Origin of the sequence: Streptomyces europaeiscabiei (genome assembly GCF_001550375.1) — a bacterium.
In the GTDB taxonomy this organism is placed as follows: Bacteria; Actinomycetota; Actinomycetes; order Streptomycetales; family Streptomycetaceae; genus Streptomyces; species Streptomyces europaeiscabiei.
This window is the reverse complement of sequence record NZ_LRTR01000276.1, coordinates 57,672-115,342: the sequence shown is the minus strand read 5'-3', so window position 1 is coordinate 115,342 and position 57,671 is coordinate 57,672. Positions and strand designations below refer to the sequence as shown.

At 69.1% G+C, this 57,671-nt stretch carries 49 protein-coding genes and 1 tRNA gene (1 of these 50 only partly in view); 26 read left to right on the top strand and 24 right to left on the bottom strand.

Annotation, left to right across the window (positions count from 1 at the left end; translation table 11 throughout):
• Positions 1-158 precede the first annotated feature (158 nt).
• From AWZ10_RS13525 to AWZ10_RS13495, 7 genes are all read left to right on the top strand, one after another.
• Positions 159-833, top strand: coding sequence for an SCO family protein (locus AWZ10_RS13525; protein ID WP_046704274.1), 675 nt, complete (start codon positions 159-161; stop codon positions 831-833).
• Positions 830-1,306, top strand: coding sequence for a copper chaperone PCu(A)C (locus AWZ10_RS13520; protein WP_060891158.1), 477 nt, complete (start codon positions 830-832; stop codon positions 1,304-1,306). The genes AWZ10_RS13525 and AWZ10_RS13520 overlap by 4 nt, the downstream gene beginning before the upstream one ends.
• Before the next feature lie 14 nt (positions 1,307-1,320).
• A complete protein-coding gene (locus tag AWZ10_RS13515) occupies positions 1,321-3,465 on the top strand; it encodes a copper resistance CopC/CopD family protein (protein ID WP_060891157.1) in 2,145 nt (714 codons plus the stop codon).
• 8 nt (positions 3,466-3,473) lie between these two features.
• Positions 3,474-4,886, top strand: coding sequence for an iron uptake transporter deferrochelatase/peroxidase subunit (efeB, locus tag AWZ10_RS13510; RefSeq protein ID WP_060891156.1), 1,413 nt, complete (start codon positions 3,474-3,476; stop codon positions 4,884-4,886).
• Between the two features lie 193 nt (positions 4,887-5,079).
• On the top strand, positions 5,080-6,015 hold the full coding sequence (gene pheA, locus AWZ10_RS13505) for a prephenate dehydratase (RefSeq protein WP_046704276.1): 936 nt from the start codon (positions 5,080-5,082) through the stop codon (positions 6,013-6,015).
• Between the two features lie 706 nt (positions 6,016-6,721).
• On the top strand, positions 6,722-7,999 hold the full coding sequence (gene serS / locus AWZ10_RS13500) for a serine--tRNA ligase (protein ID WP_060891155.1): 1,278 nt from the start codon (positions 6,722-6,724) through the stop codon (positions 7,997-7,999).
• Positions 8,000-8,079: 80 nt separating this feature from the next.
• Positions 8,080-8,886 carry a Cof-type HAD-IIB family hydrolase gene (locus tag AWZ10_RS13495; RefSeq protein ID WP_046704303.1) on the top strand — a complete coding sequence of 269 codons (807 nt, stop codon included), beginning with the start codon at positions 8,080-8,082 and terminating at the stop codon, positions 8,884-8,886.
• Between the two features lie 415 nt (positions 8,887-9,301).
• Here AWZ10_RS13495 and AWZ10_RS13490 read toward each other — a convergent pair.
• The 6 genes from AWZ10_RS13490 to AWZ10_RS13465 all read right to left on the bottom strand — a co-directional run bounded on the left by AWZ10_RS13490 (position 9,302) and on the right by AWZ10_RS13465 (position 13,801).
• A tRNA-Ser gene (locus tag AWZ10_RS13490) sits at positions 9,302-9,385 on the bottom strand.
• Between the two features lie 284 nt (positions 9,386-9,669).
• Positions 9,670-9,945: an SGM_3592 family protein gene (locus AWZ10_RS13485; protein ID WP_046704278.1), complete on the bottom strand. Its 276-nt coding sequence runs from the start codon at positions 9,943-9,945 to the stop codon at positions 9,670-9,672.
• A 300-nt stretch (positions 9,946-10,245) separates the two neighbouring features.
• Complete coding sequence (locus AWZ10_RS13480) at positions 10,246-10,965, bottom strand: ABC transporter permease (RefSeq protein ID WP_037689545.1); 720 nt, start codon at positions 10,963-10,965, stop codon at positions 10,246-10,248.
• A gap of 10 nt (positions 10,966-10,975) precedes the next feature.
• Entirely contained in the window at positions 10,976-11,887 is a 912-nt protein-coding gene (locus tag AWZ10_RS13475) for an ABC transporter ATP-binding protein (RefSeq protein WP_046704279.1), read from the bottom strand.
• A complete protein-coding gene (locus AWZ10_RS13470) occupies positions 11,884-12,822 on the bottom strand; it encodes an ABC transporter permease subunit (protein ID WP_046704280.1) in 939 nt (312 codons plus the stop codon). The genes AWZ10_RS13475 and AWZ10_RS13470 overlap by 4 nt, the downstream gene beginning before the upstream one ends.
• Complete coding sequence (locus tag AWZ10_RS13465; protein WP_046704281.1) at positions 12,812-13,801, bottom strand: ABC transporter ATP-binding protein; 990 nt, start codon at positions 13,799-13,801, stop codon at positions 12,812-12,814. The genes AWZ10_RS13470 and AWZ10_RS13465 overlap by 11 nt, the downstream gene beginning before the upstream one ends.
• Positions 13,802-14,174: 373 nt before the next feature.
• On the opposite strand from AWZ10_RS13465, the gene AWZ10_RS13460 reads away from it, so the two are divergent.
• The 6 genes from AWZ10_RS13460 to AWZ10_RS13435 all read left to right on the top strand — a co-directional run bounded on the left by AWZ10_RS13460 (position 14,175) and on the right by AWZ10_RS13435 (position 21,108).
• The gene (locus AWZ10_RS13460; RefSeq protein WP_060891154.1) at positions 14,175-15,023 is read left to right on the top strand and encodes a M24 family metallopeptidase; all 849 of its coding nucleotides are present in this window, start codon (positions 14,175-14,177) and stop codon (positions 15,021-15,023) included.
• Positions 15,020-16,804, top strand: coding sequence for an SDR family oxidoreductase (locus tag AWZ10_RS13455; protein WP_060891153.1), 1,785 nt, complete (start codon positions 15,020-15,022; stop codon positions 16,802-16,804). The genes AWZ10_RS13460 and AWZ10_RS13455 overlap by 4 nt, the downstream gene beginning before the upstream one ends.
• A gap of 713 nt (positions 16,805-17,517) precedes the next feature.
• Complete coding sequence (locus AWZ10_RS13450; protein ID WP_046704284.1) at positions 17,518-18,456, top strand: MerR family transcriptional regulator; 939 nt, start codon at positions 17,518-17,520, stop codon at positions 18,454-18,456.
• A gap of 132 nt (positions 18,457-18,588) precedes the next feature.
• Positions 18,589-19,137, top strand: a complete 549-nt coding sequence (locus AWZ10_RS13445) for an RNA 2'-phosphotransferase (RefSeq protein WP_060891152.1) — start codon at positions 18,589-18,591, stop codon at positions 19,135-19,137.
• 36 nt (positions 19,138-19,173) lie between these two features.
• Positions 19,174-20,076: an LLM class flavin-dependent oxidoreductase gene (locus tag AWZ10_RS13440; protein WP_037689564.1), complete on the top strand. Its 903-nt coding sequence runs from the start codon at positions 19,174-19,176 to the stop codon at positions 20,074-20,076.
• A 162-nt stretch (positions 20,077-20,238) separates the two neighbouring features.
• Positions 20,239-21,108 carry an HAD family hydrolase gene (locus AWZ10_RS13435; RefSeq protein WP_046704304.1) on the top strand — a complete coding sequence of 290 codons (870 nt, stop codon included), beginning with the start codon at positions 20,239-20,241 and terminating at the stop codon, positions 21,106-21,108.
• 118 nt (positions 21,109-21,226) lie between these two features.
• On the opposite strand, the gene AWZ10_RS13430 is transcribed toward AWZ10_RS13435, so the two are convergent.
• The 5 genes from AWZ10_RS13430 to hisC form a co-directional block, all read right to left on the bottom strand.
• The gene (locus AWZ10_RS13430) at positions 21,227-22,291 is read right to left on the bottom strand and encodes a peptidoglycan DD-metalloendopeptidase family protein (protein ID WP_046704286.1); all 1,065 of its coding nucleotides are present in this window, start codon (positions 22,289-22,291) and stop codon (positions 21,227-21,229) included.
• Positions 22,292-22,684: 393 nt separating this feature from the next.
• On the bottom strand, positions 22,685-26,296 hold the full coding sequence (cydD, locus tag AWZ10_RS13425; protein ID WP_208618492.1) for a thiol reductant ABC exporter subunit CydD: 3,612 nt from the start codon (positions 26,294-26,296) through the stop codon (positions 22,685-22,687).
• Positions 26,297-26,404: 108 nt separating this feature from the next.
• A complete protein-coding gene (gene cydB, locus AWZ10_RS13420; protein WP_060891151.1) occupies positions 26,405-27,409 on the bottom strand; it encodes a cytochrome d ubiquinol oxidase subunit II in 1,005 nt (334 codons plus the stop codon).
• Between the two features lie 27 nt (positions 27,410-27,436).
• Entirely contained in the window at positions 27,437-28,945 is a 1,509-nt protein-coding gene (locus tag AWZ10_RS13415; RefSeq protein ID WP_046704288.1) for a cytochrome ubiquinol oxidase subunit I, read from the bottom strand.
• Positions 28,946-29,152: 207 nt separating this feature from the next.
• On the bottom strand, positions 29,153-30,232 hold the full coding sequence (gene hisC / locus AWZ10_RS13410) for a histidinol-phosphate transaminase (protein ID WP_046704289.1): 1,080 nt from the start codon (positions 30,230-30,232) through the stop codon (positions 29,153-29,155).
• Positions 30,233-30,668: 436 nt separating this feature from the next.
• Between hisC and AWZ10_RS13405 the strand changes: the two genes are divergently transcribed.
• From AWZ10_RS13405 to AWZ10_RS13395, 3 genes are all read left to right on the top strand, one after another.
• On the top strand, positions 30,669-31,781 hold the full coding sequence (locus AWZ10_RS13405) for a LacI family DNA-binding transcriptional regulator (RefSeq protein ID WP_078935298.1): 1,113 nt from the start codon (positions 30,669-30,671) through the stop codon (positions 31,779-31,781).
• Positions 31,782-31,980: 199 nt separating this feature from the next.
• Positions 31,981-33,075 (top strand): metallophosphoesterase, encoded by a 1,095-nt coding sequence (locus tag AWZ10_RS13400; protein WP_244172480.1) that lies wholly within the window; start codon positions 31,981-31,983, stop codon positions 33,073-33,075.
• A 183-nt stretch (positions 33,076-33,258) separates the two neighbouring features.
• The gene (locus tag AWZ10_RS13395; protein ID WP_046704291.1) at positions 33,259-34,137 is read left to right on the top strand and encodes a hypothetical protein; all 879 of its coding nucleotides are present in this window, start codon (positions 33,259-33,261) and stop codon (positions 34,135-34,137) included.
• A gap of 271 nt (positions 34,138-34,408) precedes the next feature.
• Here the strand turns inward: AWZ10_RS13395 and AWZ10_RS13390 are convergent, their stop codons facing one another.
• Both AWZ10_RS13390 and thiC read right to left on the bottom strand, forming a co-directional pair.
• Positions 34,409-35,794, bottom strand: a complete 1,386-nt coding sequence (locus AWZ10_RS13390) for a VWA domain-containing protein (RefSeq protein ID WP_046704292.1) — start codon at positions 35,792-35,794, stop codon at positions 34,409-34,411.
• Positions 35,795-35,889: 95 nt separating this feature from the next.
• Positions 35,890-37,734 (bottom strand): phosphomethylpyrimidine synthase ThiC, encoded by a 1,845-nt coding sequence (gene thiC, locus AWZ10_RS13385; protein ID WP_046704293.1) that lies wholly within the window; start codon positions 37,732-37,734, stop codon positions 35,890-35,892.
• Positions 37,735-37,954: 220 nt separating this feature from the next.
• Here thiC and AWZ10_RS13380 point away from each other — a divergent pair, with 220 nt between their 5' ends.
• Complete coding sequence (locus AWZ10_RS13380; RefSeq protein WP_060891150.1) at positions 37,955-39,448, top strand: YibE/F family protein; 1,494 nt, start codon at positions 37,955-37,957, stop codon at positions 39,446-39,448.
• A 31-nt stretch (positions 39,449-39,479) separates the two neighbouring features.
• On the opposite strand, the gene AWZ10_RS13375 is transcribed toward AWZ10_RS13380, so the two are convergent.
• From AWZ10_RS13375 to AWZ10_RS13360, 4 genes are all read right to left on the bottom strand, one after another.
• The gene (locus AWZ10_RS13375) at positions 39,480-39,917 is read right to left on the bottom strand and encodes an SsgA family sporulation/cell division regulator (protein WP_005482911.1); all 438 of its coding nucleotides are present in this window, start codon (positions 39,915-39,917) and stop codon (positions 39,480-39,482) included.
• 98 nt (positions 39,918-40,015) lie between these two features.
• Positions 40,016-40,741, bottom strand: a complete 726-nt coding sequence (locus AWZ10_RS13370; RefSeq protein WP_046704295.1) for an IclR family transcriptional regulator — start codon at positions 40,739-40,741, stop codon at positions 40,016-40,018.
• Positions 40,742-41,495: 754 nt separating this feature from the next.
• Complete coding sequence (locus AWZ10_RS13365; protein ID WP_046704296.1) at positions 41,496-41,708, bottom strand: DUF5326 family protein; 213 nt, start codon at positions 41,706-41,708, stop codon at positions 41,496-41,498.
• A 165-nt stretch (positions 41,709-41,873) separates the two neighbouring features.
• Positions 41,874-42,191: a cupin domain-containing protein gene (locus AWZ10_RS13360; RefSeq protein ID WP_046704297.1), complete on the bottom strand. Its 318-nt coding sequence runs from the start codon at positions 42,189-42,191 to the stop codon at positions 41,874-41,876.
• 57 nt (positions 42,192-42,248) lie between these two features.
• On the opposite strand from AWZ10_RS13360, the gene AWZ10_RS13355 reads away from it, so the two are divergent.
• The 5 genes from AWZ10_RS13355 (at position 42,249) to AWZ10_RS13335 (ending at position 45,977) form a co-directional block, all read left to right on the top strand.
• Positions 42,249-42,626, top strand: a complete 378-nt coding sequence (locus tag AWZ10_RS13355; RefSeq protein ID WP_046704298.1) for a phage holin family protein — start codon at positions 42,249-42,251, stop codon at positions 42,624-42,626.
• An 8-nt stretch (positions 42,627-42,634) separates the two neighbouring features.
• Positions 42,635-43,126, top strand: coding sequence for a low molecular weight protein-tyrosine-phosphatase (locus AWZ10_RS13350; RefSeq protein ID WP_046704299.1), 492 nt, complete (start codon positions 42,635-42,637; stop codon positions 43,124-43,126).
• Entirely contained in the window at positions 43,123-44,268 is a 1,146-nt protein-coding gene (locus AWZ10_RS13345; protein ID WP_046704300.1) for a cystathionine gamma-lyase, read from the top strand. The genes AWZ10_RS13350 and AWZ10_RS13345 overlap by 4 nt, the downstream gene beginning before the upstream one ends.
• 191 nt (positions 44,269-44,459) lie before the next feature.
• Positions 44,460-45,365: a LysR family transcriptional regulator gene (locus AWZ10_RS13340; protein WP_046706376.1), complete on the top strand. Its 906-nt coding sequence runs from the start codon at positions 44,460-44,462 to the stop codon at positions 45,363-45,365.
• Between the two features lie 129 nt (positions 45,366-45,494).
• On the top strand, positions 45,495-45,977 hold the full coding sequence (locus tag AWZ10_RS13335; protein ID WP_037689600.1) for an NUDIX domain-containing protein: 483 nt from the start codon (positions 45,495-45,497) through the stop codon (positions 45,975-45,977).
• Between the two features lie 41 nt (positions 45,978-46,018).
• Here the strand turns inward: AWZ10_RS13335 and AWZ10_RS13330 are convergent, their stop codons facing one another.
• A complete protein-coding gene (locus AWZ10_RS13330; protein WP_234361134.1) occupies positions 46,019-47,479 on the bottom strand; it encodes a globin domain-containing protein in 1,461 nt (486 codons plus the stop codon).
• Positions 47,480-48,377: 898 nt separating this feature from the next.
• Between AWZ10_RS13330 and AWZ10_RS13325 the strand changes: the two genes are divergently transcribed.
• Complete coding sequence (locus tag AWZ10_RS13325) at positions 48,378-49,244, top strand: GNAT family N-acetyltransferase (protein WP_046706393.1); 867 nt, start codon at positions 48,378-48,380, stop codon at positions 49,242-49,244.
• Positions 49,245-49,278: 34 nt separating this feature from the next.
• Here the strand turns inward: AWZ10_RS13325 and AWZ10_RS13320 are convergent, their stop codons facing one another.
• A complete protein-coding gene (locus tag AWZ10_RS13320) occupies positions 49,279-50,487 on the bottom strand; it encodes an MFS transporter (protein ID WP_060891161.1) in 1,209 nt (402 codons plus the stop codon).
• Positions 50,488-50,628: 141 nt separating this feature from the next.
• Here AWZ10_RS13320 and AWZ10_RS13315 point away from each other — a divergent pair, with 141 nt between their 5' ends.
• Both AWZ10_RS13315 and AWZ10_RS13310 read left to right on the top strand, forming a co-directional pair.
• Positions 50,629-51,087 carry a MarR family winged helix-turn-helix transcriptional regulator gene (locus tag AWZ10_RS13315; protein ID WP_046706377.1) on the top strand — a complete coding sequence of 153 codons (459 nt, stop codon included), beginning with the start codon at positions 50,629-50,631 and terminating at the stop codon, positions 51,085-51,087.
• Positions 51,088-51,096: 9 nt separating this feature from the next.
• Positions 51,097-51,549: a GNAT family N-acetyltransferase gene (locus AWZ10_RS13310; RefSeq protein WP_046706378.1), complete on the top strand. Its 453-nt coding sequence runs from the start codon at positions 51,097-51,099 to the stop codon at positions 51,547-51,549.
• Between the two features lie 80 nt (positions 51,550-51,629).
• Here AWZ10_RS13310 and AWZ10_RS13305 read toward each other — a convergent pair whose 3' ends face one another.
• Positions 51,630-53,015: a serine hydrolase domain-containing protein gene (locus AWZ10_RS13305; protein ID WP_060891149.1), complete on the bottom strand. Its 1,386-nt coding sequence runs from the start codon at positions 53,013-53,015 to the stop codon at positions 51,630-51,632.
• A 50-nt stretch (positions 53,016-53,065) separates the two neighbouring features.
• On the bottom strand, positions 53,066-54,544 hold the full coding sequence (gene dnaB, locus AWZ10_RS13300; protein WP_046706380.1) for a replicative DNA helicase: 1,479 nt from the start codon (positions 54,542-54,544) through the stop codon (positions 53,066-53,068).
• 449 nt (positions 54,545-54,993) lie between these two features.
• On the opposite strand from dnaB, the gene AWZ10_RS13295 reads away from it, so the two are divergent.
• Positions 54,994-56,340, top strand: coding sequence for an MATE family efflux transporter (locus AWZ10_RS13295; protein ID WP_046706381.1), 1,347 nt, complete (start codon positions 54,994-54,996; stop codon positions 56,338-56,340).
• 185 nt (positions 56,341-56,525) lie between these two features.
• Here AWZ10_RS13295 and rplI read toward each other — a convergent pair whose 3' ends face one another.
• From rplI to AWZ10_RS13280, 3 genes are all read right to left on the bottom strand, one after another.
• On the bottom strand, positions 56,526-56,972 hold the full coding sequence (gene rplI, locus AWZ10_RS13290; protein ID WP_037689617.1) for a 50S ribosomal protein L9: 447 nt from the start codon (positions 56,970-56,972) through the stop codon (positions 56,526-56,528).
• Positions 56,973-56,989: 17 nt separating this feature from the next.
• Positions 56,990-57,226, bottom strand: coding sequence for a 30S ribosomal protein S18 (gene rpsR / locus AWZ10_RS13285; protein ID WP_003949403.1), 237 nt, complete (start codon positions 57,224-57,226; stop codon positions 56,990-56,992).
• Positions 57,227-57,308: 82 nt separating this feature from the next.
• Positions 57,309-57,671, bottom strand: partial view of a single-stranded DNA-binding protein gene (locus AWZ10_RS13280; protein ID WP_060891148.1) — the 3' portion only. It continues 138 nt past the right edge of the window; 363 of the gene's 501 nt are visible here — the last part of the coding sequence; its start codon lies off the right edge, out of view; its stop codon occupies positions 57,309-57,311.

The window sequence follows — 57,671 nt, the reverse complement described above, 5'->3', positions numbered from 1 at the left end:
GGCGCGCACGCGGCCCCGTACAGAACTCGTCACGAACTCCGTCCCGAACTTCGTACCGAAGTCCGAACCGGAGTCCGAACCGGAGTTCGTACACAGGCTGTCCGCGACGGCGTACGCCCCCGTGCGCGCCGGGGCTCGAACAACTGGGACATTTCTCTATGCGCACGAACACGACGAAGAAGACGTTCGCGGCCGGCGCCCTGCTGGTCGCGGCCGTCCTCACCCTCTCGGCCTGCGGAACCGGCGACGACTCCACGACGTCTGTCGCCGAGGTCTCCGACACCGGCCCGCAGAAGGCAGCCACGGTCCTAGACCGGCAGTTCACCAAGCCGGACCTGGTCCTCACCGACACGAACGGAAAGCCGTACGACCTCCGCAAGGAGACCGAGGGCAAGCCGACGCTGATCTACTTCGGCTACACCAACTGCCCCGACGTCTGCCCGCTGACCATGAACAACCTCGCGGTCGCGAAGAAGGAGGTGGCGAAGAAGGTGTCCAAGTCGGAGCTGGCGAACCTCCGGCTCGTCTTCGTCACCACCGACCCGGAGCGGGACACCGCGGCGGAACTCGGCAAGTGGCTCAAGGGCATCGACTCCGAGATCGTCGGCCTGACCGGCGACTTCGCCGACATCCAGGCCGGCGCCTTCAAACTCGGCATCTCCATCAACCCGCCGACCAAGGACGAGAACGGCAAGACCATCTCCGAGCACGGCACCCAGGTCATCGCGTTCTCGCCGAAGACCGACGGGGGCTATGTGCTGTACAACGACAAGGCCACCGTGCAGGACTACGAGAAGGACCTGCCGAAGCTGCTCAAGGGTGAGAACCCGTGAGGCATCGACTCACCGGCCCCCTCCTGGTCACCACCGCCGCGCTCGTCCTGGCCGGGTGCGGGTCCTCCGACTCCTCTTCTTCCGCCTCCTCCTCGTCCGCCGCGAAGCTGTCCGTGAAGTCCGCCTACATGCCGCAGCCCGTCACGGACTCCCTGGCCGCCGGTTACCTCGTCATCGAGAACGACGGCGGTGCGGCGGACGAGCTGACCTCCGTCACCAGCGACATCGCCCGGGACGTCACTGTCCACGAGACGACCGGGCAGTCGATGCGGGAGGTCACAGGCCTGAAGGTCCCCGCCGACGGCGAACTCGTGCTCAAGAGCGGCGGAAACCACCTGATGTTCGAGAACCTGAATCGCAAGCCGAAGGAAGGCGAGACGGTGTCCCTGCGGTTGAACTTCACCAAGTCCGAGGCCATCACGGTCGAGATGCCCGTGAAGTCGGCGACGTACCAGCCGACCAACGGGCACTGAGGGAGGTAGCACCCTTGAGCCGGTTGAGGCCGTTGCTGAGGCCGTTGCTGTTGCTGTTGTTCGCCACCGTCGGAGCGCTGCTCGCCGGTGCCGTGCCCGTCTCCGCGCACGCCGCGCTGACCGGCAGCGACCCTCAGCAGGGGTCGGTGGTCCAGGAGGCACCGGGTCAGGTGTCGCTCACCTTCTCCGAGAAGGTCGCGATGTCCGACGGCGCGGTGCGCGTGTACGACCCCAAGGGCAAGGAGGCCGACACCGGCGAGATCACCGACCTGGGCGGCAACAGCTATGCGGTGGAGCTGCACTCGGGCCTGCCCGACGGCACGTTCACCGTCACCTACCAGGTCGTCTCGGCGGACAGCCACCCCGTCTCCGGCGCCTTCACCTTCTCCGTGGGGGCACCTTCCAAGACGACGGTCGCGGTACCCGAGCAGGAGGTCGGCGGCGGGATCGTCGGCGGGCTCTACGGGTTCGCGCGGTACCTGTCGTACGCCGGTTTCATCCTGCTGGTCGGCGGCGCGGCCTTCGTGCTGGCCTGCTGGCAGCGCGGTGCCGGGGTACGGCCGGTGCAGCGGCTCGTGGTCTCCGGCTGGCTCACGCTGACCACCGCCACCCTCGCGATGCTGCTCCTGCGCGGCTCCTACACCGGCTCCGGCAAGCTCGGCGACGTCTTCGACCTCGACCTCCTGGGCCAGGTGCTGCAGACGAAGACGGGCGCCGCCCTCGTCTCCCGCCTGCTGCTGCTCGCCGCTGCGGCACTGTTCATCGCGGTCCTGTTCGGGGCGTACGCGCGACGGGACGAGGAGGTCGAGGACGACGGCGGGGCCGTGGAGGTCGAGGACGGCGGAGAGGCCGTGGAGGTTCCTCGGGCTCGTTCAGGCTCTTCCGGGGACACCGACACCGACACCCAAAGGGATTCAGAAGGGGACTTGGAGGAGGACTCGAAGGACGGCTCGAAGGACGGCTCGAACGAGGGCTCCGAAGAGGGTTCGGAAGAGGACTCCGGGGACGAAGAGGCCGACGACGAGTCCCTCCGGCGGGACCTCACCTTCGGGCTGGCCATCGGCGGGGGCGTGGTCTCCGCCGGTCTCGCCGCGAGCTGGGCGATGGCCGAGCACGCCTCGACCGGCATCCAGACGGGTATCTCGATGCCCCTCGACATCCTGCACCTGCTGGCGGTCGCCGCCTGGCTGGGCGGCCTGGCGACCCTGCTCGTGGCACTGTTCCGGGCGCCCGTGGACGCACAGATCGAGACCGACGCCGTACGACGGTTCTCGCGGGTCGCGTTCGGCAGCGTGCTCGTCCTGACCGCGACCGGGATCTACCAGTCGTGGCGCCAGGTCGGCACCTGGTCCGCGCTGACCGGCACCTCCTACGGGCAGCTGCTCCTGGTGAAGGTCGGCCTGGTCGCCGTACTCGTCGGGATCGCGTGGATCTCCCGCCGGTGGACCGCGCAACTGGCGGAAGCACCGGCCGTGGTGGAAGCGGAAGCCGTGGTGGAGAAGGAGCCGGCGGCCACGCACGCCACCGGTGGCTCCGCGCGGGGCGCGGGCGGAGGTTCCGAGAAGGTCACCGGCGAGGGTTCCGAGCGGGCCGCTCAGCTCGCCCGGCAGCAGGCGGCGGTGGCGAGCGCGCGTGAGCAGCGGATACGGAACGCCGATCCGGGCCGAACGGGTCTGCGCCGGTCGGTGCTGGCGGAGGCGGGCGTCGCCGTCGTACTGCTCGCCGTCACGACGGTGCTGACCTCCGCCGAACCGGGACGCACGGTGGAGGAGGCCAAGGCGGCCAACGCTGCCGTGACGCAGGAGGACGAGACGTCAGGGGCGTTGGCGCTGGACATGTCGTTCGATACGGGGGGCAAGAACGGCCAGGGCGTGGCCCGGCTGCAGATCGACCCCGCGCGCGTGGGCGCCAACGAGATGCACGTCTACGTCCAGCGCCCCGACGGCAAGCCCTTCGACGTCCCCGAGGTGAAGGTCGCCTTCACCCTGGAGGCCAAGGAGATCGGCCCGCTGCCCGTGGTCCCCGACCGCGTCACCACCGGCCACTGGACGGCGAACGGCGTACAGATCCCCATGGCCGGCAACTGGAAGATCGAGATCACCGTACGGACATCTGAGATCGACCAGGTGACCGTCAGCAAGAACGCGAAGATCGGCTGAAACACATCATGGCTGACCAGGACCTTGTCGACGGCGACTCCGCCACCCCTGAAGGGACGCGGGGCGATGCTGAACCCACAGCTGCCGCCGCGCGGGCGCGAGCGACCACGAACGACGCGCAGTCGCCGTCCAGCCCCTCGGAGTCGCGGCGGGAGAACAACATCCCACCGCCTGGTGGAACGATCTCGCGTCGCCTCCTTCTGGGCACCGCCGGCGCGACCGGCCTTGCGCTGGGCGCGGCAGGCGGCGCCGCCGGATACGCGGCCGGGTCCTCCTCGTCCTCCTCCACCGAGAAGGTCGCCCCTCTGTCCTCCCTCGGCGCCGGGGAGGTGATGTTTCACGTGAAACATCAGCCCGGGATCACCACCCCCCTCCAGGCACGCGGCCACCTCGTCGCGTTCGATCTGGCCGCCGGGGCAGGACGCAAGGAGGCCGCCGCTCTGCTGCGCCGCTGGTCGGAGACGGCCCGGCGGCTGATGGCGGGCGAGGCCGCGGCCCAGGACGACACGGATGTCGCCCGTGACGCAGGGCCGTCGTCGTTGACGGTCACCTTCGGCTTCGGGCACAGCTTCTTCGCCCGTACCGGCCTGGAGAAGCAGCGCCCGGAATCCCTGGACCCGCTGCCCGACTTCTCCTCGGACCAGCTCGACAGGACACGGAGCAACGGCGATCTGTGGGTGCAGATCGGGGCCGACGACGCACTCGTCGCCTTCCACGCCCTGCGCGCCATCCAGAAGGACGCTGGCAGGGCGGCCCGGGTGCGGTGGCAGATGAACGGCTTCAACCGTTCGCCGGGCGCCACGGCCCACCCCATGACGGCCCGCAACCTGATGGGGCAGATCGACGGCACCCGCAACCCGAAGCCGACCGAGTCCGACTTCGACGAGCGGATCTTCGTGCCTTCCGCAGGTGGCTCGGACCCGGCATGGATGGCGAACGGCTCGTATGCCGTCGTCCGCCGCATCCGCATGCTCCTCGACGACTGGGAGCACCTCTCGGTCAAGGAGCAGGAGGACGTCATCGGGCGCCGGAAGTCCGACGGCGCGCCGCTGAGCGGGGGCACGAAGGCGATCGAGACGACCGCGATGGACCTGGAGAAGACCGACGCCCAGGGCAATCTCCTCGTCCCGATCAACGCGCACGCCCGGATCACCCGCCCCGACCAGAACGGCGGCGCGGCCATGCTCCGTCGCCCGTTCTCCTTCCACGACGGCATCGACGCGAAGGGTGTCCCCGACGCCGGTCTCCTCTTCGTCTGCTGGCAGGCCGACCCTCTCCGCGGCTTCGTCACCGTCCAACGCAAACTCGACCGCGGCGACGCCCTTTCGAAGTTCATCCGCCACGAGTCCAGCGGCCTCTTCGCGGTGCCGGGGGGCGCGGCGAAGGGGGAGTACGTGGGGCAGGGGTTGCTGGAGGGCTAGCCGACTGGAGGGTTGGCCCGCGGGAGGAGGCTGGGTCACCCTTCGATCGCCTCGCCCGGCCTCGCCCTGCCCGGTCCTGACCCGCCGCGTTCCGAGGAGGCGTGCGGGCGCCCACAGGGCCGTACGTCGCTCTCAGGGGTGGTGGGGACGGGATAGTGCGCCGGGGCCAGGCGAGGCCCATTAGGGTGAGTCCATGCCAGCCAGCTACGTGTACCTCGGCCCCGAGGGCACCTTCACCGAGGTCGCCCTGCGCACGCTGCCGGAGTCCGCGACCCGCGAGCTCGTCCCGAAGGTGTCCGTCCCCGCCGCACTCGACGCCGTCCGCAACGGCGAGGCCGAGGCCGCGTTCGTCCCGATCGAGAACTCCGTGGAAGGCGGCATCACGACCACGCTCGACGAGCTGGTCGCCGGCGCCCCGCTGATGATCTACCGCGAGGTGCTCCTCTCGATCACCTTCGCGCTGCTGGTCAGGCCGGGTACCAAGCTCTCGGAGATCAAGACGGTCACCGCGCACCCGGCCGCCCAGCCACAGGTGCGCAACTGGATGAAGGCCAACCTCTCGCCCGACGTCGTCTGGGAGTCCGCCGCCTCGAACGCCGACGGCGCCCGCCTCGTCCAGGAAGGCCGCTACGACGCCGCTTTCGCCGGTGAGTTCGCGGCCTCGCGGTACGGCCTGGAGGCGCTGCAGACCGAGATCCACGATGCGGAGAACGCCCAGACCCGGTTCGTTCTGGTCGGCCGCCCCGCCCGGCCCGCCGCCCCGACGGGCTCCGACAAGACCTCCGTCGTCATCTGGCAGCGCGACGACCACCCCGGCGGACTGCGCGACCTGCTCGGCGAGTTCGCCGTCCGTGGCGTCAACCTCATGCTGCTGCAGTCCCGACCGACCGGCGAGGGCATCGGCAACTACTGCTTCGCCATCGACGCCGAAGGCCATATCTCCGACCGCCGGGTGGCCGAGGCGCTGATGGGCCTCAAGCGGATCTGCCTCCAGGTCCGCTTCCTCGGTTCGTACCCGCGTGCGGATGCCGCCACCGCGAAGATCCGGCCCACTCTGCCGGGCACCTCCGACGCCGAGTTCGTGGCCGCGGCGGACTGGGTGGCGCGCTGCCAGGACGGCCGGTTCTAGGAAGCCCGTCCCAGGGCTGCCGGTTCTAGGACGCCCGTCCCAGGGCTGCCGGTTCTAGGGAGCCCGTCCCAGGGAGCCCGTCCCGGGAGTCGATTCCACGGAGTCGATTCCGGGCCTGCCTGCCGCCGGTCCTACCTGCCTATTTTCTTTGTCCACAGAAGTTATCCACAGGGCGGCTTCTCGACCTGGGGACAAGTCGACAACACATCGCCACGTAGTCGACAAATCCCCTTCATGGGCCCGACTGCGTCCACAACCCCGTAGGTCACCCTTCGTCCACGCGTCCCCTCCCGTCAATCCTTTAGAGCTACCCATTCACCCGCGAATCCACTCGAAAGTGGGCGTGAAGGTGGTTTGAGTCGGGAATCCTCAAGTCGACGGCCCGCTACCCCAATGATCTTTCTCTCGATCCACAGATCTTTCACACAGCCTGTGGATAACTCTGCGGCACTGTGGACTTCTGTGGACAGTCGATCCCCAAGTCCCGTGCGGCACAAGGAAGTCGAGTCAACCAGTCGCCACACCTGCACCCCCTTTCAGGGGGTCGAACCCCATTCATTGACTTTTACCGGCACCCACACACCACCCTTCACCGCCCTCCACTCCCTCCGGCCGCCGCGATCGACATTTGGGTCAAATCAACACAGAAGTGGCGCGGAGCGAATTCGAGTCGTGGGCCGGAACCACGCACCGGTAGCCTTGCGGGGTGATTGACCTTCGCCTGCTCCGTGAGGACCCCGACCGTGTGCGCGCGTCCCAGCGCGCCCGTGGAGAGGACGTCGCGCTCGTCGACTCCCTCCTGTCCGCCGACGAGCGGCGCAGGTCCTCCGGCGTCCGCTTCGACGAGCTCCGCGCCGAGCAGCGATCGCTCGGCAAGCTGATCCCCAAGGCCTCCGCCGACGAGAAGGCCGAGCTGCTCAAGCGCGCCGAAACGCTCAAGGCCAACGTCAAGGCCGCCGACGCCGAGCGCGACATGGCCGCCACCGAGACCCAGGAACTCCTCCTCCAGCTCGGCAACCTCGTCCACCCCGACGTCCCCGTCGGCGGCGAGGAGGACTTCGTCACGCTGGAGACGCACGGCGAGATCCGTGACTTCACGGCCGAGGGCTTCGAGCCGAAGGACCACCTGGAGCTCGGCACGATCCTCGGTGCCATCGACACCGAGCGCGGCGCCAAGGTCTCCGGTTCGCGCTTCTACTTCCTGACGGGCGTCGGCGCCCTCCTCGAACTCGCCCTGGTCAACGCGGCGATCGCCCAGGCCACCGCGGCCGGCTTCACCCCGATGCTGACCCCGGCGCTGGTCCGCCCGCAGTCGATGGCCGGAACGGGCTTCCTCGGCCAGGCCGCCCAGGACGTCTACCACCTCGACAAGGACGACCTGTACCTGGTCGGCACCTCCGAGGTCGCGCTCGCGGCGTACCACATGGACGAGATCATCGACGCCGACCGCCTCCCACTGCGCTATGCGGGCTTCTCCCCCTGCTTCCGCCGCGAGGCCGGTTCGCACGGCAAGGACACCCGCGGCATCTTCCGCGTCCACCAGTTCGACAAGGTCGAGATGTTCTCGTACGTCGCGCCGGAGGACTCCCAGGCCGAGCACCAGCGCCTGCTGGACTGGGAGAAGCAGTGGCTGACGTCGCTGGAACTGCCCTTCCGTGTCATCGACGTCGCCTCCGCCGACCTCGGCTCCTCGGCCTCGCGCAAGTTCGACTGCGAGGCGTGGATCCCGACCCAGGGCAAGTACCGCGAGCTGACCTCGACCTCCGACTGCACGGAGTTCCAGTCGCGCCGTCTGCAGATCCGTGTCCGTGACGGCAAGCAGATCAAGCCGCTGGCCACGCTCAACGGCACGCTCTGCGCCGTCCCGCGCACGATCGTGGCGATCCTGGAAAACCACCAGCAGGCCGACGGCTCCGTCCACGTCCCCGAGGTCCTGCGCCCCTACCTGGGCGGCCGCGAGGTGTTGGAGCCGGTAGCCAAGTGAGCGAAACGGCTGCCCCCGAGGGCTCCTCGGACTCCGGGAAGACCACGGCGTCCGAGGCGTCCAAGGTTTCCGAACGGTCCGTGCAGCCCTCGGGCTTTCCGTACAAGCTGATCGCGACCGATCTCGACGGAACGCTCCTGGGCTCCGACGACTCGGTCTCCCCGCGCACCCGTGAGGCGCTCGCCGCGGCCACCGCGGCGGGCGCCACCCACATCGTCGTCACCGGCCGGGCGGTCCCCTGGACCCGCCACATCCTCGACGACCTCGGCTACCGGGGACTGGCCGTCTGCGGCCAGGGCGCCCAGGTCTACGACGCCGGAGAGCACCGGCTGCTCACGGCCGTCACCCTGGACCGGCAGCTCGCCGCCGTGGCCCTCGCCAAGATCGAGGCGGAGGTCGGACCCCTGCACCTGGCCGCCAGCCAGGCGGGTCTGGAGGGCGAAATACTGGTCGGCGCCGGCTACGCCCTGCACGGCAAACTGCCCACCACCCCGCTCACAGACGTGTCCGACCTCTGGGCAGCTCCGCTGAACAAGATCTACATACAGCACCCCACACTGACCTCCGACGAGCTCGCCGAAGCCTCCCGCCAGGCCGCCGGCGGCTTCGTCACGGTCGCCATGGCCGGCGAGGGCATCGTCGAGCTCCTTCCCCTCGGCCTCACCAAGGCCACCGGCCTCTCCCTCGCCGCCCGCCGCCTCGGCGCGAAGCGCACCGACACCATCGCTTTCGGCGACATGCCCAACGACATCCCGATGTTCACCTGGTCCGCCCACGGCGTAGCCATGGCCAACGCCCACGCCGACCTCAAGGCCATCGCCGACGAAGTGACCTCCTCCAACGAGGACGACGGCATCGCCGAGGTACTGGAACGCCTGCTGAGCTAGAAGCCGACACCCCTTGAACGCCCCGGCGAAGCGACGCCGATGGGGGTTGGCCGACGCCAGGGGGTTCGCCTCGCGAACCCCGGCCTGACGGGAGCCGGCCACGCTGAGGGCTTCGGTGGCGGTGTGCCCGTCGACATCGAGCGGCACGACAGCGGGGAGCCGACAGCAGAGTGAGCGCGCGGTGGCGGGTGGTGACGACAACAGCGAGGCACGCGGTGGTGGGGGAGCCGACTACAGCAAGGACGCGCAGTCACCCTGCAACGCCGGTGAGCAGAACACCCACCCCGTTCAGCACCAGCACGGACCGCTGAGCTCTCTCAAGAAGGCCCCCGAGGGCAAGCACACCCCCACGAGCCTCCCTCTACGTACCCCCAAAGCCCACAACCTGGGCCAAGTCACAGCGACAGCGAGACGGCGGAGGATGCACGAATCGAACGTGCGCGGGCAAAACCCGACCACGGCTTAGCAAGCCGGTGCCTTACCACTCAGCCAATCCTCCGGGTGGGCGGCCCACGCGAAGCGATTCGCGCGCTCGAAGCGGCCGCCCCGGGCAGCTCCCCACTGGGGGGACGGACTCGACGGAGGGGTAACTACTCCGGAGCCCGCCATGAGCTGCCCCGCCGGGAACTCGACGTACTGCACCTGAAGGACAGCATAGCCGGGCTCCTCTCCCAGAACGTGGCACCGGCGCGACCCGGCGACCTCGACATCAACCACTGTGCCCGGCGGCCGAGTTGCCCGCCACCGAATATCCGTCGCAAGGGCCACGGCCACGACGAGCGGTCATCGGCGGCGCCACCTGCGGCGTCGCGCCTTGCTGAAGAACCACCCGGCCGGCGGCTCGTCCGAGCGCCAGGGCTGGGGATCGGGGGCCTGCTGCCGCCAGCGCGCCGCGAGCATCCGGGCCCGCGCCGACGGTTCGGCCGTCTCGGCGGACCGTATGAAGTCCTCGTCCAGAACGGTGTCGTCCCAGACACCCTCGCTCGCGTTCCCGGCACCGGCCTCGGCCCGGACGCCCGATTCCGACGTGGGTCCGGATCCCCCCTTGGCGCCCGGCACTCCACCGGAACCCGCGCCGGCCCCGATAGCCGCTCCGGCTGTGGCTCCGCCCCCGGCACCCGGTGCAACCGCAGAGCCCGATCCGTCCCCGACCGTGCTGTCGGTCAGCGCGCCCTGTGCCTCGCCGCCTTCGGGCGACACCTCCGTTGCCATCCCCGTTCCTCCTGCTCTCCTGGCCGCCCCTCCTGGCCGCTTGTGCCCTTCGTTTTGCGCTCGTTCGGTCTGCCTGGACGAGCGTGAAGCCCCTGTCAAGATCAAGGAAGGGTGAGCCTCCGGGGCCGAGAGCCCCGGAGGGTTCCGTCACTCCTCGCCGGCCAGCTTCAGCGTCCGCAGCTTCTGCCCCGCGTACCAGGTCGCACCCGCCGTGACCACCGTCAGCAGAACCACCGCGGTCGGCAGCCCCACGTCGGACGTCACGAGACCGCCGTCGGTGACTTTTTGGGCGACGGCGAGCGCCCACTGCTGGACACTGAGCGTGCGTGCCCCGTCCACCAGGGACCCGAAGAGGGTCTCCCAGACGAGTGCGTACACGAGTCCGAAGACGACCGCGTGCCGGGTGATCGTCCCGAGGAGCAGGAACATCGCCGCGTACGCGATCGAGGCGACCAGCGCCGCCACGGTGTAGGCGACCGCGATCTGCTGTCCGTTGCCGTTCAGGATCAGGCCCGCGAGCAGTGTCGGTACGGCCGAGAACGCCATGGTCACGGCGATCGCCACGATCAGCTTGGTGAAGATGATCGTCGGCCGCTTCACCGGCTTGGCCAGCAGATACACCACCGAGCCGTCATCGATCTCCGGTCCGATCGCGCCCGTTCCCGCGATGACGCCGATGATCGGCACCATCGTGGCGAGCGCGAACCCGCCGAGGAGGTCTACGGCCACCTGGTCGTCGGCGCCACTCAGGGCACGCACGGCCACGGAGAGCACGATCAGCAAGGCGGGCAGCGCACTGAGAATGAGGGCCCGACGGCGGCCGAGCAGGGCCCGGTAGGTGAGCCGGGCGACTGTGGGGTCGTACATCTTCGGCCTCCTACGCCGCTACGAGATACGAGAAGACGGACTCGAGGGACTCGTCCGACGGCGAGACCGTGAGCAGACGGATGCCGTGGTCCCGGGCCACCCTCGGCAACAGGGCCGTGAACCGGCCGAAGTCGACGGCCTGGATACGCAGCGCGCCCTCGGCCAGGTCCACTTCGATCCCGGCGGTCGACGGGTCGGCGATCAGCGCGGCGGCCAGGGCCCGGTCGTCGCTGGAGCGCACCAGATAGCGGTGCGGACGGTCGGTCATCAGGCGGCGGATACGCCGGAAGTCACCGCTCGCCGCGTGCCGTCCGGCGACAATCACCTCGATGTGGGCCGCCAACTGCTCGACCTCTTCGAGGATGTGGGACGAGAACAGCACCGTGCGGCCCTCGTCGCCCATGCGCCGCAGAAGGTCCATGAGCTGCATGCGCTGGCGCGGGTCCATGCCGTTGAACGGCTCGTCCAGCAGGAGCAGGGACGGTTCGTGGACCAGCGCGGACGCCATCTTCACGCGCTGGCGCATGCCTTTGGAGTACGTCGAGATCTTGCGGTCCTGCGCGTACTCCATCTCCACCGTGGCGAGCGCCCGCTGTGCGGCCTTCGCCCCGAAGCCGTGCAACTCGGAGTTGGCGACGACGAACTCGCGGCCCGTGAGGAAGTCGTACATCGCCTCGCGCTCGGGGACGATGCCGATGTGCTTGTAGATCTGCTCGTTGCGCCACACCGGTGTGCCGTCCAGTGTGACGGAGCCCGTGGAGGGGGCGAGGAAGCCGCCCATCATGTTGATGAGCGTGGACTTGCCGGCGCCGTTCGGGCCCAGCAGGCCGGTGACACCGGGGCCGATCGTCATCGTGACGTCGTTGACCGCCACCACGTTGCCGAACCAGCGTGAGACGTGGTCGATGTTGAGCGTGGTCACAGCCCGACCTTTCGGTAGCGGCGCATCAGCAGGCCGTAGGAACCGGCGATGAGACCCAGGACGACGAGGAGGTAGAGGGCTCCCTGCCCGCTGGAGGGCCCGTGTCCGCCGGGGAAGGCGGAGGTGGCACCCAGGAAGGCGGTCTGTACGCCGTCTATCAGCGTGATGGGCGAGAAGAGACCGAGCCAGGGCACCGCGTCTGCGCTGGACTGGACATCGGCGATGGCCTGGACGACCGACACGGCCCCGTAGGAGATGGTCAGGACAGCGATGACGGCCGCGATGCCGAAACCACGGCGCGGGGTCACCGCCGAGATCACCAGGCCGATGCCTGCGAAGAGGAGCGAGAGCAGTGCCACGGACACCAGTCCCTGCGCGAGTCCCTTGGTCTGGTCGGTGAAGTCGAGCTCGGCCAGCAACGCACCCACATAGAGCACGAGCAGAGGCACCGCGGTCAGGATGAAGAGCGCCGACGTCAGCGCCGCGAACTTCGCGCGGACGTAGTCGGCGGTCTCGATCGGGCGCGAGAAGTACAGCGGAACGGTCTTGAAGCGCAGGTCGCGCGAGACGGACTGCGGTGCCTGGGAGGCGACGTACAGGCCGATGACGGCCTGCATGATGACCGCGTAGTCGGTGTACTTGATGGGCAGGTCGTTGGCCTGGGTGGCGACCGAGACCGCCACCATGATGGCCGCCGGCACGCACATCACCGCGAACAGCAGCATGGGCAGCACCTTGGACTTGACCGAGCGGCCCAGTCCGTACGCGCCGCGCAGGGACTGCGAGTACAACGAGCGGCGGGCGTAGGCGCGGCCTAGGCGGGCGCCGTCGTAGGAGCGGTATCCGATGTTGTGGATGCGGCTCTGCTCGCCCGTGCGGGCGGGCTGTCCACCGTCGAGGGCCGGTGCCTGTGCACCGTGCTGCTCAACCGCCATGGCCGACCGCCTCCTTCCCTGCGTCCTGGGCGCTCCGGGTGCCCGTCTGCTCGTCGTTGTCCTGGAAGACCTCGGCGATCTGGTGCCTGCGCTGCTCCATGCGGACCAGGCCGAGCCCCAGGTCGGCGACGAGGTCGCGGACCAGGTCGTAGGTCTCCTCGCCCTGGGCGGTGAGCAGCAGGATGTGTCCTGCTCCCGGGAGGCCGCTTCCGTCGGAGACGGTCACCCCGCGCGAGTGAAGCGCCTCACGCAGCGCGCCAGTGCCGTCGGGGTGCTCGTCGCTGTCGGTGACCTCGATCGCGAGGGTCGCCGTGTTCTGGGTGAAGTCTCTGGTGGAGCTCGACCGCAGGAGCTTGCCGCCGTCGACCACGACGACGTGGTCGCAGGTGCGTTCCAACTCGCCGAGCAGGTGGGAGGTGACCAGCACCGAGATGCCGAAGTCGGTGTGGATGCGGCGGATCAGGCCGAGCATCTCGTCCCGACCGACCGGGTCCAGGCCGTTGGTCGGCTCGTCCAGGAATACCAGCTGCGGGTCGTGCACCAGGGCCTGGGCGAGCTTCACTCGCTGTTTCATGCCCGTGGAGTAGCCGCCTATGGGGCGGTACCGCTCCTCGTACAGGCCGACGTGGCGCAGCGTGTCCGCGGTGCGCTCACGTGCGGCGGTCGGCGGGAGCCCGGACATGCGGGCCATGTGCACGACGAACTCGGTGGCCGAGACGTCGGGCGGCAGGCAGTCGTGCTCCGGCATGTACCCCACGCGCTCGCGGATGGCGCCGCCGTTGGTGGCGACGTCGAGGCCGAGCACCTCGGCCCGGCCCTCCGAGGCGGGGGACAGACCCAGCAGGATTTTGATCAGTGTGGACTTGCCGGCGCCATTGGCACCGACGAGTCCCGTCACACCGGGTCCGATGTCCATGGAGAGCCGGTCAAGAGCGGTCACCCTCGGGAACCGCTTGCTCAGGCTTTCGGTCGCGATCACAGTCACGATTTAGACATTAGGGGTGCGGACCGCTGCGGTCGTCACCCCGCAGAGCTGTCTCGGCGTCACCCTCGAGTCGTACGGGCCCGTAGGGGGCATCCACCGCCGGTCCCCCTAGGGGTCACCCTGAGGTCGAACAAGCCGACGGAGCCGAGCCGCGTGGCAGCGGCCGTCGTGTGTTGAACGACCGGCGTCGCCGTTTCGTGCCCGCATTCGCGCCTGTCTCCGTGCCCGCCTCCCGTCTGTCTCCGTGGCCGACGGTTCTCCACAGCCCAGCACCCACCCATTGACGCAGCCGCCAATCACTGTCACATTCATTGCTGTCACATTGCGAACACGGACCGTAGTCGACGAAGACGGGTGGGGCAGTGACATGACCTCGGCACCGACAGGCCGACTCGCCGCGGAACTGCAGGGATTCAGGCACGTCCAGACCCTGGCGTACGAGTGCGCAGAAGCGGTCGCGGCCCAGCTGAAACCGGGCATGACCGAGCGCGAGGCCGCGCGCATGCAGCGCCACTGGCTGCGGGAGCGCGGCGTACAGGACTGGTTCCACCTGCCGTTCGCCTGGTTCGGAGACCGCACGGCATTCGTGGACTTCCGTGTACCACTGCAGTTCTTCCCCACCGACCGCCGCCTCGAAGCGGGCATGCCCTTCATCCTCGACATGGCCCCCATATACAAGGGCCACACGGCGGACATCGGCTATTCGGGCTGCCTCGGGCCAAGCCCCCTGCACGACAAGCTGATGACGGACCTTGGAGCACACCGCGAGCTGATCCTGCGCGAGGTGCGCGAGCGTCGGTCGCTGCGCGAGATCTACGAGGACGTGGACCGCCTCATGATCCGCCAGGGATATGCCAACCGGCATCGCGCCTACCCCTTCGGTGTCATCGCGCACAAGGTGGACCGGGTGAAGGAACGCCGCTGGTCACCGCATGTGTTCGGGTTCGGCACACAGTCCCTGAAGGGCCTGGCGGCCGACGCGCTGCGCGGACACCGCGACGGCTGGTCGCCACTGTGGTCGCCGTACCGGTTCTCCGACCACCCGCCGCAGCCGGGGCTGTGGGCCGTCGAGCCCCACCTCGGCTTCCGGGGCACGGGCGCGAAGTTCGAGGAGATCCTGGTCGTCACCGACTCCGCAGATGCCGAGGAGAGCGCGTTCTGGCTGGACGACGATCTGCCGCACGTCCGGCGGTGGGCGGAGGAGAAGTACCGATGACCGAAGGGGGAGACGTGACGGGTGCAGTGACGCTCGAAGACGCGCGGAAGCGCCGGGTGCGCTCGGGCGGGGTCGAGTTGTGCGTCGCCGAGCTGGGCGACCCCGAGCAGCCGACCGTGGTGCTCGTGCATGGTTACCCCGACACCAAGGAGGTCTGGTCCGAGGTCGCCGTACGGCTCGCGGAGCGCTTCCACGTAGTGCTGTACGACGTGCGCGGCCACGGCGGATCGACGGCACCCGAGCCGTTGCGCGGCGGGTTCACGCTGGAGAAGCTGACGGACGACTTCCTGGCGGTCGTGGACGCGGTCAGCCCCGGCCACCCCGTACACCTGGTGGGGCACGACTGGGGTTCCGTGCAGGGCTGGGAGTTCGCGACGGTCGAGCGCACCGAGGGGCGCATCGCGTCCTTCACCTCGATGTCCGGCCCCTCCCTCGACCACCTGGGGCACTGGATCAAACGGCGGGTGAAGCGCCCGACCCCGCGCCGGATCGGTCAGCTCCTCGGCCAGGGCGCCAAGTCCTGGTACATCTACGTGCTGCACACGCCCGTGCTGCCCGAGCTCGCCTGGCGAGGCCCTCTCGGCAGACAGTGGCCCGGCCTGGTCCGGCGGGCCGAGAAGCTGCCCCGGGGCGACTACCCGAGCCCGTCGCTGCCCACGGACGCCGCGCACGGGGCATGGCTGTACCGGGACAACATGCGTGCCCGTCTGGCCCGCCCCCGTGACGACGCGTACGCCCACGCGCCCGTGCAGCTCATCACACCTCTGGGGGACCAGTTCCTCTCCGAGCAGCTCTACGAGGACCTGGAGTCGTGGGCCCCGCAGCTCCTCCGCCGCACCCTGCCCGCCAAGCACTGGGTCCCGCGCACGCGGCCGGATCAACTGGCGGCCTGGATCACGGAGTTCGTCACGGCAACCGAGGGTGGACGCCCCGCACCGGTGGCCACCGGGAAGTACACGGACCGGTTCGGTGGGCAGTTGGTGCTGGTCACCGGAGCGGCCGGCGGCATCGGCCGGGCCACAGCCTTCGCGTTCGCCGAAGCCGGGGCACGCGTCGTCGCCGTCGACCTGGACGCCGAAGGAGCGGCCCGCACCGCGGAGTTGTCCAGGCTGATCGGCGCGCCCGACGCCTGGGCCGAGGCGATCGACGTCTCGGACGAACAGGCCATGGAGAAACTCTCCGAGAAGGTCGCCACCGAGTACGGCGTGGTCGACGTGCTGGTGAACAACGCGGGAATCGGACTGTCTGGGTCCTTCCTCGACACCACTCCCGAGGACTGGCGGAAGGTTCTCGACGTCAATCTGTGGGGCGTGATCCACGGCTGCCGGCTGTTCGGCAGGCAGATGGCCGAGCGCGGCCAGGGCGGCCACATCGTCAACACCGCCTCGGCCGCCGCGTATCTGCCCTCCAGATCGCTGCCCGCGTACAGCACCTCCAAGGCGGCCGTCCTGATGTTGAGCGAGTGCCTGCGCGCGGAGCTGGCCGGGCAGGGCATCGGGGTGTCGGCGATCTGCCCCGGCATCGTCAACACCAACATCACCTCGACCGCGCGCTTCGTCGGCGTCGACGCCGAGGAGGAGAAGCGCCGTCAGCGGAAGACGACGAGGCTGTACGGACTGCGGAACTACCCGCCGGAGAAGGTCGCGGACGCCGTCCTGCGCGCGGTCGTCCGCAACCAGGCGGTCGTCCCCGTCACCCCGGAAGCACATGGCGGCCGCTTCATGTCCCGGTTCGCCCCGCGGGCGCTGCGGGCGCTCGCCCGGCTGGAGCCGCCGCTGTGAGACACCGGAACGAGCAGGACGAGAAAGGGCATCACGTGATCGCCCCGCGCAGGATCTGCCTTTACGGCGTCGGCGCGGGAGCCCCTGATTCACCAGAGAGATGGTTCAGGGCCTCCCAACCGCCCCTGGCCGCGTCCGGCAGATCAAGTCGTGAGGGACACGCCCCACCAGGGCTGGACCACGGACGGGCTCCGTGCCGCCGCTTGGCCGTGGAAGCGGGCGCCCAGTGCACCCAAGACCGTTCGGGGTGTGCCAGTGGCCGGGCTCGCTCCTGCCACCGTCAAGGGACGGTTCACGAGGCAGAAAGCCCCCCAGGGCAGTGAGTTGCCCCTGAGGCCCGGCGGATCACGGGCATGGCGGTCCCCGCGTTCGCCGGCGAACGCGGGGGCGCTGTCTGTCGCATACGGCACGACCCGAGGCTCGCTGGACGCCTGCGCTACTCACTCGCTGCGCACAACAGGGCGGTACGCAAGGGCCTGTTCCCGGGTGGAAGAAGCTCGGCGCGGGCCGTCCCGCGCATCTGCACCACTCCTGCCAGCCGTCGCAGAAGTGGTCGCTGTGCAGGGCGGTCGAGTATCCGGCGAAGCCGCCCACGGCACGTACGGCGGCGGGCGCGAGCCACGGCACGTACGGCGGCGGGCGCGAGCGCACGGGGGCATCGGCCCAGCCGTCGGCTGACGGCACGGCGAGGCAGAAATGGAGGCACGAGAACCGTGAACGACGAACCGGCCGGGGCCGCGTATCGCATCGAGGATCTGGCGCACCGCAGCGGCGCCACGGTCCGGACGATCCGCGCCTACCAGGACCGCGGACTGCTCCCCCGCCCCGAGCGGCGCGGCCGGGCGAACATTTATTCGGACACACATCTGACCAGACTGCGCCAGATCGCCGACCTCCTGGACCGCGGCTACACCCTGGCTTCCATCAAGGAGCTTCTGGAAGCCTGGGACACGGGCCGCGGACTCGGCGGGGTGCTCGGCCTGGCCGCGGAGGTCGACGGGCCGTGGACCGACGAGGAGGCCGTACGAATCTCGCGGGCCGAGCTGGTCGAGCGGTTCGGCGGCGCTCCGGACGAAGCGGCGGTGGCGGACGCGGTCGAGCTGGGTGTGCTGGAGCAGGTGCCCGGCGAGAAAGACCTCTTTCTCGTGCCGAGCCCCCAAGAGCTTGCTGTGGCAGCCGAATTGCACGAGGCCGGGGTACCGCTGTCCGCGATCGCCGGTCATCTAAGGGAGTTGCGGGGACAGGTCGAGCACATCGCCGCCCGTTTCCTGGAGTTCACCACCGAGCACGTGTTCGCTCGCTACATCGGAGCGCATCAGCCACCCACCGAGGCCGACACGGTCGAGGCGGCGACGCTCGTACGACGGCTGCGGCCGCTGGCCCAGCAGACAGTGGACGCCGAACTCGCTCGCGCGATGCGACTGTTCGCGACACGGCAGCTGCGTCGGCACCTGGACATCGCACCGGTCGCCGAACCTGCGGACGACTCGTGTTCCGTCCGGATCCCGCTGTCCACAATGCGAGCCGTGGAGAAGCTGGTTGGTCCGGCGCAGACTTCGGCCTTCATCACGGCGGCAGCCGAACGAGAGGTACAGGCGCGTACCTTGGACGCCCTCGCGTCAAATATGAATAAAAGTAGCAAAATTGACTAATCATCCTGAATTTCACGACCAGTTGTCCACAGAATCCTCAATACCCCTGTGGATAACTGCACTTGGCTGTGGATCAAACATCCGGATCAAATTCAAGTGCGTGACACGGGTCTCGCCAGGCACGCTGGCGGGATGAACGAACGACGTACCGTGAGAGTGTCGAAGTACCTCTCCAAACACCTCCGACACCAGCCGGAGCGCATCGGCCTGACGCTCGACGAGGGCGGCTGGGTCGGGATCGACACGCTCATCGAGGCGGCCGCCGCACACGGCTTCGGCTTCACCAGGGCGGAGCTCGACCACGTGGTCGAGGCCAACGACAAGCAGCGCTTCGCCGTCGAGGGTGAGCGGATCCGCGCCAGCCAGGGCCACACCGTCGAGGTCGACCTCGGCCTTCCCCCGGCGACCCCGCCGCCGTACCTCTACCACGGGACCGTGGCGGCCTATGCGGGCGCGATCCGCGCCGAAGGCCTGCGCGCCATGAACCGGCACGACGTGCACCTCTCACCCGACCGCGAGACCGCCACCCGCGTCGGCGCCCGCCGCGGCCGGCCCGTCGTGCTCTCCGTGGACGCGGGTGCCATGCACCGCGACGGCCACGTCTTCCGCGTCAGCGACAACGGGGTGTGGCTGACGGAGGCGGTTCCGCCCCACTACCTGCGGTTCCCCGAGTCGCACTGAGCGGGACCATCCGACGGCTGCCCTTACGCTCGACGTATGAGTCTGCGTCTGAGCACCGTGATCCTGCCTTACCTCCGCTGGCACGAGGGCGGCCGTGACACGTGGCAGCGGGCCGAGCAGCTCGGGTTCCACACCGCGTTCACGTACGACCACCTGTCATGGCGGACCTTCCGGGACGGGCCGTGGTTCGGTGCCGTGCCGACCCTGACCGCCGCAGCCGCCGTCACCGACCGTCTGCGCCTCGGCACGCTCGTGACCTCGCCGAACTTCCGCCACCCGGTGACCCTCGCCAAGGAGCTGATCTCCCTCGACGACATTTCGGGCGGCCGGGTCACCCTCGGTGTCGGCGCGGGCGGCACCGGCTTCGACGCCACCGCGCTCGGCCAGGAGCCGTGGACACCGCGTGAGCGCGCCGACCGGCTCGCCGAGTTCGTCCCCCTCCTCGACCGGCTGCTCACCGAGGACTCCGTCTCGTACGAGGGCGACCACTACTCCGCCCACGAGGCGCGCAACATCCCCGGCTGCGTCCAGCGCCCCCGGCTGCCCTTCGCCGTGGCCGCCACCGGGCCGCGCGGAATGCGGCTGGCCGCGCGCTACGGGCAGGCGTGGGTGACCACCGGAGACCCCAAGCTCTTCGAGTCGGGCACCCCCGAGCAGTCGGTTCAGGCCATTCGCGGGCAGGTCGAGAGGCTGGCCGACACGGCCGCCGCACTCGGCCGGGACGCGGCCCGGCTCGACAAGATCCTCCTCACGGGGTTCACCCCGGACCGCGGTCGACCGCTGGCGTCACTGGACGCGTTCGTGGACTTCGCGGGCCGCCACGCCGAGCTGGGCTTCACCGACATCGTCATCCACTGGCCGATCCCGGACTCGGACTTCGCCGCGGACGAGAAGGTCTTCGAGCGGATCGCCATGGAGGCACCCGCCCAGCTGGCCTGAGAGCGCCCTCAGCGTCGCGGCCGGGGCGGGCACGGCCCTCTCCGTAGGAGCGCGGGCCCAGCCGGTCGTGACAGCGCTCGCGGCCGGCGGCCCGGAGCGGTAATCACTCACCTGTGCAGGCGCCCGCACGACCGTGCGCGCATATGCGCGACAATGGGGTCCGTGACCTCAGCGACGAGACAGCCCGAGACCCCGGCCCCGACCGTCCCGCTCCGGCTGATAGCCACGGATCTCGACGGCACCCTGCTCCGCGACGACCAGTCGGTCTCCCCCCGCACCGTCGCCGCCCTCGCGGCCGCCGAGGAGGCCGGCGTCGAGGTCTTCTTCGTCACCGGCCGCCCGGCCCGCTGGATGGACGTGGTCAGCGAACACGTCCACGGCCACGGCCTCGCGATCTGCGGAAACGGCGCCGCCGTGGTCGACCTGCACGGCGGCCCGGGCGCCCATCGCTTCGTCAAGGTCCGCGAGCTCGCGCGGGAGAACGCCCTCGACGCCGTACGGCTGCTGCGCGATGCCGCGCCGGGCACGGTGTACGCGGTCGAGCAGACGTACGGCTTCCATCAGGAGCCCGAGTACCCGAGACTGCACATGGAGATCCCCGACGCTCTCGCGCCCGCCGAGAAACTGCTGGCTCCGGGTGGTGTGGCCGACGACGAGCCGGTGCTGAAGATTCTCGCGTACCACCCGTCGATCGACCCCGACGACTTCCTCGCCACCGCCCGTCTCGCCGTCGGCGACCGTGCCACGATCACCCGATCCAGCCCCAGCGCGCTGCTGGAGATCAGTGGACCGGGCGTCTCCAAGGCCAGCACCCTCGCCCTGTCCTGCGCCGAGCGCGGTATCTCCCACGAGGAGGTCGTCGCCTTCGGTGACATGCCGAACGACGTCGAGATGCTCACCTGGGCAGGTCGGTCGTACGCCATGGGCAACGCGCATCCGGACGTCCTCGCGGCGGCTTCCGGCCGGACCGTGGCCAACAACGAGGACGGGGTGGCGGTCGTGATCGAGCGGCTGCTCGCGGAACGCCTGTAGCCGGCCTCCGCCGCCCCACCAGCGCCACTCCGCTCACGACCGCCGGGCTGTTCACGAAGCGGCTTTCCGCTCACGAGAACCCCCTCGCCCACGACCGACGCCGTACCGGAGCAGCCCGCTACAACTCCACCCCGTGGTTCCGCAGCCACGGCACGGGGTCCACATCCGATCCCAGCTCCGGGGTGACCCGCACCTCGAAGTGCAGGTGCGGTCCGGTGGAGTTGCCGGTGGTCCCCGACTGGCCGATCCACTGCCCCGGGGCCACCCGTTCGCCCTGGTCGACGGTGACGGCGGCGAGGTGCGCGTACTGCGTGTAGTAGCCGTCCTCGTGTTCGACGACGATCTCGATGCCGAAAGGGCCCCCGCACGAGACCTTCACCACACGCCCGGCCCCGACGGCCCGCACCGGCGTGCCGATCGGCACCGCGAAATCCTGCCCTGTGTGCTGACTGGCCCAGCGCTCACCGCCGCTGCCGTAGCCCGCGGAGAGTTCGTACGTGTCCACAGGCGTGACCCACGCGTTCGAGAGCGCGCCAGGCGGCTGGTCCAGCCTGACGGCTCCCCGGCAGGCGCCGGCCGCGACCGCCGCGTCAGCCTGCCCCTGGAGGGTCCACTGCGCCTCTTCGAGCTTCTGCTGGATCGCCTGCTTGTTCTCGGCGAGTCCGGTCTTCCACTCGTCCAACGTCCGCCACGCCGCAGCCGCCTTCCCCTCGTCCTCGGCGAGCCTCACCTCCGCGCGACGGTTCTTGGTCACGGCGTTGTTGACCGCCAGATCGGCCTGCCAGACGGCCCGTTGACCGCGCATCAGCTCCTCCGGATCCGCCGCGAACAGCATCTGCGCGGTGTAGGGCACCCCACCGCCCTCGCGGTACTGGGCGCGCGCGATCCGTCCGAGGGCGGCGTTCAGCACCGCGATCTGCTTCCGCTCCCGGGCGAGCAGCGTCTCCAGTCGTTCCGCCTTCGTCTTCTGTGCCTCCGCCGCCCGCCGCCCTGCCTCGTACCGCTGCGTAGCCACCGCCGCTTCCTCGAACAGGCGCGCCACCTGGCCGCTGATCCCTGCCTCTGCGGGCACGCCCGGTGCCCCACCAGCGTCGCTGTCAGCCGCCGTCGGTCGGGGCACCAGAACCGCCGAGGCGCACAGCAGCACGACGACGAACAGTGGGTGTCGGCGAGAGAAGCCCATGTCAGCGATCGTGGCCCGTGCCGGGCGCCGCCGTCCTGCTCGAGTCGTACGGCTGGGGGACGCAGTGCCCCGGACGGGTCAAGGAGCTGGGCCGAACAGCGGCTCGGCTGCCGCGTGTTCGGCGCGGGGACTTGTGGACGTGGCTGAGCGGTACGAGAAGGGCCTGGACGGGAGAGGCCGCGAAGAAAAGAACTCGAGGGCGCTGCGCCGGAGCCGGAGGTCGGCGCACGACCGAACGTCCGATGTCACTCGGCATCGGTCCCGGTCGACGGTCGGCCACACGACGGCGGCCCGACGGCAGGGGACCACGGAGAAGAGAACAGCAACCCGGGGCGGTGGCGCGCGGTGAGCCCCTGTCACACCCCCGTCGTTTCCCCGACCGCAGCGAACCACTCAGACCCCGGCCAGCAGTTCCCCCGCCGCCTCCCGCTCCACCATCGCCCGCAAGGGACCATCCACCACGGCCAGTTCCGCGTAGGCCCCGCGCTGCACGACGCGCCCCTCCGCCAGCACGACGACCTCGTCCACGGCGTCGAGACCGGCCAGCCGATGGGTGATCAGCAAGGTGGTACGGCCCTCGGTCGCGGCCAGCAGGTCCGCGGTGAGCGCGTCGGCCGTCGGCAGGTCCAGGTGTTCCGCCGGCTCGTCGAGGACGAGGACGGGGAAGTCGGCCAGCAGCGCGCGGGCGAGCGCGAGCCGCTGACGCTGGCCGCCGGACAGCCGCGCCCCTTGCTCGCCGATCAGGGTGTCCAGCCCGTCGGGCAGTTCGTCGGCCCAGCCGAGCAGCCGCGCCCGCGCGAGCGCGTCCCGCAGCTCCGCCTCACCCGCGCTCTTCCGGGCGAGCAGCAGGTTCTCCCGGACCGAACTGTCGAAGAGGTGCGCGTCCTGGGCGCACAGCCCCACGAGCCGCCGTACGGCGTCCCCGTCGAGCGTGTACGCGTCCACGCCGCCCAGCGTGTACATCCCTTCCCGCGCGTCCAGAAAGCGCAGCAGCACCTGCGCGAGCGTCGTCTTGCCGGCCCCCGAGACACCGACCACCGCGATCCTGCGCCCCTGTTCGAGCGTGAGATCCAGCCCGGCGACCGCGTCCCGGTCCTGCCCGACGTACCTCGCGCCGAGCCCTTCGAGCCGCAGCGGGAACGGCGACACCGGCGCCTCGGCCGGCGCCTCCGGTTCGCGTACGGGGTCGGGTGCGTCCAGCACCTCGTACACGCGCTCCGCGCTCCTGCGTACCCGCTGGCGGAACTGGGCGGCCGGCGGCATCCCCAGCACCGCCTCGAACGCGGCCAGCGGGGTGAGCACGACGACGGCCATGGCCACACCGCTCAGCCGCCCTTCCCCGACGGCCAGTGCGCCGAAGAACGCGGTGCCGGCGACGGTGAGCCCGGAGACGAGCGCGGTGAGCCCGTCACCGAGCGCGGTGGCGGTGGCGGCTCGGGAGGCGATCCGGGTGAGCACATGGTCGGCCTCCCGTGCCTCGGCGATACGCGTCGGCAGGGCGCCCGCGACCGTCGACTCGGCGGTGCCGGTGAGCAGATCGGCCACGCGGGTGGCGAGCATCCCGCGGGCCGGCGCCAGCCGGTGCTCAGCCCGCCGGGCCACGGCTCCGGTCACGAGGGGTACCCCGGCCCCGGCGGCGAGCAGCCCGACGGCGAGAGTCATGCCGGCCTCGGGCAGCAGCCAGGCGGTGAACCCGACGGAGGCAGCGGAGACGGCCGCCGCGGCCCCGGCAGGCAGCAGCCAGCGCACCCAGTAGTCCTGCAGGGCGTCCACATCGGCGACCAGCCGCGAGAGCAGATCGCCCCGCCGGGTCGTCCGCAACCCTGCGGGCGCCAGCCGCTCCAGCCGCCGGTAGACGGCCACCCGCGTGTCGGCCAGCATCCGCAGCACGGCGTCGTGCGACACCAGCCGCTCCGCGTACCGGAACACCGCCCGTCCGATCCCGAACGCCCGCGTCGCCGTCACCGCGACCATCAGATACAGCACCGGAGGCTGCTGCGAGGCCCGCGAGATCAGCCACCCGGAGGTCGCCATCAGCCCGACGGCACTACCCAGCGCGAGGCTGCCCAGCAGCAGGGCGAGGGCGAGCCGACCCCGGCGCGGCCCGGCCATGTGGCGGACGCGGTCGAGTACACCTCGCCGGGAGGCGTGGGGCATCGTGTCGGGGCGGGGCACCGTGCTCCCGGCTCCAGCCGCAGCGAGGGGCGCACGCAAGGCGGCAGCTTTCTCGTCGTCCGCACCTACGGGCCGCACGACCGCCGTTCCAGGAACGCCGGACTCTCCCGGTGACTCCGCTGGTCCTCGCCGGCGCGGCCCGAGCGAACCGGCGGGTTCCCTCGACGAAGGCTCCTGGATGGGCAGCACCTCAGCCGCCCGCCCCTCCAGCCGCACCACCCGGTCCGCCACCCCCAACAGCGCCGGCCGGTGGACCACCAGCAGCACGGTCCGTCCCACCGCCAGCCGCCGCACCGCCTCCACGACCTCTGTCTCGGTCTCCCCGTCCAGCGAGGCCGTCGGCTCGTCGAGGAGCAGCACGGGCCGGTCGGCGAGGAACGCACGGGCGAGGGCGAGCCGTTGCCGCTGGCCGGCGGAGAGGCCGGCGCCGTCCTCACCGAGAACCGTCTCGGCCCCGGCGGGCAGCGCGTCCACGAACTCCAGCGCCCCCGCGTCGGTGAGCGCCCGCCGTACCGCCGCCTCGTCCGCGTCCGGACGGGCCAGCCGTATGTTCTCGGCGATCGACCCGGCGTACAGGTGCGGCCGCTGCGGCACCCATGCCACGCGCGAACGCCACTCGTCCGGGTCGAGCGAGGCGAGATCGGCTCCCCCGACCCGCACCCCGCCCGCCGTCGCCTCCGTGAACCCCAGCAGGACATTCAGCAGCGTCGACTTGCCCACGCCGCTCGGCCCGACGAGGGCCACTGTCTCCCCGGGGGCCACCGTGAGGGAAACGTCCGAGACCGCGTCGTACGACCGCCCGGGGTACCGGACGGTCACCCCGTCGAAGCGGATGTCACCGGCGGACGGCACAGCCCCGGTCCCGGGCATCGGTACCGGTGTCTCCAGGACCTCGAAGATCTCCTCGGCCGCCGCGAGTCCCTCGGCTGCCGCGTGGAACTGAGCGCCCACCTGGCGGACCGGCAGATATGCCTCGGGGGCCAGCACAAGGATGACCAGCCCGGTGTACAGGTCCATCTCGCCGTGCACGAGCCGCATGCCGATGGTGACCGCGACCAGTGCGACCGAGATCGTCGCCAGCAGCTCCAGCGCGAAGGACGACAGGAAGGCGATCCGCAGCGTCCGCATGGTCGCCTGCCGGTACTCGCCGGTGATCCGCTTGATCGACTCGGCCTGCGCCTTGGCCCGGCCGAACACCTTCAGCGTGGGCAGCCCGGCGACGACGTCCAGGAAATGCCCCGACAGCTGTGACAGGAGGCGCCACTGACGGTCCATCTGCGAGCGGGTCGCCCAGCCGATGAGCACCATGAAGACCGGGATCAGTGGCAGCGTGCCGACGATGATCGCCGCCGACACCCAGTCCTCGGTGACGATCCGCGCGAGCACCGCGACGGGCACGACGACGGCCAGGCCCAGCTGCGGCAGATAGCGCGAGAAGTAGTCGTCGAGCGCGTCGACCCCCCGTGTGGCGAGGGCGACCAACGAGCCGGTGCGCTGCCCGCTCAGCCAGCCGGGCCCCAGCGCGGTGGCCCGCTCCAGCAGCCGTCCCCGCAACTCCGACTTCACCGCCGCACTCGCGCGGTGAGCGGCCAGCTCGGTGAGCCAGGAGACCAGGGCCCGCCCCAGAGCGACCGCCGCCAAGAGCAGCAGAGGAGTGCGGAGTTCAGTGACCGGCATCCCGTGCTGGAAGGCACCGACCACCACATCGGCGATGAGCATGGCCTGAGCGATGACCAGCGCCGCCCCGACAACACCCAGGCCGACGACCACCACCAGGAAGAGGCGGGTGGCGCGGGCGTACCGCAACAGTCGTGGGTCGATCGGTTTCACGTGAAACACCCTCTTCTCGGCAGGCATGTTTCACGTGAAACATGGCCCTTCAGTCCGAGGAGGGGTGTTTCACGTGAAACATCGTCAAACACCCCTCCCCGCCGGGACTCAGTGCGCCGACTCGGCGATGTGCTGTGTACCGATCCGCTTGCGGAACACCCAGTACGTCCACCCCTGGTAGAGCATCACGACCGGTGTGGCGATGGCCGCGCACCACGTCATGATCTTCAGGGTGTACGGGCTGGACGAGGCGTTGGTGACCGTGAGGCTCCAGTCCTCGTTCAGCGAGGACGGCATGACGTTCGGGAAGAGCGTGAGGAAGAGCATCGCGACGGCAGCCACGATGGTGACCCCCGACAGGGCGAACGCCCAGCCCTCACGCCCCGCTCGCACCGCCGCCAGTGCCGTCACGAGCGCGGCGACCGCCACGACCGCCGCGAACAGCGAAACGCCGTCACCTTTTTCGATCTGGGTCCAGAGCAGGAAGAGCAGCGCCAGTCCGGCCGACACGGCACCGACGCGCAGCGCCAGCTTCCGCGCCCGCTCCCGGATGTCCCCGACCGTCTTGAGACCGACGAACACCGTTCCGTGGAAGGTGAACAGCGTCAGCGTGACCAGACCGCCCAGCAGGGCGTACGGGTTGAGCAGGTCCGCGAGGGTGCCCACATACTCGAAGTCGCGGTCGATCTTGACTCCGCGCACGATGTTGGCGAAGGCCACGCCCCACAGGAACGCGGGGAGCAGCGAGGTCCAGAAGATCGCCGTCTCCCAGTTGCGCTGCCAGTTCTCCTCGGGCCGCTTCACCCGGTACTCGAAGGCGACACCACGGACGATCAGACAGACCAGGATGAGCAGCAGCGGCAGGTAGAAGCCGGAGAAGAGCGTGGCGTACCACTCGGGAAAGGCGGCGAAGGTCGCGCCGCCCGCCGACAGCAGCCACACCTCGTTGCCGTCCCAGACAGGCCCGATGGTGTTGATGAGGACCCGCTTCTCCGGACGGTTCCGGGCCAGCAGCTTGGTGAGGACACCGACCCCGAAGTCGAAGCCCTCCAGGAAGAAGTAGCCGATCCAGAGGACGGCGATGAGGACGAACCAGACGTCGTGAAGTTCCATGACTGTGCTCCCTTGGCCCGGTACGGCCTAGTACGAGAAGGCCATCGGCTTGTCGGCGTCACGGGAGTCGCCGCCGATCTTCGTGGGCGGGTTGAGGTCGGCCTCCGTCAGCTCGGGCGGTCCCGCCTTGACGTACTTCACGAGCAGCTTGACCTCGACGACAGCGAGGATGGCGTACAGCGTGGTGAAGACGATCATCGAGGTGAGGATCTCGCCCTGGGAGACACCGGGGGAGACCGCGTCCTCGGTGCGCAGCACGCCGTAGACGACCCACGGCTGGCGGCCCATCTCCGTGAAGATCCAGCCCCAGGAGCTGGCGATCAGCGGGAAGCCCAGGGTCAGGACCGCGATGCGCCAGTACCACTTGGTGAGGGTCGGGCCGAGGGCCTTCTTCGGCAGCAGGACGAGATGCGGCACCTCGTCGTCGCCGACCCGCAGATGCTGCGGCAGCAGGAACTTCTTGCGGGTGAGCCAGAGTCCGACCGTGCCGATGGCGACTGACGCCATGCCGAAGCCGATCATCCAGCGGAAGCCCCAGTAGGCGACCGGGATGTTGGGCCGGTAGTCGCCGGGCCCGAACCTCTCCTGCTCGGCCTTGTTGACGTCGTTGATGCCGGGGACGTACGACTCGAAGTCGTCGTTGGCAAGGAAGGACAGCAGGCCCGGGATCTCGATGGCGACCGTGTTGTGGCCCTTGTCGACGTCGCCGTAGGCGAAGACGGAGAAGGGCGCGGGCGCCTCGCCGTCCCAGAGGGCCTCGGCGGCGGCCATCTTCATCGGCTGCTGCTTGAACATGACCTTGCCGAGCAGGTCGCCGCTGATCGCGGTGAGCATGCCGGCGATCACCACGGTGACCAGGCCGAGTCGCAGCGAGGTTTTCATCACCGGGATGTGCTTCTTGCGGGCCAGATGGAAGGCGGCGATGCCGACCATGAAGGCGCCACCGGCGAGGAAGGCCGCCGAGAGGGTGTGGAAGACCTGGGTGAGCGCGGTGTTCTGGGTCAGGACGAGCCAGAAGTCGGTGAGCTCGGCCCGGCCCTTGGCCTCGTTGATCCGGTAGCCGACGGGGTGCTGCATCCAGGAGTTGGCCGCGAGGATGAAGTACGCCGACAGGATCGTGCCGATGGAGACCATCCAGATGCAGGCCAGATGGATCTTCTGCGGAAGCTTGTCCCAGCCGAAGATCCACAGGCCGATGAAGGTGGACTCGAAGAAGAAGGCGATGAGTGCCTCGAAGGCGAGCGGGGCCCCGAAGACATCACCGACGAAGCGGGAGTAGTCGGACCAGTTCATGCCGAACTGGAACTCCTGCACGATGCCGGTGACGACGCCCATGGCGATGTTGATCAGGAAGAGCTTGCCCCAGAACTTGGTGGCCTTGAGGTACTTCTCCTTCCCCGAGCGCACCCATGCGGTCTGCAGGCCGGCGGTGAGGGCGGCGAGCGAGATCGTGAGCGGGACGAAGAGGAAGTGGTAGACGGTCGTGATACCGAACTGCCAGCGCGCCAGGGTCTCCGGCGCCAGAGCGAGGTCCACGTCTTCTCCTTACATGCCGTGGCACTGCGGCAGTTTGTCCCGCCTGTCACGTACATCTCAGGACAACCGGGACGAGCTTGTGAACGCGTTCACATTCACAAGCAAGTATGACGCATGCCCGTTCGAGACGGGAGTGGGGGGTCCAAAAACAGCAGGGGGTTCGGAGAAAATCCCCGAACCCCCTGCTCAGAAGCCCTCCACGACCCTCTAGAGCTCCTTGCGGAACGTCTCCGTCACCTTGAGGAAGATGTCGTTCGCCTCGGTCTCGCCGATCGTCACGCGCACGCCCTCGCCCGGGAACGGCCGCACGACGACACCGGCCTGCTCGCACGCACCAGCGAACTCGACCGTGCGCTCCCCCAGCCGAAGCCACACGAAGTTCGCCTGGGTCTCCGGCACCGTCCAGCCCTGACTGCGCAGCGCTTCGACGACCCGGTTCCGCTCGCAGACCAGCGAGCCGACCCGGCCGAGAAGCTCGTCCTCTGCGCGCAGCGAGGCTACCGCGGCGTCCTGTGCGAGCTGGCTCACACCGAACGGCACGGCCGTCTTGCGTAGGGCGGCCGCCACCGGTTCGTGAGCGATCGCGAAGCCCACCCGGAGTCCCGCGAGCCCGTACGCCTTGGAGAAGGTCCGCAGCACACAGACGTTCGGCCGCTCGCGGTAGAACTCGACGCCGTCCGGCACCTCGACATCCCGCACGAACTCGCGGTACGCCTCGTCCAGCACCACCAGCACATCACCGGGCACCCGGTCGAGGAACCGCTCCAGCTCGGCCCGGCGGACCGCCGTCCCCGTCGGGTTGTTCGGGTTGCAGACGAAAATCAGCCGGGTCCGGTCGGTGATCGCGTCCGCCATCGCGTCCAGGTCGTGCACATCGTCCGGCGTCAACGGCACCTGCACGGACGTGGCCCCGCTGACCTGCGTGATGATCGGGTACGCCTCGAACGACCGCCAGGCGTAGATCACCTCGTCGCCGGGGCCCGAGGTCGCCTGCAGCAACTGCTGGGCCACGCCGACCGAGCCGGTGCCCGTGGCCAGGTCCGTGACCGGCACCCCGAAGCGGTCCGCGAGCTCGCTCATCAGCCCCGTGCACGCCATGTCCGGGTACCGGTTGAAGGACGCGGCCGACCCCGTCACGCTCTCCAGCACACCGGGCAGCGGCGGATAGGGGTTCTCGTTGGAGGACAGCTTGTACGCCACCGGGCCGCCCGCCGCGGCCGGCTTGCCGGGCTTGTAGGTGGGAATACCCTCCAGCTCGGCTCGCAGCTTGGGGCTCGTCTCGCTCACCGCAGTCCTCCTCGTCGACGTAATGCTTCTCACCTTATGAGGATTCGGCCCCCCTGCGAATGGCCTGTGGACAACCGCGTCCACCCCGCGGCCACGCAACCGCTGTCCCCCTCGTCCACGCCTCTGCCGTCCCATCCGCCCCAAGGGCATCAGCGCACGAACGTGTACGAATCAGGGGGCGCGCTGCTCGCGGGCGCACGCGCCGGTGGCTCACGCCGTGGCGCGCATCACCCGTGCAGGTGAGTTGAGACCTCTTCGAAACATGAGCCACTTGGCAGGCCCATGCGCGTCGACAAGACACGTCCTGGCATCGGATCCCCCAACTCCCTTGTAATGCAAGGAAATTGACCCTTAATGACCATGCAGAAACGTGCCTGTCAACGAGTGCATATGCGTCCGCACTACCCCACCGCATGAGCCCTACTATCGGCTCGCCATGACAGCAGCAGGGAAGCACCAGGTGAGCCGCGCGGAAACTCCCCGCCGAGGCAGCCGGTCGGGCCGGGCGGGCATCCGGGATGTGGCCGCCGCCGCCGGAGTCTCCATCACGACCGTCTCCGACGCCCTCAACGGCAAGGGCCGGCTCCCGGACGCCACCCGACGCCATGTACGCGAGGTCGCCGACCGACTTGGCTACCGCCCCTCGGCGGCAGCCCGAACCCTAAGAACCGGCAAGTCCGGCCTCATCGGCCTGACCGTGACCACGTACGGGGATGAACCTTTCACCTTCACCGAGTTCGCGTATTTCGCGGAAATGGCACGGGCCGCCACCTCGGCCGCGCTGGCCCGGGGCTACGCCCTGGTCATCCTCCCCGCGACATCACGTCACGACGTGTGGTCGAACGTGGCCCTGGACGGCACCGTGGTCATCGACCCCTCCGACCACGACCCGGTCGTCAGCGAACTGGTCCGCCAAGGCTTACCGGTGGTCTCCGACGGCCGACCGGCCGGCTCGCTGCCGGTCACCGCATGGGTCGACAACGACCACGAGGCCGCCGTCCTCGGCATCCTCGACCATCTGGCCGACGCGGGCGCCCGCCGGATCGGACTCCTCACGGGCACCACGACGGACACGTACACACATCTCTCCACCACCGCATACCTGCGTTGGTGCGAGCGCGTGGGCCAGGATCCGGTGTACGAGGCCTATCCGGCGCACGATCCGTGCGCGGGTGCCCTCGCAGCCGACCGGCTGCTGGCCCGGCCGGACCGCCCGGACGCGGTCTACGGCCTCTTCGACCCCAACGGCACCGATCTGCTGGCCGCCGCCCGGCGGTACGGTCTGCGCGTCCCCGAGGACCTGTTGCTCGTCTGCTGCAGCGAGTCCACCGTGTACGCGACCACCGAGCCGCCGATCACCACGCTCTCGCTCAAGCCGCGCCGGATCGGCACGGCTGTGGTCCAGCTCCTCATCGACGCCATCGAGGGGGTCGAATCGGACCAACCGGTCGAGCAGGTGATACCGACGGAACTGATCGTGCGGACCTCGTCCGAGCGGCGTCCACCGCGTACGACGGTCAGCCCGCCACGAGCACCTGAAGAGGGTTGACGCCCGATCTGAGGATCCGAACGGGAATTGGGCGGGGAGAGCCCCGCCCAATTCGGGAGAAAACCGTGGCGAACTGGGGCCCTGCGCCATTTCACCACCCCTGGGTCATCACATGGCGCGATCCGCATTCCTATGATGGGCGCACACACCGCGGGCCGCTGCGACCAGGCAGTCCGATGCGGTGCAGATGCGGGCGATGGTGGTGGAGGGGTCGATGACTCAGGGGGCCGGTCAGGGACCCGAGGTGCGGACGCCGACGGTGCGCGATTTCCGCGTGCCCGCGTACGTCCACGAGGCCGGTCCGTACGGACACACCACGGACCCCGGTGAGGCCTCCAGGCCCACCGAGGAACCCGAGGGCTACCCAGAGGGGTACACCCCGACCCAGCGGGACCTGCCGGTGATCAACCGGGGTGACACGCTTCAGGTCGTGATCGACCCGCAGGCCACGGCGGCCGAGCAGTCCGCCGCCCGGCCGGGGCCGCTCTTCGTCGTCGGGGACGTCCACGGCTACCTCGACGAGCTCCTCGCCGCACTCGGCGAGAAGGGCCTCGTCGACGACGCGGGCAACTGGTCGGCGGGCACCGCCCGGCTCTGGTTCCTCGGCGACTTCACCGACCGGGGTCCGGACGGCATCGGCGTCATCGACCTCGTGATGCGCCTGTCCGCCGAGGCGGCCGCCGCCGGCGGCTACTGCAAGGCCCTCATGGGCAACCACGAGCTGCTGCTGCTCGGCGCCAAGCGGTTCGGCGACACGCCCGTCAACTCCGGCGCGGGCACCGCCACCTTCCAGGCGGCCTGGCTCCTCAACGGTGGCCAGAAGACCGACATGGACCGCCTCCAGGACCACCACCTCCAGTGGATGGCTCGTCTGGACGCCATGGAGGAGGTCGACGGGCATCTCCTGGTGCACTCCGACACCACCGCCTACCGCGACTACGGCGACTCCATCGAGGCGGTCAACGACACCGTCCGCGAGACGATCACGCGCAACGACCCGGACGAGGTCTGGGACCTCTTCCGCAAGTTCACCCGACGCTTCTCCTTCCGCGACGAGGGCGGCGCCGATGCCGTGCGCTCGCTGCTGGAAACCTATGGCGGCACCCGCATCGTCCATGGCCACAGCCCCATTCCGTACCTCCTGGGCGAGGTCGGTTCGGAGGACGGCGAGGACGGCACGGGCCCCTCGGTCAACGGCCCGTACACCTATGCGGAGGGTCTGGCTGTCGCCATGGACGGCGGCGTGACCATGGCCGGAAAGCTGCTGGTCCAGGAACTCCCCCTGCGTACCTGAGCCGTCAGCGGGCAGGCGTCACCCGTCGGAAGACTTCGCTGGCCAGGGCCCAATTTTTTCAAACCCCCTGTCACGGCCTGCCGTCACCGCTCTACCATCGGCTTATCCGTAGCAGGCTCCCCTCCGTTTCTGCCCGACGGCTCGTCAGCATGCCGAGCCACAAGCCCTACGGAGCATCGGGGGATGCACATGAACAGCGTTCCGCAGCACCTGCTCAGTGAGGACCGCCAGGAGTACGAGCGGATCCTCGGCGAGGCGCTGCGCTCCGCACCACACCGCCCGGAATTCGCCGCCGGTCTCCAGCGGCTCAACCCCGAACAGCTGCGCACCATGGCCCTCAACGCCACGGCGATCATCACGGCCGCCGCAGCGACCGAGTACCAGTACTACGTAAAGATCCGCAGCGAATTCCGCAGCCCGTCGTCGGCCACCGCACCCGCCCATGAGGGGACGGCGTCCGGCTCCAGCGAACCGGACGGCACCGCCGTGGGACTCGCGGCCACCGTGGGCGAGGTCACCGAGGCAGCCGGCGCTGGTGCCGGCGCCATCGCCGCGGTGCTCGCTCCCGTCCTCGCCGGAACCGCCGCGGTGCTCTTCCTGCTCGTGGGGTACGTCATGAAGGTGCTCGACCCCGAGCGGGCGATCGCCGAGACCCTTCTCACCACGGGGTGGGTCTTCGGCGCGGTCACCGCGGCGGCGATCCTGGTGGCCGCGGTCGGCCTCCTCCTCACCGCCCTGCGCAACAACGCCACCGCCCTCCTGGACGACGGGGTCCGCAGCGAACTGAACGAGGAGGTGACCCGGGCCAGGGAAGCCTGGCGCGAAACCCTCCTGGAGCGCGGCATCCTGCCGTTCCTCCGCGACGCCCTCGCCAACCCGGCTCCTGCGGTGCTGAGCGAGCCGGACCGGCCGGCGCCGCCCAGCCGCATGCCGCATCTCGGCTACAACCGCCCGAGCTTCAGCAGCAGCCCGGACAGCGCCAGCTCACGCTCCCGCCCCAGCTACAGCAGTCCGGACTTCTCCAGCCCGGACTTCGGCGGGCCGGAACACCAGCCCGATTAGCATCAGGGCTCCGGCTACCGCCCCGGAACCCACCGGGCTTCGGCGGCCTACCCGGTACGCCCCGGGCCCGGCCCCAAGGCGCCGCCCACCCGCGGCGGCGGGCTCTCCCGGCAACCGGCCGGAAGAGCGCCGCTCGTCGCGCGGGCAGCGACGGTCACGGCCACACCACGCCCACCGCCCTCGGCCCGGAACCCACCGTGTTCACGACGGATGCCCTGGTAGATCTTGGTCGAGGACGGCTACCTGCCTGAGATGGCCCGGAAGCGTCGGATCAAAGGATGCCCGCCTGGCCGGCGGCAGCCACCCAGGTCGGGAACTCGGAGAGAAGCCGGTCGTACAGCTCCTGGTCGGGGACTGTGCTGATGTCGTCCACGGCGAAGAATCCGACGTTGTCGACGCGACGTCCAGGCAGGGTGTCGAAGCGTTCCAGCACTCCGTAGTTGGATTGTCCCAGTCCCACGAACTGCCAGAAGATCGGTTCCTCGACGGCATCCCGCAGCTCTTGCTCGATCAGGGCGTTGCGGTGGACACCACCGTCGGAAAAGAACAGCACGAAAGTGGGGGCAGCGGCAGGATTTTCCCGGACATACGTACGAACTTGGGCGATCGCCTTCTGTTCCTCGTTCTGGATGCCAACCATCCGCATATCGACCTGGCCGGGCTGCAGTCCTCTGCCTGGCTTACGGCGGAAGAGGCTGATCTGTCCCACCCGGACGTGCAGTCGCAGCCATTCGGGAAGGTCCCCGAGTCGCAGGTCGGGCAGTCGTGCCGCATTCGAGGCGAACGTCCAGGCTTGCATTTGGCCGTCATCGTCCAGCTGCGCGGCAACCGCTGCCATGCGCTCCACGACATCGGCGACGACACCTCTGGAGTAGAGGTAGGACATGGATCCGGAGGCGTCCAGAACCAGAATGACGCGTGCGGAGACTCCGGCTGCTCCATGCTTCCTGAGGCTGACCGCCACCTGCTCCTTACGCAGCGACAGACGCTTGCGCATGTCGACGGGCAGCTGTTCCTCCTCCTTGCTGAGCCGCGGGCCGACCGGTGCTGTGGCTGGGACAGGCGGTGTAGAGACAGGTGGTGTAGAGACAGGTTCCGGCGAGAACGCGGACGTGTCCGAGGGTGCCTCGTCGACGGTGATGCCGAAATCGGAGGCCAGCCCGGCGAGCCCGGAGGCATAGCCCTGACCGACTGCGCGGAACTTCCACTGCCCCGCCCGTAGATACAGCTCGCCGCCGATGAACGCGGTCTCCGTCCCGGCCTCCATGTGAAACCGTGCGATCTCGGTCCGCGTCCCGGCATCCAACAGCCTCAGGGTCAGCCCTGGCACTTGTCCGAACGTTCCGCCATCTGCCGACGCACACAGCACGACCCGCTCGACAGCCGGCTCGAGCAAATGCAGATTCACCTCGACCGTATCGGTGAGAACACCGCCGGCACTCTGCTTTCCCAGGTGGGCCACAGCATTCGACGTGTGCTGCGGCTGGTTGTAGAAGACGAAGTCACCGTCGTCGCGAACACGTCCGACACCGGTGAGCAGCAACGCCGAGGCGTCGACATCGGGTGTGCCGACCCCTTCGGACCAGGTCAGCTCGACACGCACCGTAGGAGAATCGACGGGAAGGTTGGCGCCCTTGCTCAGTGCTCTCGCTGTCATGGAGGCAGTCTGCCCGCCGGGAGAGCAGGAGGGCAGACATGCTGCGGTCCCCAAGATGCGATGCCCCGGAGCGCCGAGGCATCGCACCCCGATTCTCATTCCGCCAGCGGCAGATACACCCGGTTCCCGCTCTCCGCGAATTCCTTCGACTTCTGGAGCATCCCCTCAGCGATCTCCTCCTGTGAAGCACCCTCAGCCGCCGAACCGCCGAACCGCTCGGCGATGCTTTGGCTGATCTTCATCGAGCAGAACTTCGGGCCGCACATGGAGCAGAAGTGGGCCGTCTTGGCCGGCTCCGCCGGGAGCGTCTCGTCATGGAACTCACGGGCCGTGTCGGGGTCGAGGGCCAGGTTGAACTGATCCTCCCAGCGGAACTCGAAGCGGGCGTCCGACAGCGCGTCGTCCCATTCCTGTGCGCCCGGGTGTCCTTTGGCGAGGTCCGCCGCATGAGCCGCGATCTTGTAGGTGATGACGCCGGTCTTCACATCGTCACGATTGGGCAGTCCCAGGTGCTCCTTGGGCGTGACATAGCAGAGCATCGCAGTGCCCCACCACGCGATCATCGCGGCGCCTATGCCCGAGGTGATGTGGTCGTACGCCGGTGCGACGTCCGTGGTCAGCGGGCCGAGCGTATAGAACGGAGCCTCATCGCAGATCTCCTGCTGCAGGTCGATGTTCTCCTTGATCTTGTGCATCGGGACATGTCCCGGGCCCTCGATCATGGTCTGTACGTTGAAACTCTTGGCGATCGTGTTGAGTTCCCCGAGCGTACGCAACTCCGCGAACTGCGCTTCGTCGTTGGCGTCGGCGATGGAGCCCGGCCGAAGGCCGTCGCCGAGGGAGTACGTGACGTCGTAGGCGGCGAGGACCTCGCACAGTTCCGCGAAGTTCTCGTAGAGGAACGACTCCTTGTGGTGCGCCAGGCACCAGGCCGCCATGATCGAGCCGCCCCGCGAGACGATGCCGGTCTTGCGGTTCGCGGTGAGCGGCACATACGCGAGGCGCACGCCCGCGTGAACTGTCATGTAGTCCACGCCCTGTTCGGCCTGCTCGATCACCGTGTCCTTGTAGATCTCCCAGGTCAGCTCCTCGGCCCTGCCGTCGACCTTCTCCAGCGCCTGGTAGAGCGGCACCGTGCCGATGGGGACGGGGGAGTTGCGCAACACCCATTCGCGGGTGGTGTGGATGTTCCGGCCTGTGGACAGGTCCATGACCGTGTCGGCGCCCCAGCGGGTCGCCCAGGTCATCTTCTCGACCTCCTCCTCGATGGAGGAGGTGACCGCGGAGTTGCCGATGTTGGCGTTGACCTTCACCAGGAACCGTTTGCCGATGATCATCGGCTCGATCTCCGGATGGTTGACGTTCGCGGGCAGTACGGCCCTGCCCGCGGCGATCTCCTCCCGTACGACCTCAGGAGAAACGTTCTCCCGTACGGCCACGTACTCCATCTCGGGGGTGATCTCCCCGCGTCGTGCGTATGCGAGCTGGGTCACTGCCCGGCCGTCACGGCTGCGGCGCGGCAGGCGTGGCCGTCCAGGGAACACCGCGTCGAGGTTGCGCAGTCCGCCACGCGGCGAGGTGTGCTTGATCCCGTCGTCCTCGGGACGGACGGGACGCCCCGCGTACTCCTCCGTGTCTCCCCGGGCGACGATCCAGTTCTCGCGCAGGGGGAGGAGTCCTCGCCTGACGTCAGTGTCCGCTGTCGGATCGGTGTACGGGCCGGAGGTGTCGTACAGGGTGACGGACTGCCCGTTGGTGAGGTGCACCTGGCGGACCGGCACCCGCAGATCGGGGCGAGAGCCCTCGATGTACGCCTTGTGCCAGCCAATGGACTTCCCGGCCTCCAGGGGCTGTTCGCCCTGGTTCCTTTCGCCCTCGGACGAGGCAGATACCCCGTCCGCCTGGCTGGAGGCAGGCGTGCGTGTGTCCTCGATGGTCATGAGACCTACTCCCTACGCCGGCATTACCCGGTAACAGGTTCAGCGGTCGACGCAGCGATTTCCGCCCGACGATGTTCCACGTGAAACATCGCGTCTACGGAGGTCAGCGCCCTCTCAGCCCGGTGCTCCGAGCTCCCGCGTGTGCAAAGGTGTCTCCACGCTAGCGGCAGATGTGGCGCGGTGAACAGTGGGCATCGCTCGTTCTTGCGATGATCGGTCGGTGACCACGACGCAGCAGCCTCCGCCTCCACCCCCCGAGCCGCCTCATGGCCATGGCCCCGGAAACGGCCACGGGCATGGATCCGACGGTGACCACGGCCACGGTTCCGGCGGTGGCCACGGTTTTGGCGGCCACGGCTCTGGGGGCGGCCACGGGCCCGGTGACGGACATGACCAAGGCTCGTCCTCCGGCGGCGGCCACGGTCATTCCCACAGCCACAGCCACGGCCCCGCCGCACCCGTTTCGCAGCACCTGCGCAAGGTCATCGCGGCGGTGCTGATCCCCTTCGCCACCGCGGTGGTCGTGGGCCTCGTCGTGCTCTGGCCCGGCGGCGCCCCGGCGCACGAGCGCACCGGAGTGGGCTTCGACCGACAGACTCAGCAGGCCACTGTCACCAAGGTCGACGAGGTCGACTGCTCGTCGGTGAACGCCTCGGGCAGCACACCGACCGGCGACACGTCCACCGCCGAGGGCTCGTCCGCCCAGCGGCAGGCAAACGGCACGTGCAAGAAGGCCACGATCCGGATCGACACCGGCGACGACAAGGGCCGTACGTTCACAGAGATCGTTCAGCCGGACCAGTCACGGCAGTTGGAGCAGGGCCAGGAGGTCGTGGTCGCGTACGAACCTGCCGCGCCCAAGGACCTGCAGTACTCGGTCACCGATGTGAACCGGAAGTTCCCGATGGCGCTGCTCGCCGGGATCTTCGCGCTCGCCGTCGTGGTGGTGGGCCGCATGCGTGGTGTCATGGCCCTGGTGGCGCTGGCCATCAGCTTCCTGGTGCTGACCCTCTTCGTCCTGCCGGCCATTCTGCAGGGCTCGAACCCGCTGGTGGTGGCGGTGGTCGGGGCGAGCGCCATCATGCTGATCGCCCTCTACATGTGCCACGGGCTCTCGGCCCGAACATCCGTGGCGGTGATCGGCACCCTGATCTCCCTGCTGCTGATCGGCCTGCTGGGCTCGGGGTTCATCGACTGGGCCTATCTGACCGGCAACACGGACGACAACACCGGTCTGATCCATGGGCTGTACCCGACGATCGACATGAGCGGTCTGCTGCTCGCGGGCGTCATCATCGGTTCGCTCGGTGTGCTCGACGACGTGACGGTCACGCAGACGTCGGCGGTCTGGGAACTGCACGAGGCCAATCCGGCGATGGGGTGGCGGGGGCTGTACCGCGCGGGTATCCGGATCGGCCGGGACCACATCGCCTCGGTGGTCAACACCCTCGTCCTCGCCTACGCCGGTGCCGCGCTGCCGCTGCTGCTGCTCTTCTCGATCGCGCAGAGCAGCGTCGGCACGGTGGCCAACAGTGAGCTCGTCGCCGAGGAGATCGTGCGCACGCTCGTCGGCTCGATCGGCCTGGTGGCCTCGGTGCCGGTGACCACCGTGCTGGCCGCCCTGGTCGTCTCGGCCGACCGCCCGGGTGCACCGGAAGCGGCGGCCGTGCCCGCTCCGGCACGTGGAGGGAAAGGCCGCCGCCGCAAGCGCTGAACCGTTACGGCACCTCGGCGCCGTCACGGGTTCACCCCGCGCTCTGCTCCTCCGCCAGGATGCGGTCCAGAGCCTCGTCGAGCAGAGTGTCGAAGTCGGCGAGGGAACGCTCCTGCCCGAGCGGCACGAGCTTGTCCGTCCGGTCCAGGAAGGCCACCAGCGGCGCCGTGCCAACCCGGAACATCGCCTGGTCGGTGCCCACCTGGAGCCGGATCAGGACCTCACCGAACGTCTCCGGATCGGCGGGCGCGATGTGGACGTCCCCGTCCCCGCACGGCCGCCCCACACCGTCGATGAGCAGCTCCCGCCCGAAGGCCCACGTCACCGGAGCATCGCCGGGCAGGTGGAAGGTCAGCCGCACGGCATAGGGATCACAGGTCTCGTATCGCAGCTCCACCGGGATGCGGAAGGAGAGCTCCTCCGAGACGAGAAAGCTCATCATGACCTCTGCCTGTACCGACTCGCGCATCGCCTACCCCGCCGTGTTCGTCGACTGGCCAGGAATCATCCGCCTGACACCTCTGGAAGTTTGCTGAAAGTACACAGGAGATCACAAGGAGTGATTTTTCAGATGCTGATAGAGATGGCGAGTGTCCCTAGTAGCTTTCCGATCTCGGTCTGCAACTGATGGGCCACCGGCAGCAACCGGTCCGCCTGGTGCGAGGGCAGCGAGATGGCGAGGGTCCCGGCGGTCGTCCCCGCGGTGATGGGAATCGCGGCGCAGACGGTCCCGAGGGCGTACTCCTGCCGCTCGACGACCGGTTCCATGCGCCCGATCCGGTCCAGGCGCCGTAGCAGCGTCTCGTCATCACGGACCGTGTACGGGGTCAGCGACTGCACCGGATAGCGGTCCAGGTGGTCGCGGCGCGCCTCGTCGCCCAGTTGGGACAACAGGCACTGGCCGATGGCGTGTGCGTGACCGGTCTCACGGAAGTCGGCCCACTCCTCGACCGCCGGAGTGTTCGGGCTGTCGGCGACGCACTTGACCTCGATCTCACCGTCACGGTAAATCGCGAAGTACACGGGCACGCCCAGCGCGTCCCGCCAGTGCGCCAGGGCCTCGCCCACCGTGCTGCGACGTTTCTGCTGCGCTCCGCTGCTGCTCAGCCGCTCGGCCGCCTCACCAAGAAAGAACAACCCCTTCTCCCGGCGCAGATAGCCCTCGTGGACCAGTGTGCGGAGCAGGTGGTACGCCGTGGGCAGCGCCAGCCCGGCATCCCGCGCCAACTGTTTGGCGGGCGCCCCGTGTTCTCGCTCGGCGACTGCCTCCAGCAACCGCATCGCCCGCTGCACGGAGCCGATCAGAGTGCCGGAATTCGACTCCGCCGCGGTCGGCGACGCCGGGGACGGGATACGCGCTCCCCTCCCCGGACCGTGCCCGAGCGGCGACACAGGGCGTACGGGCGCCACCGCCTGGGGCCGGGCCCTGGTCGGCGGTGCCAGCGGCTGCGCCTGTTTACGGGACGATGCCGCCCTTGGCTGCCCCTGCGCCTGAGCCGCCGACGCCGGTGACTGCGTCCGCGTCTGGGTCTGCGTCTGCGTCGCGGGAGGTTCAGGGCATCGCGTGTCCTCCTCGCCCGGCGAGGTCCGTGGCTGCACGGGTGGAGCCGGGCTCTTCGGAGGGACCGTACGCGGCGGTGGCTGCGGAACATGGGTTTCCATGGCCCTGACACGCGGCTGCTCGACGGCGGCCGCCGGTGCCGACCGGGGGCCCGGCTGTGTGGGCGGAACGACGCTCTGTGTCGGCCGGGGGCGCGGCCGGGCTGATGGAGAAAGCGGTTCTGCGGGTGCGGTGTCAGCCGTGGCCAAGGGTCACTCCCGAAGCGCGAGGAGGGCCGCCCGTGCAGGGGACACGGGAGGAAGATGCGCCGCCCGCCGGGGGGGTAGAGCCCGCGACGAGTTCCCGGACTCTAGCCGCCCGTCACCGCCCACAGACGGCCCCGCCGGGAAACTTCCCTCGGGCGAGGGAACCTCACGTTCCTGTTATTGCCGCGCCCTGACCGGGGCTCACCCACTCACACCTCATCCGTTACGCGGTGCTGACGCCTCACCAGTCACCGCGTGAGGAGGAACCCGCCGTGAACTTCCTTACGACGTAGACCAGTCCGCCGACCAGCGCCACGAAGACCAGCACCTTGAAGAGCAGGCCCACCACGATCTGGACGACGCTGACTATCAGCCCTCCGAACACCAGCAGGGCGATGACCGGCACCGCGATCCACTTCACCCACCACGGCATCCCCGTGAAGATCTCCCGCATCGCCCTTGCTCCTTGTGTCTCCAACCCGTCGCCCCGCCGCCGGGGCCCTGATTCCGGGCCTTCTGCTGTCCTGCTGTCGATGCTAGGGGCACGAGGGGGCCGCCCGGGGGCTTCGCACCCCTTGTCCGTCCCTGATCGTCCCCCTAGGGAACACCGAAGCGGACGTCAGCCCTCCGGCGGAGAGAACACCACAACGACCCTCAAGTCCTCGGTGATGTGGTGGAACTTGTGGGCGACCCCGGCGGGCACGTACACGACACTGCCGCGCGCGACCTGGGTGGTCTCCAAGCCGACCGTGAGCGCGGCCCGGCCACTCACCACCAGGTACACCTCGTCCTGGCTGTGCGGCTTCTGCGGGTCGAGTTCGCCGGCATCGAGCGCGTACAGGCCGACCGACATGTTCCGCTCACGCAGGAACTGCAGATAGGCACCGTCATTGGCGGCGCGCTCCGCCTCCAGCTCGTCCAACCGGAATGCCTTCATCGACTTAGTCGCCCCTGCCCAGTGCTCGTGCCGATCGCTTCTGCCACGATCAGACACATGATGAATTTCCTAGTCAAGACGATCGCCAACGCAGGCGCCCTGGCGGTCGCCGTCTGGCTGATCGACAAGATCACGCTGACCGGTGACAGCACGGGCAAGGAGGTCGGCACGCTGCTGCTGGTCGCCCTCGTGTTCGGCCTGGTGAACGCCGTGGTCAAGCCGCTTGTCCAGCTGCTGACCCTCCCGCTGTTCATACTCACGCTCGGCCTGTTCACGCTGATCGTGAACGCCCTGATGCTGCTGCTCACCTCGTGGCTGGCCGACGTGCTCGACCTGAGCTTCCATGTGGAGGGCTTCTGGACCGCCGTCCTCGGCGGCCTGATCATCTCGATCATCTCCTGGGCGCTCTCCCTCGTCCTGCCCGACGGGGACTGAGGGTCCGCATGACCTATCGAGTCTGTTTCGTCTGCACCGGCAACATCTGCCGCTCCCCGATGGCCGAGTCCGTCTTCCGTGCACGCGTGGAGGAGGCCGGGCTCGCCGGCCTGGTCGAGGTCGACAGCGCGGGCACCGGAGGCTGGCACGAGGGTGACGCCGCCGATCCGCGTACCGTGTCCGTCCTGGAGGCGAACGGCTACACCGGCGTCCATGCGGCCCGGCAGTTCCAGGTCTCCTGGTTCTCCCGCCTCGACCTCGTCATCGCCCTCGACGAAGGCCATCTCAAGGCTCTGCGCCGCCTCGCACCGACCGGGGCGGACGCGGACAAGATCCGGCTGCTGCGCTCCTACGACCCCGCCGCGGGCGACGACCTCGACGTTCCGGACCCCTACTACGGAGGCATGGACGGTTTCGAGGAGTGCCTGGAACTCGTGGAGGCGGCGAGCCCCGGTCTGCTGGCCGCCGTACGCGAGAAGGTGGAGGGAGCTGCCTCATGAGCACGGAGAACCCCGCCGCGGGCCCCGGAGACGGCACCCGCGCGGTACGGGCCGGGCTGCCCGAGCCCGTCAAACACGAACCGACCCTCCCTGGGCCGGTCTTCGCCGCCCATTACCACCTGCCGGGCGAGCCCACCGGCCCGTACGCCTACGGGCGCGACCAGAACCCCACCTGGACCCTGCTGGAACGCGCCATCGGCGAACTGGAGGCGCCCGGACAGGACGACGTCGACACGGTCACCTTCGCCTCCGGCATGGCCGCCATCTCCGCCGTCCTGTTCTCCCAACTGCGCACCGGTGACGTCCTCGTCCTGCCGAGCGACGGCTACAACGTGCTGCCTCTGGCCGGTGAGCAGCTGCGGTCGTACGGCATCGAGGTGCGCAGCGCCCCGACGGGCGGCGACGCCCAGTTCGACGCTCTCGACGGCGCCAGTCTGCTGTGGCTCGAGACGCCGTCGAACCCGGGGCTCGACGTGTGCGACGTACGGCGACTCAGCGAGGCCGCACGCGCGCGTGGCTGTCTCGTGGCGGTCGACAACACCCTGGCGACCCCTCTCGGGCAGCGGCCGCTGGATCTGGGCGCCGACTTCGCCGTGGCCAGCGGCACCAAGCAGCTGACCGGCCACGGGGACGTCCTCCTCGGGTACGTCGTCGGGCGCGACGCCACGCTGATGGCCGCCGTACGGCGCTGGCGGAAGATCGTCGGCGCGATCCCGGGCCCGATGGAGGCCTGGCTCGCTCATCGCTCGCTCGCCACCCTCCAGCTGCGCGCCGACCGGCAGAACGTCAACGCCCTGGCCGTGGCCGAGGCGCTCAAGGGGCGGCCCGAGGTGACCGGGGTGCGCTACCCGGGACTGCCCGACGACCCCTCGCACGAGATCGCCTCGCAGCAGATGCGGCGCTACGGGTGCGTGGTGTCGTTCGCGTTGCCCACGCGCGCGCGTGCCGACCGTTTCCTCGACGCGCTCCGCCTCGTGGACGACGCGACGAGCTTCGGCGGGGTGCGTTCCACGGCCGAGCGACGCGGCCGTTGGGGAGGCGACGCGGTTCCGGAAGGCTTCATCCGCTTCTCGGCCGGCGCGGAGGACACCGACGATCTCGTGGCGGATGTGCTGCGTGCGCTGGCAGTTGCTACCGACTAGTACTCCGTACGCACAACGGACGGTCCGAGCCTCCCCCCTCGTGGCTCGGACCGTCCCCGGTTCCCGCATGCGAAGAACCGCGCGAACAAGGCTAGTTGACTCTGTGTCAGTGTCCAATCACAGTAGCGACAGGGGCCTATCGACTTATTTATAGTTGGGCGCCCCGAGGACGGCGAGGGGAGGGGGCAACCATGGATCTGGCCTTACTGCGTACATTCGTGACCGTGCACCGGGCCGGTTCCTTCACCCGCGCCGCCGCCCTGCTCGGCCTCTCGCAGCCGGCCGTCACCTCACAGATACGTACCCTGGAACGCCAGTTGGGCCGCCCGCTGTTCCTGCGCCAGGCCCGAGGCGTGACCCCGACGACCATCGGCGACGAGCTCGCCCACAAAGCGGCACCGCATCTCGACGCGCTGGTGGAGATCACAGAGACCGGCCTCGACGACGACTCCTCCTTACGGACCCTCCACCTCGCCGGTCCACCGGAGTTCACCGCCGAGCGGGCCCTGCCCGCCCTCACCGAGCTGACCGGGGACGACGGCCAGGGCTTCGCGCTGCGGGTCTCCTTCGGCAACTCCGACGAGACACTGGACGGCCTCGCCGCAGGGCACCACGACCTCGCCATCACCACCGCCCAGCCCCGCGGCACCCTGCTCACCGCGACTCCCCTCTGCGACGAGGAACACGTCCTGGTCGCCGCCCCGCGCTGGGCGGACGAGATCGGTCCCGAGCAGCTGCGCCGGAAGGGGGCGGACGCGCTGGAGGCCCTTCCCGTCATCGAGGTACACGAGTCAATGCCCTTCATCGCCCGCTACTGGGCCTCGGTCTTCGACGCCCGGCCCGCCGCCTCCGGCACCGTCGTCGTCCCGGACCTGCGCGCGGTCCTCGCCTGCGCCACCTCGGGCGCCGGACTGGCCGTGCTGCCCCGCTATCTGTGCGACTCCGCCCTTGACCGCGGTGACGTCGTCGCCCTGTTCGACCCTGCGGTGCCCCCGCTGCGGACGTACTTTCTGGTGGTCCGTACGGGCACTCTGGCCATGCCGCACATCGCGCGGGCGCACGAGTGGCTGCTGGGGGCCGCGGCGAGGTGGTCCTGAGGCAGCCCCGGAAATCTCCGCGGAGGAGAGCGTCGTGACGGGCCCGCTCGTCGGCGCAGAGAGGGACCCCGCGGCTCTTCCTCGCTCCGGTGATGTTTCACGTGGAACATGCAGGGCCACATTTCTCCCATGACCGTACGACCCGTGGTCAAGCGCACCGCCCGTGCCGTTCTGCTCGACGGCGACGACCTGATCCTCATCAAGCGGACCAAGCCGGGCATGGATCCCTACTGGCTCACGCCGGGCGGCGGTGTCGAGCCCGAGGACACGACTGTCGTCGACGCGCTCCACCGCGAAGTGCACGAGGAACTCGGCGCCAAGATCACCGACGTGGTGCCCTGTTTCGTGGACACCGTCGAGCACATCGGGGAGGACGGTGGCGCCACCGGCGTGAAGGTCCAGCACTTCTTCGTCTGCCGCCTCGAGTCCATGGACCCCTCCAAACGGCACGGCCCCGAGGTGGAAGAGCCTCTGGGCGAGTACGAGATCGTGCGCATCCCGTTCACCCGGGTCGGCATCGCCTCCGTGCACCTCGTCCCGCTGTCCCTGCGGCACTACCTGGACGGGAACATCGAGGGGGTTCGGGCGATGCACGCGCCCGACCTGGGCTGACGTAATGGCTGCCGGCCGCTCGGCGCAAAGACCTCGGGCGGTCAGTCCCCGGCGGCCACCAGTTCCTCCACCGAGTCGTGTCGGATGCGGTCGGAGGGGATGCCTGCGCCCTTCAACGCGTCCACACCGCTGCGGATCATGCCGGGCGGGCCGGAGAGGTACGCGTCGTACCCGTTCCAGGGTCCGTGGTCCCGTATCGCGTCGGGCAGTTGGAGCAGCCCGTGCCGGTCCACGACCGGGCGGACCTCGAGCCACGAGTTGCTCTGCTGCAGCCGTAGCAGTGTGTCGAGGTCGTAGAGGTCCTGGCCGGTGCGGGCTCCGTAGAAGACCTCGACGGGGCGGTGCCGCCCGTGCTCGGCGACGTCCTCGACGATGGCTCTGATGGGCGCGATACCGGTGCCGCCGCCCAGACAGAGCAGTCCGCTGTCGGTGGCGTGGTCGACGGTCATCGCGCCGGCCGGCGGCCCCAGGCGCAGAACGTCGCCGGGCCGGGCACGGTGCACGAGCGCGTTGGAGACCCAGCCCGCGGAGATCGCCTTCACATGGAACGACAGCAGTCCGTCCGAGCGGGGCGCCGAGGCGAACGAGTAGTGCCGCCAGATCCGCGGCCACCAGGGGGTCTCCAGGCTCGTGTACTGCCCGGCAAGGAAGGGGTAGGGCTGGTTGGGACGGACGGTGAGCACCGCTATGTCCGCGGTTCGCGGATCGTGCGAGACGACCTCCGCGAGCCACCAGGGCGGGGCTCGCAGTTCGTCCGCCGCCGCCGCGTCGATCATCACCTGGGAGATCGTCGTGTACGCCCGGACCCAGGCCGCCTCGGTCTCGTCGCTCCAGCTCGCCTTGGCGTACCGGCTCAGCGCGCCGATGAGGCACTCGCCGACGGCCGGGTAGTGATCGGCCTGGGTGCCGTACTTGCGGTGGCCGCGACCGAGGTTCTGCAGATAGTCGACGAGGACCGGGGTGTTGTCGATGTGCTCGGCAGCGGTCAGCAGCGCCTTGAGCAGGCGGTCGCGCTGTGCGTCCATCGCCGGAGGGAACATCGAGCGCAGTTCCGGGTGCTGGACGAAGAGGAGCGCGTAGAAGTACGAGGTGACCTTGTCGGCGACGGGCCCGACCTCAGCCATGGTCCGCTGGATGAGAACGGCGTCGGGGGAGGCGGTGGCTGCGTGGTCGCCGCGCTGGGCGGGCCCACGGGCGTCGAGGACGGAGTGTTCGGAACCGTGCTCGGCGGCGTCCGGGACGGGCTGGGGGCGAGGCGGGGCAGCGGGAGGAAGGTCCGCGGAGGTCTGTATTCGCTCCCGCGCGGCGCTTTCCCGGTTCTGGTGCGAGCCGTTCGGCGTCTTCTGGGAACGACCCACGGGCCGCAGGGCGGCGAGGCGGTTGCCCTCGGGCTCCTGGTCTCCGCCGGGGGACGGCGGAGACGTGCGCGCTGTGAACCAGCCGCCTCCGTCACTGTCCCCCGAAGTGCCGTTGCCGGCCGACGTGGTGGTCGGAGCGTCCATGGTCTGCCTCGCCTCAAGCATCTTTCGGTCGATCTGCGTACGCCTCCAGTCGGAAGTCGCACGCTTTCCCCCGCGGACGGCCTTGCTTTTCCCCGTTCGTTCCCCGTCGACCAATGCGGCCACATTCAATCCGGGTTCCCGCTCCCTACGGACGAGTAGGTGAGAGTGTGACGTGGGCCGCAGCACTCACCGCAAGCCTTCCACAGCACACGAACGCACCCGCCACGTAACGGTAAACGCAGGTCCTCGATCTCCCTGTCCGGTTAGGCTGCATAGGACTGCGTTCGTACCCCCACCATGAGACGACTGCATCTCGCTTCGGACACGAACCGGACTCGACCCTACCGGCAGGGCCGCCACACACAAGTCCCCCCATGCCGTACCGGGAATTCCATGGGGGCGAATCAGCAATTCCTTCAATTACCGGGCGCGGCGCACCAACTCATAGGCATCCCGCAGATCCTGCCCCGCGTGCGCGTGAGTGACTCGCCCATCAGATACCGCTCGGCATTCGTGCGACCGAGATCGGCACAGTACCGAAGAGTGCCGCGCCGGCGAGAGCGGGACGACGGCACAGCACTCCCCCTGGTCACAGGGATCGGCCGACGCGTCCCGAACGCATCGCAGCGTGGCGCGCCTTCGAAGGCGGCGACGATGGCATTCGACGACTTCGTCGCGGTCGTTGCATGGTGCGGCAGCGTGCCGTCCCGGTCGAACGGTGCCGTCATGCCATCGGCGCCGAGGCCAACCGTGCCTGCACACGTGTGCCTGGAGACCGATGTTTCACGTGAAACATCTGTCCGCGTGCTGTGCGGTTGTGCGCGAGATGGCCAAAAGGGTGTGCGTCCGACCGCAAACCGGTGGACGCCAAGGGCTCGTGTCGGACAGCCTGACCTGCGTGTCGACACCTTCCCCCGCCGCTCTGCCCATCCGCCGTCTGACGCCTCGCGATCGCAGCGCCTGCGCCGACCTGTCCGAGGACCGGGGCTGGCCCCGTGAGGAGCACAAGTGGGGACTGCTTCTCGCAGCCGGCACCGGGTACGGCATCGATGATCCTCAGGGTGGCCTTGTCACCGCCTGCGTGGTGACCGAGTACGGCCCGGCGGGCCGCCCTGATCTGGGTGCTGTCGGCATGGTTCTGGTCGCCGAGCGGTATGCCCGCCAGGGCATCGGCCGTCGCCTGATGCGCCATGTCGTCTCGGAGATGGGCACGACTCCGCTGACCCTGCACTCCACCCCGTACGGACGTCCGCTCTATGAGGAGCTGGGCTTCAAGGTCATCGGACGGGCCGAGATGGTTCGCGGGCACTTCACACCGGGAGGGCCTGATCCTGCGATCTTCACGCGCCCGGCCACGGCCGAGGATCTCACCACGATCCTCCGACTCGACGAAGAGGTCTTCGGCACGGACCGCACCCACATCCTCACCCGGCTCCCCGCCTTCGCCGATCAGCTGCGCGTGGCCGAGGAGAACGGCCGGATCATCGGTTACACGGCCGCCTGGCCCAACATGGACGACCATGTCGTCGGCCCCCTGATCGCCCGTGACACACAGACGGCGAAGGCACTCGTCGCTTCCCTGGCCGCCCACACCGACCGCCCGTTGCGCACCGACATCGACGTACGCCATGAGGAGCTGCTGACGTGGGCGAAGGAACGCGGCCTGGCGTCGATCGCCTTCAACTCGGTGATGACGTACGGGCTCTCCGAGCTACCGGGTGACTGGACCCGGCGGTACGCCCCGCTGACCGTGGCAGCGGGCTGAGACAGCGGGGCCGGCGGACTCGGCTCGCCGCACGTCAGTGGTGGACGGCTGTCCGCTGTGCGGTCGCGCCAGCGCCCGCGGCGAAGGTATCGGCGGCGCTCCCCCTGCGCTCCAGCATCGCCGCGATGAGCGCCAGCACGAGAGCGCTCACGGCGAGGGCGGCTCCGACCCAGCTGGGTGCCGTGTAGCCGAGGCCCGCGTCGATGACGAGGCCCCCGAGCCAGGCGGAGAGCGCGTTGCCGAGGTTGAAGGCACCGATGTTCACGGCCGAGGCCAGCGTGGGTGCGCCGTGCGCATGGTCGAGGACCCGCTTCTGCAGCGGCGGCACAGTCGCGAAGCCCAGGGCGCCGATCAGCATGACGCTCACAGCCGCGGCGATCTTGTCGTGGGCGGTGAACGAGAACAGTGCGAGAACGACGGCCAGGGCGCCCAGTGAGACGTACAGCATGGGCATCAGCGCACGGTCGGCGTACTTGCCGCCCACGAGGTTGCCGCCGACCATGCCGAGGCCGAAGAGGACTAGGAGCCAGGTGACGGAGGAATCGGCGAAGCCGGCGACGTGCGTCATCATCGGGGCGATGTAGGTGATGGCAGCGAAGACACCTCCGAAGCCCAGCACCGTCATCCCCATGGCCAGCAGGACCTGGACGTTCTTGAAGGCGGCCAGCTCGTGGCGGAGGCGAACGTCCTTCGGCCTGGCTGTCTCGGGGACCAGCCGGGCGATGCCCAGCAGCCCGACGACACCCAGGGCTGCGACCCCGGCGAAAGTGACCCGCCAACCGACGGACTGCCCGATCAGGGTGCCCAGCGGCACTCCGACGACGTTCGCGACGGTCAGGCCGCTGAACATCATCGCGAGGGCCACGGCCTTCCGGTCAGAGGCGACGAGCCCGGCCGCGACCACCGAGCCGATGCCGAAGAAGGCGCCGTGCGCGAGTGAGGCGACCACACGGCCGAGCAGCATGACGGAGTAGGCGGGAGCGAGCGCGGAGAGCAGATTGCCCGTGATGAACAGCCCCATCAGCAGCATGAGCATCCGCCTGCGGGACACCCTCGTACCCAGAGCGGTCATGATCGGCGCTCCGAAGACAACGCCCAGTGCGTAGCCGGTCACGAGGAATCCCGCGGTGGGGATGGAGACACCGAAGTCGCCCGCGACCTCGGGCAGCACCCCCATGATCACGAACTCTGTCGTGCCGATGCCGAAGGCTCCGATCGCCAGAGCCAGAAGCGCGAGAGGCATGAGGACGTACACCTTCCAGAAGATTGCAGATGCGCCTTAGGAGCGTACACAATAATTGCAGACGCCCTCTATCGGTGCAGGCGGGCAATTGCTTGTGTGGCCTATCCTGGAGGTCAACCGCTCCGGGACGGAGGAACACCGATGACAGCGACGGATCCCGCGCTCACCGCCCTCGCCCAGGGCTGGTGCGCTCTCTCCTTGCTGCACGGGCGCATCGAGGCTCACATCGAGCGCGCACTGCAGTCGGGGCACGGCCTGAGCGTGCGCGAGTACTCCCTGCTCGACGTGCTGAGCCGCCAGCACGACGGCGAGGGCGGGCACCTTCAGATGAAGCAGGTCGCGGACGCGGTCGTCCTCAGCCAGAGCGCCACCACCCGACTGGTCACCCGGCTCGAGGACCGCGGTCTGCTCGCGCGCTACCTGTGTCCGACCGACCGCCGGGGCATCTACACCGACGTCTCCGAGTCCGGCCTGCAACTCCTCGCGGCGGCACGCCCCACCAATGACGCCGCCCTGCGCGAGGCCCTGGACGAGGCGGCCAAGAATCCCGAACTGGCCTCCCTGGTCCGCGTCGTGGAGTCGCTGAACGTGCCCGCGTAGGGTGCGGGCATGGGAGAATTCGAAATTCGCCCGGCGACCGAGGCCGACGTCCCGGAGATCGTCGCGATGCTGGCCGACGACCCCTTGGGCGCCCGGCGCGAATCGCCGGACGACCTCACCCCCTACCTCGCAGCGCTGGATCGCCTCAGCGGCGACCCCAACCAGCACGTGGTGGTCGCCGTCCGCGAGAACCGTGTCGTCGGCACGCTCCAGCTGACGGTCGTCCCCGGCCTCTCCCGGCGCGGCTCCACCCGCTCGATCATCGAAGGAGTGCGGGTCCATGCCGATGAGCGCGGCGGCGGTCTCGGTACGCTGCTCATCGAGTGGGCGGTCGACTCATCACGGGAGCAGGGCTGCCAGTTGGTGCAGCTGACGTCCGACGTCACACGCACCGACGCCCACCGTTTCTACGAGCGGCTCGGCTTCGAAGCCACCCACGTGGGTTTCAAGCTGCCACTCTGAGCAGTGATTCCGAGATTCCTGTGGGGTCCCGTTTCACGTGAAACATCGCGAGCCGGAACCCCACCCCCACGGAACCGCGCCTACGAGATCCCGCGCCACCCCTCGGGATCCACTCCACCCGGTACCGGAGCCCCCTCGTCGTACGGCTGGCGCGTGAACACGAACGACCCGAGGTCCAGGTGGCTCACAGTCCCGTCGGGCCTTCGTACGGCCCGCAGGAGCTCTCCGGCGAAGTAACCGTTGAGCCCGGTCCAACTGCCGTCGTCGTTGCCCCGGAAGCGAGCGCCGCGCAGGGTGGCGGAGAGCGGGTCCAGTGAGAGCCCGCCGTCGGCGAGAAGACGCAACGCGAAGCTGTACGTCCCCCAGTACCAAGGGCCGGCCAATTCCAGGGCCGAGCGGTCCACCTCGGGCAGCGGCCGCCAAGGCTCGAGGATCCGCGGCTCGGCCTCCGCCACGATGCGGACGAGGTCGGCGGCCACCTCCGAGACCACCGGCCCGGAGGTGCAGTTGGTCAGCACGACGGCCGCCACATCGTCCTCGACACTGATGATGAGCTGTGCGAGGAAGCCGGGAACCGAACCACCGTGACCGACGAGGAACCGGCCGTCCCGCTGCTGAAGCTGCATCCCGAGCCCGTAGGCCGAACCGGCCGACACGTCGGCGGCCTCACCCGGCGCCGCCGGCGTCCGCATCTCCCGGACGGACTCCGTACTCAGCACCCGGTCGTCCCCCTGGGTCAGGAAGACCGCGAAGCGCGCCAAGTCGGCCGCCGTCGACCAGAGTTGACCGGCGGGACCCATCCGGCCCAAGTCCTCGACCTGCTCAGGCAGCATCACGTCCGCCCAGGGATGCACGGCCCAGCCGCCGGCATGCGGTGCCTCCGGGTGCCACGTCGTGCGGAGCAGGCCGAGGGGTTCGAGCACCTCGCGCCGCAGGACGTCCTCCCAGGGAGCGCCCCGCAACTGTTCGACGAGCGCGCCGAGGAGAGTGAAGCCGGGGTTGGAGTAGTGGAAGCGGCGGCCGACGGGATGACGGTGGGGCCGCTCGCCGAGCACATCGGCCAGTTCCGGGCGCAGGGAGCCCGGGGTGCGCTCCCACCAGGGCGACGGCGACTCGGCCGCCAGTCCGCCCGTGTGCGCGAGCAGTTCGGCAATGGTCGCCTCCCCCGCGCCGGTGCCCGGCAGATGCTTCTCCAGCGGGTCGCCGAGGTCCAGCACACCCTCGTCACGCAGCCGCAGGACCAGAACAGCGGTGAAGGTCTTGGTGATCGAGCCGATCCGGTACTGCACGTTCGCGTCCGGCGCGTGCCCCTCCACCATGGTCCGCGCCCCGTTCCACACCGTCTCCCCGCCCCGGACCACCGCCGCGACCAGTGACGGTGCCCGCCCCTCGGTCTGAGCGACGGCGATACGGTGCAGCAGAGCCCGGCGCGTGGCGGGAAGCAGCTCTTCCTGAGGTGTTGTCATGCGCCCAGTCCATCGGGCCGGACACCGTGCGTCGAGCGCATTTTCCCGGGTCAGGTCTGTGCCATGTCCACGAACCGCGAGTAGTGGCCCTGGAAGGCGACCGTGATCGTGGCCGTCGGACCGTTACGGTGCTTGCCCACGATGATGTCGGCCTCGCCCGCGCGCGGCGACTCCTTCTCGTACGCGTCCTCGCGGTGCAGCAGGATCACCATGTCCGCGTCCTGCTCGATCGATCCCGACTCACGCAGGTCGGAGACCATGGGCTTCTTGTCCGTGCGCTGCTCAGGGCCACGGTTGAGCTGCGACAGTGCGATCACCGGCAGCTCGAGCTCCTTGGCCAGCAGCTTCAGGTTTCGCGACATGTCCGAGACTTCCTGCTGGCGACTCTCGGACCGCTTGCCGCCGGACTGCATGAGCTGCAGATAGTCGATGATGACGAGCTTCAGGTCGTTGCGCTGCTTCAGGCGTCGGCACTTGGCGCGGATCTCCATCATCGACAGGTTCGGGGAGTCGTCGATGAAGAGCGGTGCGGCCGAGACGTCCGGCATCCGGCGGGCCAGTCGCGTCCAGTCCTCGTCCGTCATCGTGCCGGAGCGCATGTGGTGCAGGGCCACGCGTGCCTCGGCCGACAGCAGACGCATCGCGATCTCGTTGCGCCCCATTTCGAGCGAGAAGATCACGCTCGGCATGTTGTGCTTGATCGAACAAGCGCGCGCGAAGTCCAGCGCCAGAGTGGACTTACCCATGGCGGGACGGGCCGCGATGATGATCATCTGGCCCGGATGCAGACCGTTGGTGAGCTGGTCGAGGTCGGTAAAGCCGGTCGGCACACCGGTCATCTCCCCCGACCGTGAACCGATCGCCTCGATCTCGTCGAGCGCGCCCTCCATGATGTCGCCGAGCGGCAGGTAGTCCTCGGTGGTGCGTTGCTCGGTGACCGCGAAGATTTCGGCCTGGGCTCTGTTGACGATCTCGTCCACGTCGTCGTCGGCCGCGTATCCCATCTGGGTGATGCGGGTACCGGCCTCGACCAGGCGGCGCAGGACGGCGCGCTCATGGACGATCTCCGCGTAGTACTCGGCGTTCGCCGCCGTCGGCACCGTCTGGACCAGGGTGTGCAGATACGAGGCGCCGCCGACCTTGGTGATCTCGCCACGCTTGGTGAGCTCGGCGGCGATGGTGATGGGGTCGGCGGGCTCTCCCTTGGCGTAGATGTCGAGAATCGCCTGGTAGATCGTCTCGTGCGCCGGCTTGTAGAAGTCGGGGCCCTTGAGGATCTCGACCACGTCGGCGATGGCGTCCTTGGACAGCAGCATGCCGCCGAGGACCGACTGCTCGGCATCGAGGTCCTGCGGTGGTACGCGTTCGAAGGCCGAACCTCCGCCGTCCCACTCCCCGTTGTCCCGGCCGCGGTCGTGCCGCTCGTCCCTGCTCTTCCCGCCCTCGTCGCGACGTCGGCGGGAAGAGGGCAGACGATCACTCGGCCCGCTGTCGGCCCACGGGTCGTCCAGGGGCTCGGAAATGCTCACCGAGCGACCTCCTCCCGTCCGCCGAGCGGACCTCGCCGTGCTTCTCATTTCTACGGCACGACACTGACAAATAAGAGGCCCAACTCCGTTTCTGGCGCGTCGGTTTTGCGAGGTTTTCGCGATCCGACGAGGAGCGGGCGCCGCACCACCGTAGGCCCGTCGGCACCGTCAGCCAATCTGGTTATCCACAGGCCATGTGGACGACGGCCCAGATGCTGTGGAGAACCCCACAAAACCTGTGTACGACTCGGTGGACAGGGCTGTGAACAAGACCTCGACTCTTCCGGCCAATACTTTCTGACCTGCACTTTTACCGTCCACTGGCTGTGCAGAAGAAAAACTTTCCCGACCGGATCAAGATCATCACACTCCATGCGCGAGAACACGGTCGACCGGGCACTGCGTAATAGTCACAAGCCCGTTGCATCTCTTACCTGTGGAAGATTAGATTGGTGGTCATGACACAGGCTTCCGCGCCCCGCAGGACCGCCCGGCGCCGACACGATCGCGAGATCATCACGCTGGCTGTTCCGGCCTTCGGCGCGCTCGTCGCCGAGCCGCTCTTCCTGATGGTCGACACCGCCATCGTCGGCCACCTCGGCACGGCACAACTGGCCGGTCTCGGCGTCGCTTCGGCCCTCCTCGTCACCGCGGTGAGCGTCTTCGTCTTCCTGGCCTACGCCACCACGGCCGCGGTCGCCCGACGCGTCGGAGCCGGAGATCTGCGGGCCGCCATCCGCCAGGGCATCGACGGCATCTGGCTCGCCCTGCTGCTGGGCGCGGCCGTCGTCGCTGTCGCCGTGCCCACGGCACCCACGCTCGTCGCCCTCTTCGGTACGTCGGACACCGCGACTCCCTATGCCACGACCTATCTGCGCATCTCGGCATTGGGCATCCCGGCCATGCTCGTCGTACTCGCCGCCACGGGTGTACTGCGAGGCCTCCAGGACACGAAGACGCCTCTGTACGTCGCCGTGGCGGGCTTCGTCGCCAACGGCGCCCTCAACGCAGGCCTTGTCTACGGCGCCGACCTGGGCATCGCGGGGTCCGCCTGGGGCACGGTCATCGCCCAGGTCGGCATGGCCGTCGCATACCTCTGGGTGGTGATCCATGGTGCCCGCAGACATGGCGCCTCATTGCGCCCGGACGCCGTCGGCATACGCGCCTCGGCTCAGGCAGGGGCGCCCCTGCTGGTCCGTACGCTCTCACTGCGAGCTGTCCTCATGATCGCCACGGCGGTCGCCGCCCGGCTCGGGGACAAGGACATCGCCGCACACCAGATCATCCTCGCGCTCTGGAGCCTGCTCGCCTTCGCTTTGGACGCAATCGCCATCGCAGGACAGGCCATCATCGGCCGTTACCTCGGCGCGGGCGACGCCCAGGGAGCCCGCGAGGCCTGCCGCCGGATGGTGCAGTGGGGGATCGCCACGGGTGCCGTACTCGGACTATTGGTGATCCTCGCTCGCCCCGTGTTCATCCCGCTCTTCACAGACGACCCGGCAGTGCAGGAAGCCGCACTCCCCGCTCTCATCGTCGTGGCGCTCGCCCAGCCGATCTCCGGGATCGTCTTCGTCCTCGACGGCGTACTCATGGGCGCCGGAGATGGACCTTACCTCGCCCGAGCCATGCTGCTGACCTTGGCGGTCTTCATCCCGGCCGCTCTGCTCGTCCCCACCTTCGGCGGTGGCCTGACCGCTCTCTGGGGGGCCATGACGCTCATGATGGCGACGCGCATGCTGACTCTCTGGCTGCGATCCCGTTCCGGCCTATGGGTCGTCACCGGAGCGACGCGCTGAGAGCAGAACTTGCACCCGGCGTTGTTTCACGTGAAACATCGCCCAGCTCGCCGTGTTTCACGTGAAACGTCGCTTCACCGACATCCTGAGTCGATCGACACCGATCAGCAAAGGGCCCGACAAGCATGTGGGGCCGCACCCTTCACAGGGTGCGGCCCCATACACCGCTTCAGCGAGCGCGACCCTTAGGCCGCGACGACCTCGATGTTGACCTTGGCGGCAACCTCGGGGTGCAGACGCACGGACGTCTCGTGGGCGCCCAGCGTCTTGATCGCAGAAGTCAGCTCGATGCGACGCTTGTCGACCTCGGGGCCACCAGAAGCCTTGATCGCGGAAGCGATGTCGGCCGGGGTGACGGAACCGAAGAGACGGCCGGCGTCGCCGGAGCGGACAGCCAGACGGACCTTGACGGCCTCGAGCTGGCCCTTGATCTGGTTGGCCTGCTCGATGGTCTGGATCTCGTGGATCTTGCGAGCACGACGGATCTGGTCGACGTCCTTCTCGCCACCCTTGGTCCAGCGGATTGCGAACTTCCGCGGGATCAGGTAGTTGCGAGCGTAGCCGTCCTTGACGTCGACGACGTCTCCTGCAGCGCCGAGGCCGGAGACCTCGTGAGTAAGGATGATCTTCATTATTCGGTCACCCTTCCTTAGCGCGCGGTGGACGTGTAGGGCAGCAGCGCCATCTCACGGCTGTTCTTGACGGCCGTGGCGACGTCACGCTGGTGCTGCGTGCAGTTGCCGGTCACGCGGCGGGCACGGATCTTGCCGCGGTCGGAAATGAACTTCCGCAGCATGTTCGTGTCCTTGTAGTCCACGTACGTGACCTTGTCCTTGCAAAAAGCGCAGACCTTCTTCTTAGGCTTGCGCACAGGCGGCTTCGCCATGGTGTTTCTCCTGTGTGATCAAGAAGTTTGGGGTACGGCCCCACCCTCGACCTCGAAGACCGGTGATCCGGCCTCGAAAGTCTTAGAAGGGGGGCTCGTCCGAGTAGCCGCCACCGCCGCCGGAGCTTCCGCCCCAGCCGCCACCACCCTGGCCGCCACCGTTACCGCCGCCACCGCCGCCACCGCCGCCGTAACCACCCTGGCCACCGCGGCCACCGCCGGCGGTCTTGGTGACCTTGGCCGTGGCACTGCGCAGGCTGGCGCCGACTTCCTCGACGTCCAGCTCGTAGACCGTGCGCTTGACGCCCTCACGGTCCTCGTAGGACCGCTGCTTCAGCCGGCCCTGCACGATGACGCGCATGCCTCGCTGGAGCGACTCGGCGACGTTCTCCGCCGCCTGACGCCAGACCGAGCAGGTCAGGAACAGGCTCTCGCCGTCCTTCCA

Bases quoted from the DNA above. Each gene is read 5' to 3' on its own strand.
- AWZ10_RS13525 (WP_046704274.1), top strand. From the start codon at position 159: ATGCGCACGAACACGACGAAGAAGACGTTCGCGGCCGGCGCCCTGCTG.
- efeB (WP_060891156.1), top strand. From the start codon at position 3,474: ATGGCTGACCAGGACCTTGTCGACGGCGACTCCGCCACCCCTGAAGGG.
- pheA (WP_046704276.1), top strand. From the start codon at position 5,080: ATGCCAGCCAGCTACGTGTACCTCGGCCCCGAGGGCACCTTCACCGAG.
- AWZ10_RS13480 (WP_037689545.1), bottom strand. From the start codon at position 10,965: ATGTACGACCCCACAGTCGCCCGGCTCACCTACCGGGCCCTGCTCGGC.
- AWZ10_RS13470 (WP_046704280.1), bottom strand. From the start codon at position 12,822: ATGGCGGTTGAGCAGCACGGTGCACAGGCACCGGCCCTCGACGGTGGA.
- AWZ10_RS13460 (WP_060891154.1), top strand. From the start codon at position 14,175: ATGACCTCGGCACCGACAGGCCGACTCGCCGCGGAACTGCAGGGATTC.
- AWZ10_RS13455 (WP_060891153.1), top strand. From the start codon at position 15,020: ATGACCGAAGGGGGAGACGTGACGGGTGCAGTGACGCTCGAAGACGCG.
- AWZ10_RS13445 (WP_060891152.1), top strand. From the start codon at position 18,589: ATGAACGAACGACGTACCGTGAGAGTGTCGAAGTACCTCTCCAAACAC.
- AWZ10_RS13440 (WP_037689564.1), top strand. From the start codon at position 19,174: ATGAGTCTGCGTCTGAGCACCGTGATCCTGCCTTACCTCCGCTGGCAC.
- AWZ10_RS13430 (WP_046704286.1), bottom strand. From the start codon at position 22,291: ATGGGCTTCTCTCGCCGACACCCACTGTTCGTCGTCGTGCTGCTGTGC.
- cydB (WP_060891151.1), bottom strand. From the start codon at position 27,409: ATGGAACTTCACGACGTCTGGTTCGTCCTCATCGCCGTCCTCTGGATC.
- AWZ10_RS13405 (WP_078935298.1), top strand. From the start codon at position 30,669: ATGACAGCAGCAGGGAAGCACCAGGTGAGCCGCGCGGAAACTCCCCGC.
- AWZ10_RS13395 (WP_046704291.1), top strand. From the start codon at position 33,259: ATGCACATGAACAGCGTTCCGCAGCACCTGCTCAGTGAGGACCGCCAG.
- AWZ10_RS13390 (WP_046704292.1), bottom strand. From the start codon at position 35,794: ATGACAGCGAGAGCACTGAGCAAGGGCGCCAACCTTCCCGTCGATTCT.
- thiC (WP_046704293.1), bottom strand. From the start codon at position 37,734: ATGACCATCGAGGACACACGCACGCCTGCCTCCAGCCAGGCGGACGGG.
- AWZ10_RS13375 (WP_005482911.1), bottom strand. From the start codon at position 39,917: ATGCGCGAGTCGGTACAGGCAGAGGTCATGATGAGCTTTCTCGTCTCG.
- AWZ10_RS13365 (WP_046704296.1), bottom strand. From the start codon at position 41,708: ATGCGGGAGATCTTCACGGGGATGCCGTGGTGGGTGAAGTGGATCGCG.
- AWZ10_RS13360 (WP_046704297.1), bottom strand. From the start codon at position 42,191: ATGAAGGCATTCCGGTTGGACGAGCTGGAGGCGGAGCGCGCCGCCAAT.
- AWZ10_RS13355 (WP_046704298.1), top strand. From the start codon at position 42,249: ATGATGAATTTCCTAGTCAAGACGATCGCCAACGCAGGCGCCCTGGCG.
- AWZ10_RS13350 (WP_046704299.1), top strand. From the start codon at position 42,635: ATGACCTATCGAGTCTGTTTCGTCTGCACCGGCAACATCTGCCGCTCC.
- AWZ10_RS13345 (WP_046704300.1), top strand. From the start codon at position 43,123: ATGAGCACGGAGAACCCCGCCGCGGGCCCCGGAGACGGCACCCGCGCG.
- AWZ10_RS13340 (WP_046706376.1), top strand. From the start codon at position 44,460: ATGGATCTGGCCTTACTGCGTACATTCGTGACCGTGCACCGGGCCGGT.
- AWZ10_RS13335 (WP_037689600.1), top strand. From the start codon at position 45,495: ATGACCGTACGACCCGTGGTCAAGCGCACCGCCCGTGCCGTTCTGCTC.
- AWZ10_RS13330 (WP_234361134.1), bottom strand. From the start codon at position 47,479: ATGGACGCTCCGACCACCACGTCGGCCGGCAACGGCACTTCGGGGGAC.
- AWZ10_RS13320 (WP_060891161.1), bottom strand. From the start codon at position 50,487: ATGCCTCTCGCGCTTCTGGCTCTGGCGATCGGAGCCTTCGGCATCGGC.
- AWZ10_RS13315 (WP_046706377.1), top strand. From the start codon at position 50,629: ATGACAGCGACGGATCCCGCGCTCACCGCCCTCGCCCAGGGCTGGTGC.
- AWZ10_RS13310 (WP_046706378.1), top strand. From the start codon at position 51,097: ATGGGAGAATTCGAAATTCGCCCGGCGACCGAGGCCGACGTCCCGGAG.
- AWZ10_RS13305 (WP_060891149.1), bottom strand. From the start codon at position 53,015: ATGACAACACCTCAGGAAGAGCTGCTTCCCGCCACGCGCCGGGCTCTG.
- rplI (WP_037689617.1), bottom strand. From the start codon at position 56,972: ATGAAGATCATCCTTACTCACGAGGTCTCCGGCCTCGGCGCTGCAGGA.
- rpsR (WP_003949403.1), bottom strand. From the start codon at position 57,226: ATGGCGAAGCCGCCTGTGCGCAAGCCTAAGAAGAAGGTCTGCGCTTTT.